This window comes from Planctomycetaceae bacterium (assembly GCA_039680605.1).
Taxonomy (GTDB): domain Bacteria; phylum Planctomycetota; class Phycisphaerae; order SM23-33; family SM23-33; genus JAJFUU01.
In genome coordinates, this window is the sequence record JBDKTA010000012.1 from 1 (window position 1) to 40,634 (window position 40,634).

The 40,634-nt window shown below is 65.2% G+C and carries 31 protein-coding genes; 10 read left to right on the forward strand and 21 right to left on the reverse strand.

Going from position 1 to position 40,634, the window contains the following annotated elements:
- Positions 1–201: 201 nt before the first annotated feature.
- Together ABFD92_03990 and ABFD92_03995 are read right to left on the reverse strand one after the other, a co-directional pair.
- Positions 202–1,218, reverse strand: coding sequence for an FAD-dependent oxidoreductase (locus tag ABFD92_03990; GenBank protein ID MEN6503677.1), 1,017 nt, complete (start codon positions 1,216–1,218; stop codon positions 202–204).
- 39 nt (positions 1,219–1,257) lie between these two features.
- The gene (locus tag ABFD92_03995; GenBank protein MEN6503678.1) at positions 1,258–2,649 is read right to left on the reverse strand and encodes a hypothetical protein; all 1,392 of its coding nucleotides are present in this window, start codon (positions 2,647–2,649) and stop codon (positions 1,258–1,260) included.
- Positions 2,650–3,015: 366 nt separating this feature from the next.
- Between ABFD92_03995 and ABFD92_04000 the strand changes: the two genes are divergently transcribed.
- Entirely contained in the window at positions 3,016–3,786 is a 771-nt protein-coding gene (locus tag ABFD92_04000) for a hypothetical protein (GenBank protein ID MEN6503679.1), read from the forward strand.
- Positions 3,787–3,813: 27 nt separating this feature from the next.
- On the forward strand, positions 3,814–4,290 hold the full coding sequence (gene tadA, locus ABFD92_04005) for a tRNA adenosine(34) deaminase TadA (GenBank protein MEN6503680.1): 477 nt from the start codon (positions 3,814–3,816) through the stop codon (positions 4,288–4,290).
- A 310-nt stretch (positions 4,291–4,600) separates the two neighbouring features.
- Here the strand turns inward: tadA and ptsP are convergent, their stop codons facing one another.
- A complete protein-coding gene (ptsP, locus tag ABFD92_04010) occupies positions 4,601–6,892 on the reverse strand; it encodes a phosphoenolpyruvate--protein phosphotransferase (protein MEN6503681.1) in 2,292 nt (763 codons plus the stop codon).
- Positions 6,893–7,227: 335 nt separating this feature from the next.
- On the opposite strand from ptsP, the gene ABFD92_04015 reads away from it, so the two are divergent.
- Both ABFD92_04015 and ABFD92_04020 read left to right on the forward strand, forming a co-directional pair.
- On the forward strand, positions 7,228–7,701 hold the full coding sequence (locus tag ABFD92_04015) for a 3-hydroxyacyl-ACP dehydratase FabZ family protein (protein MEN6503682.1): 474 nt from the start codon (positions 7,228–7,230) through the stop codon (positions 7,699–7,701).
- Between the two features lie 229 nt (positions 7,702–7,930).
- Entirely contained in the window at positions 7,931–11,830 is a 3,900-nt protein-coding gene (locus tag ABFD92_04020; protein MEN6503683.1) for a PQQ-binding-like beta-propeller repeat protein, read from the forward strand.
- A 188-nt stretch (positions 11,831–12,018) separates the two neighbouring features.
- On the opposite strand, the gene ABFD92_04025 is transcribed toward ABFD92_04020, so the two are convergent.
- The 8 genes from ABFD92_04025 to ABFD92_04060 form a co-directional block, all read right to left on the reverse strand.
- The gene (locus ABFD92_04025) at positions 12,019–12,612 is read right to left on the reverse strand and encodes an ATP-binding cassette domain-containing protein (protein ID MEN6503684.1); all 594 of its coding nucleotides are present in this window, start codon (positions 12,610–12,612) and stop codon (positions 12,019–12,021) included.
- A gap of 126 nt (positions 12,613–12,738) precedes the next feature.
- Positions 12,739–13,665, reverse strand: coding sequence for an ABC transporter permease (locus tag ABFD92_04030; protein ID MEN6503685.1), 927 nt, complete (start codon positions 13,663–13,665; stop codon positions 12,739–12,741).
- A 110-nt stretch (positions 13,666–13,775) separates the two neighbouring features.
- Complete coding sequence (gene modA, locus ABFD92_04035; GenBank protein MEN6503686.1) at positions 13,776–15,293, reverse strand: molybdate ABC transporter substrate-binding protein; 1,518 nt, start codon at positions 15,291–15,293, stop codon at positions 13,776–13,778.
- 242 nt (positions 15,294–15,535) lie between these two features.
- Positions 15,536–16,843, reverse strand: coding sequence for a decarboxylase (locus tag ABFD92_04040; protein ID MEN6503687.1), 1,308 nt, complete (start codon positions 16,841–16,843; stop codon positions 15,536–15,538).
- Between the two features lie 95 nt (positions 16,844–16,938).
- Positions 16,939–18,270 (reverse strand): ATP-grasp domain-containing protein, encoded by a 1,332-nt coding sequence (locus tag ABFD92_04045; GenBank protein ID MEN6503688.1) that lies wholly within the window; start codon positions 18,268–18,270, stop codon positions 16,939–16,941.
- A complete protein-coding gene (locus ABFD92_04050; GenBank protein ID MEN6503689.1) occupies positions 18,260–19,222 on the reverse strand; it encodes a GNAT family N-acetyltransferase in 963 nt (320 codons plus the stop codon). Before ABFD92_04050 ends, ABFD92_04045 begins: the two co-directional genes overlap by 11 nt.
- Before the next feature lie 3 nt (positions 19,223–19,225).
- Positions 19,226–19,615, reverse strand: a complete 390-nt coding sequence (locus ABFD92_04055) for an S-adenosylmethionine decarboxylase (protein MEN6503690.1) — start codon at positions 19,613–19,615, stop codon at positions 19,226–19,228.
- A 70-nt stretch (positions 19,616–19,685) separates the two neighbouring features.
- Positions 19,686–20,303: a TetR/AcrR family transcriptional regulator gene (locus ABFD92_04060; protein MEN6503691.1), complete on the reverse strand. Its 618-nt coding sequence runs from the start codon at positions 20,301–20,303 to the stop codon at positions 19,686–19,688.
- 423 nt (positions 20,304–20,726) lie between these two features.
- Here ABFD92_04060 and ABFD92_04065 point away from each other — a divergent pair, with 423 nt between their 5' ends.
- Together ABFD92_04065 and ABFD92_04070 are read left to right on the forward strand one after the other, a co-directional pair.
- The gene (locus tag ABFD92_04065; protein ID MEN6503692.1) at positions 20,727–21,428 is read left to right on the forward strand and encodes a dual specificity protein phosphatase family protein; all 702 of its coding nucleotides are present in this window, start codon (positions 20,727–20,729) and stop codon (positions 21,426–21,428) included.
- A 7-nt stretch (positions 21,429–21,435) separates the two neighbouring features.
- On the forward strand, positions 21,436–21,912 hold the full coding sequence (locus ABFD92_04070) for a hypothetical protein (protein MEN6503693.1): 477 nt from the start codon (positions 21,436–21,438) through the stop codon (positions 21,910–21,912).
- A 31-nt stretch (positions 21,913–21,943) separates the two neighbouring features.
- Here the strand turns inward: ABFD92_04070 and queD are convergent, their stop codons facing one another.
- The 5 genes from queD to fmt form a co-directional block, all read right to left on the reverse strand.
- Complete coding sequence (queD, locus tag ABFD92_04075; GenBank protein MEN6503694.1) at positions 21,944–22,303, reverse strand: 6-carboxytetrahydropterin synthase QueD; 360 nt, start codon at positions 22,301–22,303, stop codon at positions 21,944–21,946.
- Positions 22,304–22,423: 120 nt separating this feature from the next.
- Positions 22,424–23,071 (reverse strand): radical SAM protein, encoded by a 648-nt coding sequence (locus tag ABFD92_04080; protein MEN6503695.1) that lies wholly within the window; start codon positions 23,069–23,071, stop codon positions 22,424–22,426.
- A gap of 16 nt (positions 23,072–23,087) precedes the next feature.
- On the reverse strand, positions 23,088–23,567 hold the full coding sequence (gene smpB / locus ABFD92_04085; GenBank protein ID MEN6503696.1) for an SsrA-binding protein SmpB: 480 nt from the start codon (positions 23,565–23,567) through the stop codon (positions 23,088–23,090).
- 241 nt (positions 23,568–23,808) lie between these two features.
- Positions 23,809–25,191, reverse strand: a complete 1,383-nt coding sequence (locus tag ABFD92_04090) for a transcription antitermination factor NusB (protein ID MEN6503697.1) — start codon at positions 25,189–25,191, stop codon at positions 23,809–23,811.
- A 138-nt stretch (positions 25,192–25,329) separates the two neighbouring features.
- On the reverse strand, positions 25,330–26,343 hold the full coding sequence (gene fmt / locus ABFD92_04095) for a methionyl-tRNA formyltransferase (protein ID MEN6503698.1): 1,014 nt from the start codon (positions 26,341–26,343) through the stop codon (positions 25,330–25,332).
- Between the two features lie 141 nt (positions 26,344–26,484).
- Between fmt and ABFD92_04100 the strand changes: the two genes are divergently transcribed.
- Both ABFD92_04100 and ABFD92_04105 read left to right on the forward strand, forming a co-directional pair.
- Positions 26,485–26,667: a hypothetical protein gene (locus ABFD92_04100; GenBank protein MEN6503699.1), complete on the forward strand. Its 183-nt coding sequence runs from the start codon at positions 26,485–26,487 to the stop codon at positions 26,665–26,667.
- A 223-nt stretch (positions 26,668–26,890) separates the two neighbouring features.
- Positions 26,891–27,997 carry a hypothetical protein gene (locus ABFD92_04105; protein MEN6503700.1) on the forward strand — a complete coding sequence of 369 codons (1,107 nt, stop codon included), beginning with the start codon at positions 26,891–26,893 and terminating at the stop codon, positions 27,995–27,997.
- 305 nt (positions 27,998–28,302) lie between these two features.
- Here ABFD92_04105 and ABFD92_04110 read toward each other — a convergent pair whose 3' ends face one another.
- From ABFD92_04110 to ABFD92_04130, 5 genes are all read right to left on the reverse strand, one after another.
- On the reverse strand, positions 28,303–29,724 hold the full coding sequence (locus tag ABFD92_04110; GenBank protein ID MEN6503701.1) for a hypothetical protein: 1,422 nt from the start codon (positions 29,722–29,724) through the stop codon (positions 28,303–28,305).
- Positions 29,721–30,356, reverse strand: a complete 636-nt coding sequence (locus tag ABFD92_04115) for an SGNH/GDSL hydrolase family protein (GenBank protein ID MEN6503702.1) — start codon at positions 30,354–30,356, stop codon at positions 29,721–29,723. The genes ABFD92_04110 and ABFD92_04115 overlap by 4 nt, the downstream gene beginning before the upstream one ends.
- A gap of 76 nt (positions 30,357–30,432) precedes the next feature.
- Positions 30,433–33,126, reverse strand: a complete 2,694-nt coding sequence (locus ABFD92_04120; protein ID MEN6503703.1) for a hypothetical protein — start codon at positions 33,124–33,126, stop codon at positions 30,433–30,435.
- A 360-nt stretch (positions 33,127–33,486) separates the two neighbouring features.
- Positions 33,487–33,675, reverse strand: coding sequence for a hypothetical protein (locus ABFD92_04125; GenBank protein MEN6503704.1), 189 nt, complete (start codon positions 33,673–33,675; stop codon positions 33,487–33,489).
- 128 nt (positions 33,676–33,803) lie between these two features.
- The gene (locus tag ABFD92_04130) at positions 33,804–36,431 is read right to left on the reverse strand and encodes a glutamine amidotransferase (protein ID MEN6503705.1); all 2,628 of its coding nucleotides are present in this window, start codon (positions 36,429–36,431) and stop codon (positions 33,804–33,806) included.
- 273 nt (positions 36,432–36,704) lie between these two features.
- Here ABFD92_04130 and ABFD92_04135 point away from each other — a divergent pair, with 273 nt between their 5' ends.
- Positions 36,705–39,497 carry a PQQ-binding-like beta-propeller repeat protein gene (locus tag ABFD92_04135; protein MEN6503706.1) on the forward strand — a complete coding sequence of 931 codons (2,793 nt, stop codon included), beginning with the start codon at positions 36,705–36,707 and terminating at the stop codon, positions 39,495–39,497.
- 357 nt (positions 39,498–39,854) lie between these two features.
- On the forward strand, positions 39,855–40,229 hold the full coding sequence (locus tag ABFD92_04140; GenBank protein MEN6503707.1) for a rhodanese-like domain-containing protein: 375 nt from the start codon (positions 39,855–39,857) through the stop codon (positions 40,227–40,229).
- Positions 40,230–40,634 lie beyond the last annotated feature (405 nt).

Genomic DNA, 40,634 nt, shown 5'->3' on the forward strand with positions numbered 1-40,634 from the left:
TTTGTTTTAATCCTCTTAATCCCCTGAATCCGCGTAATCCCGCACTCCCCGTTCCCGTCCCCATCTTTGTTTTAATCCTCTTAATCCCCTGAATCCGCGTAATCCCGCACTCCCCGTTCCCGTCCCCGCCGCGCCGCTGCCGGGAAGTTGTTTTTCAATTGGAAATTGGAAATCGGAAATTGGAAATTGGAAATCCCAAGCTCACCAGCCTTCGACCAGCCCGCTTTCGGGGGCGGCTTTCTGGGCCCAGCCTTCGGGGTTGCGGAAGTAGTCTTTGACCATCATGGCGGCCACCACGCCGTCGCCGCAGGCGGTGGCGAGTTGCATGGCGGCCTGCTGGCGGCAGTCGCCAGCCACGAACACGCCGGGCATGGACGTCTTGAGCGTCGTGCAGTCGCAGACGATATATCCGGCGGCGTTCATGGTGACGGCGCCTTTGAGGAAGTCGGTATTGGGCACCATGCCCACGAAGACGAACACGCCGTCGACCTTGAGATCCTGCGCCTGATCGGTCTGGAGGTTGCGCAGCACGACGTGGTCGATCTGCTCGCCGGCCTCGTCGGGCACGATGGCCTCGAGCACGTACGGCAGGAGCACGTCGATGTTCTTCTTCTTGGCCGTCTCGTAAAGCTCCTCGACGAGCACCTGCTGGGCGCGGAATTCCTTGCGGCGGTGGATCATCGTCGTCTTGCCCGCGAATCGCTGGGCGAGATAGATGGTGTCCTCGACAGCCGTGTTGCCTCCGCCGACGGTCAACACGTGCTTGTCGCGATAGAACGCCCCGTCGCAGGTGGCGCAGTAGCTGACCTTGCCGGCCTGGCGCATCTGCTCTTCGCCGGGTACGCCGAGCTGGCGGTAGTCGCTGCCGGGTGCGAGGATGACAGCCCGGGCGGTATAGACGCTTTCGCCCTTGTTGACCTCGACGGTGAGCTTTCCGTCGTCGCGGCGGGCCAGAGTCGTGACCGATTCGTTGACGGCCACGTGAGCGCCGAAGGCCTCGACCTGGTCGCGCTGGTGCTGGACGAGATCGGGCCCGGAGATCTTCTCGTATCCGGGGTAGTTCTCGATGCGGTCGGTGAGCATGATCTGCCCGCCGGGCAGACCGTTCTTTTCGAGCACCAGCGTGCTGTAGCGGTCGCGGGCGGAGTAGAGGGCCGCGGCCAGACCGGCCGGTCCGCCGCCGACGATGATCACGTCATAGTCCTGCTGCTTGGGCATGATAACACGAGCTCCCGTTTTACATAGACAGCGGCGGCATCATCGCACCGGCGCCAATCGCACCGGTGGGGCGACCGGTACGGCCTGGCCCGCCAGCGTCTGGGCTGAGGGAAAATGCCGCAGCACCGCCTGGGCGCTGGACAGTTCCATCACCAGATCGTTGCCGCTGTTCATTCGAAGAATATTACCCGCCGCGTCGACCCAGAGAGTGGCGGGTTCGGCATCGGCGGCCGCCTGGTCGCTGACGCGGACGGCCTGAACCTGCTTGCCGTCGATCATGCACGCCTCGGGTCCGACGACGGTCAGGGTCCGCATGTCGAAGTTGTTCTCGGCGCTGGCGTAGCAGGCCAGGGAGTAGGCGGCGGGCTTGGTCAGGTCCGCCAGGCGGAAGAACATCCACGCCAGGGGCTTGGTGAGGTAGATGTTGTCGGGGACCTGTTGCTTTTCGGTCTTGCTCCGCCCGCCCAGGCTCCTCTGGCAGACGATCACGTCGGCTTTCCTGAGCCCGGTCTCATAGAGGTGGCTGGCCTGGGCGCCGTCGCCGGTAGTTTCGGCCTGCGTCCATCGTTCGCTGTCGCCGGCGGCGGTGGAGAATTCCAGCCGCTGGCTGAGGCGTCGCCGGTCGCCGGGGATCTCCATCAGCAGGCAGGTCTTGACCTGCACGCCGTCGAGGCGGTCCTGGACGGCCCACTCCTCGCTGACATTCATGAAGCCGACGACTTTGCCTTTGTAGCTCCACAGATACCAGCGTGGTTCTTTCGACAGCAGCTCGCCGACCTTCTTGCCGGCCAGGGCGGCCATCAACTCCGCGCCGCGGGCGAGGTTGGCCTTCATGGCCTTGCGCGCTTCGGTGGGGTCGGTGAACTGCAGCGTCTCCAGCACCCGTGTGCAGGTGGCGTCGAGGGCGTCTTTCATCGAGGTCGGCCCGGCCATCAGGAAGACCAGGAACCGCTCCGGGTCGGCCAGCACCCAGACCTGTCGTTTCCAGAGAGTGATGGGGCCTTGCGTGACGCCGCGGATGTCGATGGCGCCTTTTCCGCCCAGGGGGATGACTTTCGCCGAATCGATTTTGTACTGCCCCGACTGCTGCAACTGCGCCTCGAGCATCTGGCGGTACGTGTCCAGCGAAGGCTTCCCGGCGCCGCTGTCGGGCTTCTTGGGCAGCACCTGCAGCACCGAGAACGTCCAGGCGATGACGTTGCTCTTGTCGTCGCGCATGGACCACGAGACCAGCCGCGCCGTCGAGAACCCCCTCTGGCGCACGGTGCCCAGCGGGGCCTTGAGCGAGAAGCCGTGCGCCGCGTCGATGTACCGCGGGCCCAGTTCCACCGCCGGCGCCGGCGCCGGTTCCGCAACGACGTCCTGGGCGTCCGCCCGCGCAATGAGAACCACCAGCGCCGCAGCCAGGATCAACCCGTATATGTGCTTCATGGAGCGCTCCATCATGGGCGACATTATAAAAGCCTCCCGCGCACTTGATAAGTCTTAACCCGGATATTTCACCGCGGAGATCGCAGAGGCCGCAGAGGTTTTTGAGCGAAGAAACTTACAGAAACCTACGGAAGCGGGCCGCATGGCAGTCTGTTTTCCGGATTAACGCCGACGGCGACATTAGATGGTTTTGTTTTAAGCCATTTGCTTCTCTGCGTACTCTGCGATCTCTGCGGTTCATGCAGTTTTCGGGTTAATTGCCCCGCCCGCAACGCAAAACATTCCATCACGCCGCAGTCAGGGTATAATCCTGATGTGGCCCGGCGGCACGGGGAGGCAAACCTTGGGCACGAAAAGGATGCTCCGATGAAACGCGTAATGGCAATCGCCCTGGCGGCTACGGTTTTGATTGTGATCCAGACGGCGTGGACGCAGCAGAAGGCTGAAGAGCGGCTCGCCGCCGCGCGCGAGCGCCTGCAGGTGCGCTCGCTCCGCAGCGCCGTCCAGAGCTTCTATCGCTCGCTGGACAACGATGACACCGAGGCCGCCACCGGGCAGGTCGCCAAGGTCAAGAAGCTCTGGGACGCCCTCGACGCGGACCTGCAGGGCAAGATCGATAAATCGCGCCCCGGCACCGGCCAGCGCGTGGCGGATTTGGAATCGGAGTGTTCGATGACAGCCGCCCCCGCGACCAGTCAACCCGCCAGCGAGCCCGCGCCGGCGGCCGCGAGCGCCGACGTGAAGACGCTGCCGACCAGCCGCCCGGCGCCCAAGGGCGACGACAACGTTGCCCCGCCGTCGACGGAGCTGGTGCGGATGGGCGAGACCGCCCCGGTGGGCAAACTCGCCGCGCGGAGCCCCGTCGTCAAGGAAGTCGCCGCCGCTGAGCCTCACCCCGGCGGACCGTGGCGACCCAAGTATGCCAACGACTACGACATCTTCGGCGACCATCCCAAGGGTCGCTGCGAGCAATATAAAGGCGGCGCCCAAGAGTCCGCCGCGCCTCTGCCGGTAGCGGCCCCCGCGCCGGCAGGGACGCCCCGGCCCAAGACCGCCCAGCCCGGCAAGGAAGGCGGGTCGATCGACCAGATCATCAAGACCGCGCCTGTCCAGAAGACGCCCAGGAAGAAGAAGTAGAACGACAGGGCGGGCGAATCGCTCCCTATGCCAGCCGACCTTTCACAGTACGACGCCTTCATGCAGTTGGCGATCGAACAGGCCCGCCTGTCTGCCGCTGCCGGCGACGTGCCCGTCGGGGCGGTGATCGTCCGCGACGGGGCGGCCATCGCGGCCGCGCACAACCGCCGCGCCCTCGACGGCGACCCGACCGCCCACGCCGAGATGCTGGCGATCCGCCAGGCGGCCGCCCTCACCGGCGACTGGCGCCTGACCGGATGCACCATGGTCGTCACGCTCGAACCGTGCTGCATGTGCGCCGGGGCGATGGTGCTGGCCCGCATGGACCGCCTGGTGTACGGGGCGACCGACCCCAAGACCGGGGCCGTCGCCACGCTCTACCAACTCTGCAGCGACCCCCGCCTCAACCACCAGCTCGAGATTCTCCCCGGCCTGCGCAGCGCCGAATGCGGCGCCATCCTCACCCAATTCTTCGCCGCCCAACGAGCGCTGGGAAAGAAATGACAGCCGCCGCCGCAAGGCGACCCTGGACTGCGGCGGCAGCGACGCACCCAAACTTTAGACCGGAAACTGTATGAACCGAAGAGCACCTGGCGCGGCCTCGCTTCGCTCGGCCGCAACCAAAGGCGTTCCAGCACAGCAGCGTGGTGGGGGCTCCGCCCCCACGCCCCCGGAGTTTGTCGCTTTGTGGCTTCCGGCAGAAGTGGGCCTTTGCAGCCTCTGCCGGAAGCCCAATGCGATAACCTCCGGGGTCTGGGGCAGAGCCCCAAAATGCCGGCTGAAGAAAATCTTCGCGGTAACATCGCGGCTGGCATCAGTCTGAGTGTTGCTGGTCCAGGTCGGGCAGGCGGGCGATGACGGCGTCGATGGTGTCCTGGGCTAGCAGGTCCTGGGCCACGTGGCGGGCCTGGGCGAGGGTCATCTGCGTGATCTGCTGCTGGACGGGCGGGAGGAACTGGGGGTCCAGGCTCAGGGCGCGCACGCCGATGCCGATCAGGAACGGCAGGTACGCCCCCACGTGGGCCATCTCGCCGCAGATGGAGACTTCGCACCCGGCCGCGGCGCCCGCCTGGGCGACGCGCTGGAGCGAGCGCAGGACGGCGGGGTGGTGCGGCATGAAGTACGACGCGACCTTTTCGTTGCTGCGGTCGACGGCAAGGAGGAACTGGATCAGGTCGTTGGAGCCGATGCACAGGAAGTCCGCCCGGCGGGCGATGGTGTCGATCATCTCGACGGCCGAGGGCACCTCGACCATCACGCCGACGGCGGGCGAGGCGTTATGCGCGAGCTTCTGCTGGGCCAGTTCCTGCATGCACGAGTCGAGGGTGGTCTTGGCCCGCACGAAATCGTCCACCGACGAGATCATCGGGAACATGATGCGAATGGGCGAACCGGCGCCGGCCCGCAGGATCGCCCGGAGCTGCTGGCGGAAGATGTCGTCGTGGCGGAACGAGAAGCGGATGGACCGCAGCCCCATGGCCGGGTTGAGCTCGGCGGTCTCGTCGAAGTACAGCAGCAGCTTGTCGGCCCCGATGTCCAGCGTGCGGAAGGTGACCTCGCGTCCCTCGAAGCCCTCGATGAGGCGGCGGTAGATGGAGACCTGCTCCTCTTCCGAGGGCGGGGTGTTTCGCACCAGGAAAGGAAACTCACTGCGGTAGAGTCCGACGCCCTCGGCCCCGACGAACCGCGCCAGATCGATATCGGTCAGCAGATTGATGTTGGCCAGCAGGCGGATGCGCGTGCCGTCGGCGGTGGCGGTGGTTTCGGGCAGGGCTTGCGGCGGGGCCTGGGTGGCGACCTGGCGGCGGGCGTCCTGGCGCTGCGAGAACCGCTCGACGATATCGGGCGTGGGGTTGATATAGATGTTGCCGATGTCGGCGTCGAGCACGACGGGCGTGCCCTCGGGCAGATCCAGCAGCGTCGGGTCGTCCGCGATCACCATCGGCACGTGCAGGCTGCGGGCCAGTATCGACACGTGCGAGGTGACGCCCCCGCTGGTCTGCACGATCCCGCCGACCTCGGCGGTCGCGAGCTTGACGATGTCCGAGGGGTACATCTCCCGCGCGACGATGACGGCAGAGGCCTCATTGAGGCCGACCTCGACCCGCATGCCCATCAGGTTGGCCAGGATGCGTCGGATGACGTCCTCGACGTCGTGCTCCTTCTCGCGCATGTAGGCGTGGGGGCTGGCGGCCATCAGGTCGGAATATTTTCGCCCGACGGCCAGAACGGCCTGGGGTGGGTTCTCGCCGTCCTCGATGCGTTTTCGCATCTCGCCGATGAAGGCGGTGTCCTTGAGCATCATCAGGTGCGCTTCGAAGATCAGCGAGGCCATCTCCGGGACGCGCTGCCCGAGGCGTTCCTGCAGCCCCTGGAGCTGTTCTGCCGTGGCGTCGAGGGCGCGCTGGAGGTCGTCCATGCTGTACGGTCGAGCGCCGGGGGCCTCGGTGAACAGGCGGTGGTACGCCCCGTGGTCGTGGATGATCGCCGGTCCGTGGGCAAAGCCCCTGGAGGCGGTCTGCCCCTTGACCATCCGCGTCGCGGCAGGGGGGCGCTGCCCGGTTGCGGCGCTTTCCTGGGCCTTGGGCACGCCCATGAGGATGCGGGCGTTTTCGATCGCCCCGGCCAGTTGCGACGTGGTGGCCTTGACGGCCAGCACGTCCTCGTCGTCGAAGGGTCTCTCGCGGCTACGCTGCACGACGAGCACGCCGATCTTCTCGATGCCGCGCTGGATCGGTACGGCCAGGAAGGCGTCGAAAGGTTCTTCGTTGATGCCCTGGAAGGGCTTGAAGTTGGGGTTGTCGCTGGCGACCTGCTCGCGAACGGGTCGCAGCTCGCGCAGGGCCATTCCCGTCAGCCCCTCGGAGATCTTCATGCGGACGTTGCCCACTGATTGCGGGGCCAGCCCGGACGTGGCCTGGAGGACCAGCTCCTGCGTTTTGTCGTCGTAGAGGTAGATCGAGCAGACGTCGCAGTGGAGGTGGTCAGCCACCAGGCCGACGATCTGCGAGAGATAGGCGTGGATGTCGGCGCTGCCGGCCAGTCGGGCGGCGAACTCGCTGACGTCGCACAGCAGGCTCAGATGTTCTTTGTCAGAGGCGGCCACCGAAGCATCCTCCAGGGCCGTGTGGCATGGGCGTCTCGCCCATGCGTCGGGTCCTGTGGCATGGGCGTCTCGCCCATGCGCACACGCCCCAGGCCAAGAGCACGGGCGAGACGCCCGTGCCGCGCATGGCCGAGACGGCCATGCCACACAACGGGACTATACGCCATGACCGCCGGCAAGTCCAGCAGCGCGCTTCCGCGGCGGTAGCTCCTTAACATCCTACCCCTCGGTTTGCGCTGACAAGGGCCTCTGCGCTTCTGTGCGGCAATTTCGGCCCAAGGCCGCATTGACTCCGACGCGGCAGGGGGATATCCTTTGCCCGAAAGCGAGACCTCATGCCACCCAAAGAACTATTCGATATCTCGGGAATCGATACCAGCAAGATCATCATCGACCGCGACGAGATCGCCAAGGTCAACCCGCACCGCTTCGAGTTCCGCCAGCTTGACGGCGTCTGCTACATGAACGAGGACCACACGCAGATCGTGGGCATCCGCCAGCCGGCGGCCGACGAGTTCTGGGTTCGCGGGCATATTCCCGGCAGGCCGATCTTTCCCGGCGTGCTGATGATCGAGACGGCGGCGCAGCTTGTCAGCTACTGCATGGCCAGCGAGAAGAAGGAAGAAGGCTTCCTGGGCTTCGGCGGCGTGACGGATGTGAAATTCCGCGGTTCGGTGGCCCCCGGCGACCGGATCGTGGTGCTGGGGCTGATGATCGACAAGCGCCCGCGCCGCTGCGTCGGCGCCACGCAGGGATACGTCGACGGCCGCATGGTCTTCGAAGCCACCATCACGGGGATGTGGTTCTGAGGATTGCGGATTTTCGATTTCGGATTTCGGATCAAACATCGGGGTTCCGGTCTCATTAGCGGTCGAGCCCGCCACGGCGGATCTTCGACTTGCTCGACGCGGTTTCCTCCATGAACCTTAAGAACCGCGCGGGGCAAGCCGCGCCGCTAACCCATGCGCGTGTTCGGTTGCATATTGCCGACGGTTGGGGCATACTTGTACGCGACATTCACGGCCAGGAATTTCCCGCATGAAATACGTTTACGCCGCGCTGCTGGGGGTCGTTTGCTTTGTTGGCAGTCCGGTCCGGGCCGATGCTCCGGCCGGTCCGCCCGAGGCGTACATTCCGGCAGAGTGGCTCAAGGCCAACGTCGACTGGAAGCCCACCTGGGATGAGACGCTCAAGGCCAACACGCTCCAGAAATTCCAGGCCGACCTGGCCAAGGACAACGCCCTGAAAGGCCTGGCCGACCGGATCGCGCCGCTGCATCGCGTCGAGATGATCAAGGCCGCCATGCTGCGCTGGCCCGACCGCGCCAACCGCATCGCCGGATACGCCGAGATCGCCCACGCCTTTCAACAGGCCGGCAGCAATTATTGGCGAAGCTACTGGGGCTGGAAGATGGTGCAGGATTTTCCCGATGACGCCGCGGCCGTCACGCAGGGTTACCAACACATGCTCGGCTGGAGCTTCGGGCAATACACACACTGGGGATGGTACGGCTATTTCGTTGCCCCCGAGTGCCGGGACTTCGAGTTTGCCATCAGCGAGATCATCGCCCGCCACAAGGCCGGAAAGCTGGGCGAAGGCTCTCCAGCCGTCTCGATGGCCTACAGCTACCGGGCCTGGGAAGCGTTCGACTTCTGGAACTACGGCGCCTACTACGCGCTGCTGGGGCGTGAGGATAAGACGCGATCGGTCATCGCCGACGAGAGCCTGATCAGCTACCTGGGCCTTTCGCAGATACCCGGCGGCGACGGCGACGTCATGTTCGACCTTAACGACCGCGGGCAGAGCCAGCTCGACGCCGAACTCCGCACGCGATGGGAAGCCGCCCAGCACAGCGAGATGTTCGGCTCCGACGCCTCGTCGCTGCGCCCGGACGAAGTGCAGGTGCTGCTGGACCTGGCGGCCGCCTCGGGGGCGCACGTGCGTCAGGGCGGCAACTACGTGCCGTTCTGGGTGGTGATTGACCAGCACCTGCTGGGCCTGGGCCACGCTCGCCTGGCGCCGCTGGCGGCGGCGCACGAATTGGCGGCGCGTTCTCGCGCTTCGGCGGCGGCCGTCAGCGGCGACGTCAACGACCTGATCGCGGCCTTTCGCCGCTATCCTTTCGCGCCGTCGCTTCACCGGCTGATGGTGGAGCTGGCCGAGCGGGACGTCTGCGCGGGCAACTGGGTGCGCGCCGTCTCGCTGGTGCGAGACGTGATCAAGCACTCGGCCGACGCGGCGCTGACAAGGCAGGCCCACGCCGTGCTGTGGTTGGCGCTGGCCCAGCAGAGCGGCAATCGTGGCGAGCTCACGACGGCCATGAGCCAACTGCCCGACGACGCGACCATTCCCTGGCGCGGCGCCGATGCCGCGGCGGCGAAGGTCAAGGCCGCTTTGCTCTCGCAGATGGCCGTGCTGGAGACGCAGCGCGCCGTTCGCCTGGCGGGGCTGAGCGTGCGGCGGGTGCAGTTGCCGGCCGACTGGCCCGCTCGCCAGTGGAACCTCGACGGACCCATCGCCGATCGCGGCAGCCACGCCCCGTGGCCGGTGGCCCAGGTGGACGTCGCCGGCGAGAGCCTCTTCGTCAGCCATCCCGGCGCCATCGCGCGATTCGACGCCAACTCGCCCAAGGCCGCCTGGACGCAGATCCTGCCGCCCCAGCCCCTGCAGACGCCCTGGTGGGACGAAGCCACCTCGCGATACATGGCCACGGGGATGTGGATGCAGGCCATCATGATCCGCCGCCCGGTGCGGACGTCGGCGGGCAAAGAACTCCAGCCTCGCGCGGCGCTGTACTACCTGATGACGCCGTCGATCCCCGCGTACATCCAGGCCGTCGACGCCGCCAAGGGCGCCCAGCTCTGGACCACGCGCGGACGCGAGACCTGGGAAGACCTCACGCCCATGAGCCGCCCGACCTTCGCCGGCGGGCGCCTGTACGTGCTGGCCGGCCCGTCAAAGATGGACCGCCTCTTCGCCGTGCGCGAGAGCCCCAACACCCCGCTGCCGACGAGCCTGGTCTGCCTCGACGCCCAGGACGGCCGCGTGCTCTGGCGACGCTCCACCGGATGGATCGAGAACACGCACCTCGACCTGGCGCGTGGGTCGGCCGCGGTGCTCGTCCACCAGGGGCGGGTCTACTGCTGCAACAACATGGGCATCATGTCCTGCTTCGACGCCTACGACGGCCTGACCGTCTGGGTGCGCCCGTACCCGCCGGCCGTCCAGCGAATGGGCGGGTACGAGTCGCTCAACCTCGTCCGCGAAGGCACCTGCCCGATCATCACGCCCATGCCCGCAGCCCTGGGCGCGGGAGACATGTTGCTGGCGGCCCCGCGCGACCACACCGGCGTCGTGACGTTCGACAGCCGCAGCGGCAAGCTGCTCTGGCAGACGCCGCTGGTGCCCTCGGACCGCCTCGTCGGCGTCAGTGGCAGCGTGATAGTCGCCATCAGTCAGTACTGGCTGACGGCCTTGGACATCACCGGCGGGCGGCAGCTCTACTGCCGCGAGTTTCCCGCCGGCACGGGCGGCCAGGCGGCGCTGCTCGGCGGCGACGTCGTGCTGGCCTCGGGCGGCAAGCTCTACCGCATCCAGGCCTCCACCGGCAACACGCTCGAAGAGACCGGCCTGGAGGCCGGCGCCAATGAAGAGCCCGTGATCTGCCCCGACGGCACGATCGTGCTGGTGGGAGCTCCGCCGATGACGGCCGCCAAGGCCCCGCCCACCGCCGGGCGCGACATCAAGCTGCCGCTCAAGCAGGTCTGGTCGCTGGCGTGCGAGTCGCCGGCGGTGCTCTTTGGCGACGCGATCGGCGCATCCGAAGACTCGTTCGGTTTCGTCAGCGGGCGGCGGATCGGGATGATCCGCTCCAAACCGAATTGGGAACTGGCCTGGGACAAGCTGCTGCCTCTGCCGCCGCAGGGCGTCGCCAAGGCCGGCGGGCGGCTGCTGGCGTCGATGATGTGGACGCTTGACGCCCACGACGGCGCCGACGGCAAGACGCTGTGGTCGACGAAGCTGGGGCTGCTGCCCTTCGTCATCGGCGGCGACGACAAGACAGTCTACGCCGGCGGCCGCGGGTGGGGCGGCTACTTCGCCACCCTCGATGGGGCCACGGGCAAGGTGATCTGGTCGGGCAATCCCGGGTGGGACCAGCGGGTTGGCATCGACCAGTTCCAGCGGAGCCGCCTGCAGCGCGAGGGCGACGGTTCGGCCACGCTGCGGTGCCTGGGCAACGTCTCTGACGCCGCCGGAAGCGGCGCCGGCGAGATCGTGCTCAATGCGGCCACCGGGCGGGCCAAGAGTCTGCGTCCGCTGCTGGCGCCGGGGACGGGCAGTTGGAGCCCGCCGAACTGGGACACCAGCGGCCTGGCGTACATCGTCTCGAAGTGGCCCAAGGGCAAGGTGGCCGCGTTTGGCCACGACGGCGCGACGGACGTTGCGGCCAAGTGGCAGCGCGAGCTGAACCTCGAAGACCATCGCTGGCACTACAGGCTCTTCGGCGCGCACTACCGCGACGGCAAGATCTACGTGCGCCTGGCCGGGCAGATGTTGGTGTGGGACCCGGCCACGGGCAAGGAGCTTGCGCTGGACATGACGCGAGGCGGCGGCGTGATCGAGCCGTTCATCTTCGCCTTCAAGCAGATCGGCAACCGCATCATCGTCGTCAACGGCTTCACCAACCAGCGACCCGCCGCACCGGGCAAGCACTCGCCCGAGCCGACCAAGCCCGACCAGTGGAAGATGTTCGTCGACATCTTCGACGCGACGACTGGTCAACCGCAAGGCCGCCAGGAACTGCCCGGCGTGCTGTGCTGCATCTCGCTGATCGCCTACCAGGAGATCGCCGGCTACGACACCCAGGTCCAGATCCTCGACGGTTCCATCGTCGTCACCGACATCAACGGCATCCACGTCTTCGCCGGCGAACCGTAAGTCTGCGTCTACTGCAACGGCATGGAATTGCCTACGAGGAACGATATCTCTGGGTGTGACGGCCGGAGTCCCGCCCCTGGCGGGGCGAAGAAACACCGGCATCGCAAATTGGAAATTGGAGATTGGAGATAGGAAAGGGAAATTGAAAATTGCAGACGGGAGATGGGAAATTGGCAGTTGGCAACGGGTCACGCGGTCACGACGGCGCCGTCTTGAATGTCGAAGATGACGTCGGCCAGCGCCTGCGCCTCGGCGAGATTGTGGGTGACGTGCAGGACGGTGGCGCCGGCGACGCGCTGGACCTGCTTGAGCAGGTCGATCATGCCGCCGCGCGTATCGTCGTCGAGGGCGCTGAGCGGTTCGTCCAGAAGCAGCGTTCGCGGGCCGAACGACAGCGCCCTTCCGAGGGCGACGCGCTGGCGCTCGCCGCCGCTGAGCCCGCGCGGCGTGCGATCCAGCAGGTGAGAGATCCCCAGCAGTTCGGCCAGTTCGCTCGTGCGATCCGCGATGCTCCTGGCGTTGGCTTTGCGGATCTCCAAAGCGAACGCCAGGTGCTGCCGCACCGTCATCGTCGAGAACAGTGCGCCGTCCTGGGGGACGTAACCGATGCCTCGCCCCGCCGGCGGCGAGTGCGTCACGTCGCGGCTGTCCAGACGGATGATCCCCGACTCGATCTCGCGCAGGCCGATGATGCTCTCCAGCAGCGTCGTCTTGCCGCTGCCGGTCTTGCCCATCAGGGCGGCGTAGGCGCCGGTGGGCACGTCCAGGCAGACGCCCTTCATGGCGAAGACTCCGGCTCGGATTGTTATGTTCTCAAGGGAAATCATTATTCGTTTGGTTAACGGCGGAGCTTGCTCCGCGGGGTCTCGCATCCGAAAAACGCGTCGAGCAAGCTCGACCGCTAATGTTTACAGCGACAGTCTCCTCGCCCCCCACAACCGGGTGACCATCAGCACCGCCACCGCGGCGACGAGCATGATGATCGATACGGCCACGGCCGCCTCGATGTTGCCGATGCTCATCTCGAGGAAGACGCTGGTCGAGAGCACTTCGGTTTTGTTCCGCGTGGCGCCGGCGAAGATCAGCAGCGGGCCGAACTCGCCCAGGGCGCGGGCCCAGGCCAGCGTCAGGGCTGTCAGGATGCCGCTGCGTGCTTCGGGCAGCACCACGCGCATGAACGCCTGCATGCGCGTGCAGCCCAGCGCCAAGGCCACCTGCTCGCAGCGCGGGTCGATCTGGTCGAAGGTGGCCTTCATCGTTCGCACGGCGAACGCCGCGGCCACCGCCACCTGGGCGAGAATCACCGCCGGAATCTGGTAGACGACGAGGCTGTTGATCGATCGCCCGTCGACGCTTGCGGTGAAGGGCCAGAACTGGAAGAGGATCAGCAGGCTCAGACCCACCACCAGCGGCGGCAGGACGATGGGGATGTCGAGGATGGCATCGACGAGGCCTCGCCCGCGGAACTTCACGCGCGACAGCAGATAGCCCATCGGCACGCCCACCCAGACCGACACGATGGCCGAAAGCGAACAGGCCAGCAGGCTCAGCATCACCGCGTAGCGGATTTCGCTCTTGCCCAGCGCCTGGACGATGGGGTTTTCCGCCAGCAGCGCCATCCACGGCTGGGGTGAAACCCAGGCCTTCTCGACGGTTTCCTTGAGCATATAGATCACGTCGCCCAGCAGCATCAGGACGATCAGCAGCACGTACGAGCCGCCAAGGATCCCCATCCCGGCCAGGAACCCGCGATCGCGCAGGCGGATCGCCTCGTCGCGCCGTGCCGCGGCGAGATGCGTGGGTTCGAGTTGTGCGGTGGCGATCTCTTGAGTCATGTCGTGATCACAATCCTGACAACCTTGCCACAAAGATCACAAAGGGCACGAAGAGAATCTTCATTTCCCATTCTTCTTCGTGTTCTTTGTGATCTTTGTGGCAAAGCTTCTTATTCCTTCGGGGCGGTTGCCGCTTGCGGCTTGGCGTCTTTTTCTTTGTACCGGAAGTTAAAGCCCGCCGCTTCGAAGTTCTCGCGCGCTGCGGTGATGGCGTTAAAAAACCGCCGCGCCAGGTGCTTGTTCGCGCTGCTGCGCGAGATGCTCAAGGGCTGCACCGCCTTGGCGTGCGGCGAGTCGATCCTGACCAGATCGATCCGCCCGCCCTCGGCGATCGTGTCGGTGCGATAGGCGATGGCCGCATCGACCGACTTGGTCGTCACGGCCGGCACGAGCATGGCCGACGAGGGCGCCTGCACCACGACGTTTTTCATTACCGCCTCTTCCATGCCTTCCTTCTGCAGCAGGGTCCGCGTCAAAGCGCCGATGGTGCACTGTTCGGGCTGGCCCACGGCCAGGCGCACGCCGGGGCGGGCCAGGTCGGCCAGCGACTTGATGGACGTATTGCCCTTGGGGACGGCGATGACGATGTCGGCGTCGGAGATGTCCACGTCTTCCTGGAACCAGTCGCGCACATTGTCGAGGTAGTACCGGTCGCAGGCCATGTACACGTCGGGGAAGTTTGCGCTGGCCGGACCCATTGTCTGCATCGTGCCGGTGAGCATTCCGCAGCCGTTGTAGAGCGTTTCGATCTTTACGCCCTCGCGGGTCTCGAAGGCCTTAACGACGCTGTCCACGGCGCGGAGGTTCACCGCGCCGCAGAAGAACTTGAGCACCGGCCGAACCGCCCAGGCGTCGCCGTCGACGGGGGAGAAGCCGGCGGCTTTGAAGTGTTTCAGGCCACGGTCGCGGGCGCCGAGATATCGCATGAACGTCAGGGCGGCGGTGGGCTGGCGGGAGCTCTTGAGCACGGCGATGGACATTTCCTGAACGGCCGCTTCAAGAATGGGCACGTGAACGGCCTTGAGCTGTTCGTACTGTCCGACCGTCGAGTCCCAGACGATCCCGGCGTCGATGGCCCCGATGGCGACGTCGTTGGCGATATCCGAGACAGTGGGTTTGAACACGCCGTGGTCCTGCACGTGGCGTCGCAGGGGCTCCCACTGGCCGCTGGGCTCCAGGGCCTGCCGCACGGTGCGCCCGATGGAGGCGGCCTCGGGGTTGCCCATCGCCACGCGCAGGCCGGGCTTGAGCAGGTCTTCGAGGGTGGCGATGGATGTGTTGTCGCGCCGCACGACGATGACCGGCATCATTCGCGCCAGTGGCAGCACCTCGGCCAGTAGGCCCTGCGACTGGGCGAGCTGAATGTAAGTCTGGTCGGCCCCCAGGTACAGGTCGCCGGCCCCCGAGGCCTTGAGGCTGCTCAAAAGCGTGCCCGACCCGCCGTACTGCACCTCGACCGCCACGCCGTATTCCTGGCGGTATTGCTTGATCGCCGGCTCGACGGCCTTTTGCGAACCGGCCGCACAATACAGCATCAGCGACCGCTCGCTCGATATCGACGTGTGTCCGGATAGCCATGCCAGCCCGCCGACCAGAGCGGCCGCAGCCACCAGGCTGCCCAAGAGCATTTTCCATTCAGTTGGCATAGTCGTTCACAAATAGCATGCACAACAGGGTGGCATGGCGACGCAGGTTTCTGTTTCTCCTGGGTCGCCATGATTCGCCGCGCGCCCATGGCGACCCGCTTCGCGTGTCGCCATGCCACCCGACGAAGAACACGCGGAGCAAGCTCCGCCGCTAACGTTCGACGAAAGGACACCGTTTCGTTCTTCGTCCTCGTCCTCGTCCTCGTCGTCGGTTTTATCCCTCTTCACTCGTCCAGACACGCCACCTCCGGCAGGGGCTTGATGAATTCCTGCCGGAGACTATACGTATACGCTCCCTGAGTGGGGACCAGAAGTATGTCCCCTTCGCGGATATCTTCGCCGAAGTACCCGTAGCCCCACAAGTCGTGTGGTGTGCACAGCGACCCCATCACCATGCACGCCCGCTCCGTCAGGGCCGGACGCGTCAGGTTGATCAGCGGAAAGTAGTCCGTCTCGAACCGCTCCCACCCGACGGCGTTGGCGCCGGCGTCGGTAATCACCAGGTCGTCGGCCTTGCGGTCGATCACAGTCACCAGCAGGTGCATGGCGTTGTGGCACAGCCACCGTCCCGGCTCGGCGCAGAGGCGGGCATCGACGTGCGGGGCCAGGTGCTTCTGCTGCGCCGCGGCGATGGCGGCTGCGAAAACCTCCAGCGGCTGGGCCGCCAGGCGGTAGTGCGTCAGCGACGCCTGCCATCCTGCCGTGGTGGCCGCGCGGAGCATGCCCGCCGGCGTGCCGGCCTCCTGAAGCCACTCGCCCACGCCCGGCCAGAAGCCCCCGCCCATGTCGATGAACTCGATCGCCTCGCGCTGGGCCGGCGACAGTGTCGCCAGCGTTTCGCCCAGCAGCGCAATGAACTGCACCTGACGCTGCGGGTTGAGGTTCCAGCTTGTGTGGAACTGCAGCCCGCAGAGCCGCACGCGGTCGCACCCTTCAGCCGCGCTCATGAACTCGCCCAGGCGCGAGAGATTAATCCCGAACTTGCGCCACAGGCCGTGCTCGAGCGTCGTCAGGCGCACGCCTGCGCGGATGGTGACTGCCGCCGCGGCGGCCATCGCCTGCAGGCGGGCTAACTCGCCGAAGCTGTCGATGAGCACCACGACGCGGGCGGCGTTGTCCAGGGCGAGCTGCATCTCGGCGGGGGTCTTTCCGGGTCCGCTGAAGACGATGTCCTCGCTGCCTGCCGCCAGGGCCATCTGCAACTCGATGCCGCTCGAGACGTCCAGGCCGATCCCCTGGGCGACCAGCGTCTGGGCGATCAGCGGGCAGTTGTTGCTCTTGACGGCGTAGTAGGGCCGGAACTGCGGCACGTGCTTGCGGAAGGTGGCGACAAACTCGCGTGCCGCCGCCCGCAGCGCCGCCTTATCGACCGCGTACAGCGGGCTGCCATGCCGCGCCGCCATGTCGAGGAACTGCCCGCGCCAGTTGACGAACCCCTCGACAAACGCCCGCAACTCGCCGGCGTCCAGTTGCGGCGTCGGTTGAGCGAGCAGCTCGGCGGCGGATTTCAAGATGGCGTCTACGTCATGCATTTATAAGTCGTCCCGTTTCGTTAGCGGTCGAGCTTGCTCGACGCGGTTGTTTCCCCGACTGAACAACCGCGCGGGGCAAGCCCCGCCGCTAACGTTTAGTCTTCCTCATATTCAACGACAAATCGCCCGGCCAGTTCGGTGCATTGTTGCTCGATATTTACGGGGAGCATGGGCGAGACGCCCATGCTACTCACGGGCGAGACGCCCGTGCTACTGGGCTTAAAGATCGCGTGGCCCAGGAGGCGCGAGTCGTAGTCGGCGGGGGGGAGGCGCACCTCGTGGCCGGGGGCTCGCTTGAGATACACCTCGCGCACGCGCGGGTCGGCACTGACGGCCGAGGCGTCCAGGCGTAGGATCACGCCGCTGCGCTTTGCGAACAGTCGCAGGCCCACCATCTGCTTCCACGCCGCCGGCGGAGGCACGCGGACCGGCTCGCCGGCGGCGAAGTTTACCGCGGCCGCGAGCATGTCCATGCCGCAGCAGGCCCGCAGCAGCGGGGGCAGGCAGTCGCCGCCGGGGCGCGGGGCGATCTCGATCATCACCGCCTGGCCGTCGCGCATGATGAAGTCGAGCATGCAGATCGACCGCTCGATGCCGACGGCGCGGCACGCGGCTGCGAGCTGCGCGGTGAACGCGTCCGGCGGCAACTCCGGCGGCGGGTCCGGCACGATGTACGCCGTACACGTGCCGAGGGTCTGTGAGTGGTCCATGATCTTGCGGGCGACGCGGATGATCCGCGCGCGGCCGCCTTCGATCACGAAGTCGCAGCTATACTCGGGGCCTTGGACGAACTCCTCGATGACGGCCACGCTGCGCGAGTCGATCATGGCGCCGTTGGCCGCCCCGGCGCTGTACATGCGGGCGTCGTGATGCTCGGCCAGGCGGGCGGTGATGGTCGCCAGGGCGTCGGCGGCCTCGACGGCGGTGCGGCAGAAGAAGATCAATTCGCTGCCGCTGCCGGTGAGGGGTTTGAGCACGGCCGGACCTGCGATCGAGGCCATGAAATCGGCGGCGTCGGCGGACGTTCGCACGAGGCGTGCCTTGGCGGTGGGCAATCCTGCGGCCGTCCAGGCCTGTTTGCACGCCAGCTTGCTCCGACACGCCGCCACGGCGGCGGCGGAGGGGTAGGGCAGGTGCATCGCCGCGGCCAGCGATGAGGCCAGGGCCATCGATTCGTCGTCGAAACATGCCACGCCGACGATGTTGTGGCCGAACCGCACGGCGTGCGCCTGCACCCGCGCCAGGAGTTGGTCGTGGGGTTCGGACAGATCGGCCAGCAGTTCCTGCTCGGGCGGCGGGGGCGGTTCGGCGGCGTCGTGGCGGTGGGCGCGGGAGGTCAGGAAGATCGCTCGATCCCCCAACTGCTGACGAATGAGATCGACGTAGTCCGCCGTGGTGCCGGCCACCAGGACGCAGTCATTTAGCACACGCTGCACTCCTGGACTCTTCATGGCATGCGTGCTCGGTGTGGTGGGGGATGTTGCTCAGCAGGTACAGCGGTCGCGGGGTCAGGTGGAAGAGCGTCTTCCACGAGAAGTCGCCGCAGAGGAAGTCGAGCTGGTCGAACCGCTCGCGGCACCCGCGGCGCATGTGGTACACGTTGATCAGCTTGGCCGCCCCCTGCACCGACCGGTCGGCCCCGCCGGCGACCAGCGTGTAGTGGTTGTTGTAGACGATGCCCATGTCGACGGCCGCCGCCTCGCCGTCGACCAGCAGCGCCGTCATGCGCAGCCACCCGTTCTCGCGAGCCAGCTCCATAAGGCTGCGGAAGCCTTCGCGGAACCGTTCGTCGTAGAAATACGACCGCTCGCCGAAGGCGGCCATGTTCAACTCGACCATCCGGTCGAAGTCGGATGCATCGTCCAGCCGCCACGTGACGCGCTGCTCGAAGGCGTCGAGTTCGCGGCGGATGCGCTTGGCCGACTTGTGCGAGAACTCGCCCCAGTAGTTCTCCATGTCGTACCCGTATCGCGGCGGCTCGAAGAGATACCCGATCTCGTCGATCTCGCAGCGGTCGGTCGCGCCGTCGGCTGCCGGCAGCAGGTACCGCAGGTGGCGCGGCCCGGGGCACAGGGCCAGCAGGCCCTCGAGCATCGCCTCATCACCGGCCAGCAGGCGGTTCTGCTCGAGCCAGGTCTTTCCGACCCAGGTCTCGCCGGGGAAGTATCCGTAGCAGCCTTGCTCGGCGATCCAGCTCAGCGGCAGCAGTCCGCGCACGAGGGGACCTTCCTCGGCCGCGATGAACAGGGGCGGTCGCTGGAAATGCCGCTGAAAGCACATCCGCACGTCCCAGCGGTCGGTGAACGATTCCTGCGCGACGGCGCGCTGCCAGAGGTCCCGGCACGCGTCCAGGTCCGTGATGACACGGTATCGATACACGCTCTAGAGCCTCTTGTTGCTGTGCGTGATGCAGTGCGAACCGGCGAAAAACCTCTGGGCGAACTCGGCGACGACTTCCGGGTCGTACCCCTTGCAACTGAACACGTCGAGGTAAACCGTGTTGGTCAGATTGGCAAAGTGGGCCGAGATCAGCGACGTCTCGATGAGTTGCACCATCGAGTATCCGGCTACGCGCTCGTCCTCACCGAAGTGGACGACCAGCGTCTCGCCGAAGCGCTTCATCTCGATCAGCTCGCAAAGCTCGACCACGAACTGCTTGATCCGCTCGGCGTCGCGAATGGCCGCCGGGTCGCAGTTGTAGATGTCGATGCTCGTGGCCAAGCCCCATGCCGATAGCTTGACCTCAGGTTCCACCGCCTCTTGGGTTTTCATTGTCTCTCCTCTGGGCCCAGCCGCCGCCGGCACAATGCCCGCGGCGCCCGTGCCAAATATTGTTTTGGGACTATCCTTTTGCCGCCTCGGGGGGCTGCTGATGTCCGGCTTCCTGGATAAACCGCGCCAGGCTCGATGCCATCGCCCCACGCAGCGACACGAACGTTTCGTCAATGTTCTCGTCCTGCGACGAGATCGCCGCGAACGAGTAGTATCCCGACACAAAGCCCGCCACCGCGCAGGCGATCCGACGCAGCACCGGCTGGGGCGGGCGGTACTTCAGCACCGACGCCAGCAAGCCCTCCACGCATTCGAGGTACTTGATGAACGGCGTCTCGAGGCCCTGGTAACCCTCTTGCAGCGTCAAGTCGCTGCGGCCCTGGAAGTACAGCACGAAGTCTTCCCACCGGTTGGCGAAGAACTCGATGTGCGCCGCGATCAACTTGTCCAGCACGCCGATGACGTCGGTGGCGCCCTCGCAGCGCGACCTGATGGCCGCGATCAACCCGTCGAGCATTTCCTTGATCAGCTCGCGCACAAGTTGCGGTTTGCCGCTGAAGTGGTAGTAGAACGTTCCTTTGCCCACGTCAGCGCGATCGGAGATTTCGTCGATCCGAGCAAGGTCGATGCCCCGCGTGGCGAAGACCATGCGGGCCGCATCAAGCAGCTTGCGGCGCGTAACCTTCAAGCGCCGTTGCTGGCGCGAAGGGCTTCGCTTCGGTTTGGCATCTTCAACTATCATCATACTCAAGACCGACTAACCTCCCGATTTCGACTTTTTAGTCAACAACGACCATAAGGTCAACAACAATTTAGAAAAAACTTCAAGTTTTTCATCTCATCGCACAAGCTATTGGGGGCGATGATCCATCTTAACCACGCTATTGCTACCAAAGCTCCCCCGAGGCCTTGCCCATTCTGGTGCCGGACTATATACGATCACCCAATAGGTGGTGTTTGAACAATGTCCATAATGTTTGGGGGGCGATGACTGTTGACTCGTTACCTTGGTTGACTGGTCAGTTGGTGATCGCGTCAGAGGCGGGACCTCCCCGCCTTCTTACGCGCAAACGCACGGGCAAAACCGTCCCATTGGCGATAGAATCAAATCATGTACGTGTCGATCTTCGCAGCACTGGCCGCGGCTTGCCTTATCTGGGCCTGGCACAATCATCCGATCGCGCCGGTTCTTGCCGACGTCGCCGGCGGCTTTGCGATGGTGGCCGTGCTCTACCTCTTCAATCGCCAAGGATGGTTCTTCAAGAACAGCCGCGGCGTCGTTCACCCCGCCGCCTGGCTGCTGTACTGGCCGTACTTCATCACTAACGCGATGATGTTCTATCTCCAGCGGCTATTCTGGCCGGAACCGCCTGCGCACGAGATCGTCGCCGGTCTGTTCCTGGGGCAGAAGCTGACCGCCTTTGAAGCTGCGCACTTCACCCCCACGCCCGCCGGCGTCGTCGACCTCACTGCCGAGTTCAGCGAGAACCGGATCTTCCGCGCCAACGACGGCTACCTCCTGCTGCCCACGCTGGATGGCACGGCCCCGACAGCCGCACAGCTCGACCGAGGCGTCAAGCACATCCGCCGCTGCCTGGCCGCCGGAGCGGTCTACGTTCACTGCGCCTTAGGCCACGGCCGAGGGGCGACCATTGTCGCCGCCTACCTTCTGGCCGAAGGCAAAGCCGCCACCATACACGAGGCGCTGGACATCATCCGCCACCATCGCAAGACCATCCGTCTGCGGACGAACCAGATCCGAGCCCTGGATGCATATGCCGAAACCTTGCGTCGAACTGCGGCAGGGCGATAATACCGTCATGGGTAAAGCAATCGTTCTGGTCGTGGCGGCGGTGCCCCTGTTCATCTGCATCCGCATCGAAGTCTACAATCATCGAGCGGGAGGATATCTGCCGCGACAGGACGATGAGGGGAAATGGCGCGTCACGTCCCCCGTGATATATCGAAAAAGTTTGGAAGACAGGTTTCGCTACGAGGGCAGGCAGGCAGGCAAACCGGCGGAACTGACAGAACAGCAGAAGGCCCAGATCGATCGGCTGATGGCCGAGGCAGAGCCTCGCATCCATGAGAACGCCAGTTTTCGCGGTTTTGTCGAGACCTGGGGATTGGCCCAATACGCTATCGGGCCCTTGGCGCTGTGCCTGCTGATGATCCCGCTGCTTGGCAGGAAGTCCAGCGCGCGGCTCAGGATCATATCGGCTGCCCTGGTTGTATCTGTCGCTGCGTGCGTCGCGATGATGTTTTATCGCGGATACTACTCTTCCCTGGGGTGGTGAAGCGTCGTCGTTTGTTTCTTTGCCCCCGCGCTCACCCGCGATAGATGCAGCGGGAGGTGTCGCTTTCCCAGACCTCGATTGCCGACAGCAGGGGCAGGGCGGGCTTGATGCGGTCCCAGAGATATTTGCAGAGCACTTCGCTGGTGGAGTTCTCCAGGCCGGCGATCTCGTTGAGGCAGCGATGGTCCAGCGCCCCCAGCACGCCCTCGACGGCCTGCTTGATCTGTCCGAAGTCAATCACCCAACCCGTGCGCGGGTCCGGCTCGCCGCTGACGTGAACGTCGACGCGGTAGCCGTGCCCGTGCATGCGGCTGCACTTGTGCCCTGCCGGCACGTTGGGCAAAGAATGGGCGGCTTCGAAGCGGAATGTTTTTACCAGTTCGTAATCCATTGTCTGCTCCACTGAGGAAGACGAACAACCGACGACGAGGACGAGGACGACGACGAGAACGAAACAACTCACAAGTCCGTCATCCAATCATCCAACCGTCCGATTATCCGTCCATCCGCACTACACCCCGCGCTTGGCGGCGGGCCACAGGATCTTATGCAGTTGCAGGCCCAGCCGCACGTCGAGCTTGTCTTGCAGAATCCACTCCGCCAGATCGGCGCCGCTCAGGCAGCCGCTGACGGGACTGAAGATTACTTCGCACCGCCGAGGCAGGTCGTGCTCGGCGGCGGCTCCGCGGGCCATTTCGTAGTCGGCCCGGTCGGCGATGACGAACTTTACTTCATCGCCGCGGCGCAGGCACTTGACGTTGTCCCAGCGATTGGCGGCGCTTTGGCCGCTGGAGGGGCACTTGAAGTCGACGATCCGCACTACGCGCTCATCGAGGCCGGCGATGTCAAGCGAGCCGTTGGTCTCCAGCAGCGTCTCGTACCCGGCATCGCAGAGCGCCGTGAGCAGGTTGGGCGTGGCCGGCTGCAGCAGCGGTTCGCCGCCGGTGACTTCCACCAGCGGTCCGCCCAGTGCGGCTACCGCCTCGAGGATAGCATCGACGCTCATCGGCGTGCCTTCGTTGCGGGCGTAGGCGGTGTCGCACCAGTCGCAGGCGAGATTGCATCCGCTCAGGCGCACCAGCACGCACGGCCGCCCGGCCCGCGTGCCCTCGCCCTGGATGCTGCGGAAGATCTCGTTGACGATGAGCGTGTAATCCATTGCCGGACATCCATCGCTAGCGATGCCGCATCGCCCGCTGCATTTCGCGGTTCTGCTCGCGCTTGCGGATGCTCTCGCGCTTGTCGAACTGGCGCTTGCCCTCGGCGACGCCCAGTTCGACCTTGGCCCAGCCGCGGGCAAAGTAGATCGCCAGCGGCACGAGCGTCTTGCCCTTCTGTCGCACGTGCGATTCGAGCTGCTCGATCTGGCGGCGGTGCAGCAGCAGCCGCCTCTCGCGGTCGACCTCGTGCTGCAGCGTGCCGGCCGCATGGGCGTAGTGGGCGAAGCTCGACCCGATCAGGAATACCTGCCCGCCCTGGATGCGGGCATAGGCCTCGTCGATCTTGGCCTGCCCCGCGCGGAGGCTCTTGATCTCGGTGCCGGTCAATTCGATGCCGCACTCGACGCTTTCGATAATGAAAAAGTCGTGCCGGGCCTTTCGGTTGGCGATGCGCACTTCGCGCGGCTTCTGGTCTTGTTGTTTCTTTTTCGCCATCGGGAAACAACTTTACCACAGAGAACACAGAGGGCACGGAGAGAAAAACAAAACTCGATATCTTCGCGGCGGAGCGTGCTCCGCGTAATTATTCGGTCCGGCAAGAACGCGCGGGCCAAGCCCCGCCGCTAACGTGCTGGTCTTACCATCAGGCCCTATCTTCCTGATCCAATTCTAATCTGCCAATCCCGCTTGCCGGTCTCCGTCTCTCTGAGCCCTCTGTGCCTCTGTGGTAAGTTGTTCAGGTTGCTTGAAGGATAGCAACAAACCCGCCGTCGTGCCACTGGGCGGGGTTTTCGGCCCCGCCGGGACGGGTCACCTTCTGCGAGATCACCCGCATGCGGGGGTATCGCTTGACGAACCGCTGTACCAGCGCTTCGCACTCCTCGGTCTCCATGCTGCACGTGCTGTACGCCAGCCGCCCGCCCGCGCGAACGAACGCCTGCGCCGCGGCGATCAGGAACTGCTGGTCGCGCACCACGTCGGAGAGAAACTCCTGCGTGAAGTGCCATTTGGCCTCGGGACGCCGCGCCAGCACGCCGGTGTTGGTGCAGGGCACGTCGGCCAGCACCAGGTCGAATGTCTCAGCCGGCAGCTCGCCCAGGCGGTCGGTCGGCCACGCCGTGACGATGTCCACGCCGAGGCGCTGGCAGCCCTGCTCGATCAGGGGCAGCTTCTCGGTCACGTCGACAGCGGTGATGCGCCCGCGGTTGCCCATCAGTTCGGCCAGGTGGCCGGTCTTGGTGCCCGGTGCGGCGCAGAGGTCCAGCACGTTCATGCCGCCCTGCGGCGCCGCGGCGAGCGAGACGGCTGTGGCGGTGGCGTCCTGCGGCTGAATCCAGCCCTCCTTGAACGCCGTCAGGTTGGTCAGCCCGCCGCCGATGAGGACGATGCTGTGTCCGTTGTCGTGGGGCAAAGCCTCGCCGCCCTCGGCCTTGATCGAATCGAGCGTCCGCCTGACTGAGCTCTTGAGCGTGTTGACGCGGGCGACCAGCGGCGGGCTCGAGCAGGCGTGCATCGCCGCCTGCAGCGCCGCTCGCAGCGTGTTGAGCCGCTTGAGCCATCGCTGGGCGAGCAACTCGGGCATGCTCCCTGCCGCGGCGAGGTAGCCCACCTCGTCACGCTCGGGATTGGGGAAGATCGCCTTGCTGCAGCGGCGCATGGCGCTGGGGCCGACGGGGATGACGTCCGCGGCCTGCACCACCTCGCCCCGCTCCAGCGGCGACAGGCTGCGGAGAACCGACCGCAGCACGCCGTTGACCAGCCCGCGCTGACGCGGGTAGCCCATGCGCGAGGTCTGCTCGACCGCTTCGTTGACGGCCGCAAAGTCCGGCACGCGGTCCAGGAACAGCACCTGGTACATCGCCACGGACATGATCTTCCAGATCGTCTCGGGTAGTCGCTGATCGGGCTTTTGCAGAAACGCCCGCAGGACGGCCGTCAGCGTGGCCTTGCGGCGGATGCATCCCAGCGTGATCTCGCGCGCCAGCGCCGCGTCGGCGGATGATATTTCCGCCGCGGCGGCAATTGCCATATCCAGTGCCGACGCCGCCCGGGCCGGGCCTTCCAGCAGCGCCCGGACAGCGATGTCACGAGCCGAATGTTGTATGTTTTTCTTGTCCATTGTCAGGGAAACAACTTTACCACAGAGCACACAGAGAACACTGAGGGAAAAGAATAACCTCACCTCTCCACTTTAGCGGCGGGGCTTGCCCCGCGCGGTTGTTTCCCCAACGCCGCAAGAGAAGCACCGCTAAGTTGTTCAGACCATCCGCTCGCCAGGCTTGGGGTGAGCGCCGTTGACGAACGATTGCCAGTCCATCAGGCGCTTGCCGGCGGGTTTAAGCTCAATAATGCGCACTCGCCCGCTTCCAGCGGCGACGGTCAGGTCATCCAGCAGCACGCCGCACTGGCCGGGTGCCATGGCGGCCGTTTCCGCGCCGCCATGTCCCTGATCGTTCTGCGCGAGCATGGCGGCTGAGGAACGGCCGCCATGGCACCCGGGGTCTTCGATGGCCTCGGCGCGGGCGATGATGACGGGTTGCTCTCGCCCGTCAGCTCGGCGCAGCGTGGTCTGGGCTCCGGGCCAGGGCCAGGTGCCGTGGATGCGGTTGCGGATGGTGACGGCGTCGGCGGACCAGTCGATCACGCCGTCGGCCTTGGTCAGCGGGGGGGCCAAGGTGGCCTTGGCTTCATCCTGCGGCGTGCGCGTCGCGTTGCCGGCCGCCAGCAGGTCCAGCGTCCGCACCGCCAGGTTTGCCCCCATCGTCGCCAGGCGCGCGGCGAGGTCCTCGGCCGTTTCGCCCGGGTCGATGTCGGTGGCCTCCTGCAGGTAGATGTCGCCGGCGTCCATCCTGGGCACCAGCGAGAACGTCGTCACGCCCGTGCGGGCAAAGCCGCGGATGATCGCCCAGTTGATCGGCGCCGCCCCGCGCAGCTCTGGCAACAGCGAGGCATGCACGTTGAAGGCCCCGTGCCTGGCCGTGGCGCAGGTCGGGTCCTTGATGAACTGCCCGTAGTCGGCCACCACGATCACGTCGGGCGCCAAAGCCTTCAGGTGTTCGCAGGCTTGCGAGGCGTTGATGGCGCTGCATTCCTGCACAGGCAGGTTCAGGTCTGCGGCAGCGCGGGCCACGGGCGTGGGCTGCAGATGTCGCCCGCGTCCGCTCTGTCGCGGCGGTTGCGTAAAGACTTCGAGGACCTGGTGTCCGGCGCCGGCCACAGCGGCCAGGATCGGAACGGCCAGCGATCCGCTGCCGCAGAAGACGATTCGCATAGAATCCCTTTGCATAGAATAAACGCGGGCAAAGTTGCCGCCGTAATTCTACCGATATAGGGACTGCTAATCACGAACGGACGCCTCAATTATCGAAAGGGTGCCGCCATGATCCAGCGCAGCGTACGAAGGGAATCGACCATGGACCTCTGGAACGATGATGACATCAAGGACGACGAGATCGAAGAACTCGATGACGATGACGACGACGATGAGGATGAAGACGATGAGATCGACGACGAAGACCTCGACGAAGAACTCGACGAGGAAGAGGACGACGAAGACGACGACGAAGAAGAAGACCTCGACGACGCCGAAGAATAACCCCCGCGCGGCCCAGAATGCCGGCACCATGATCAGACGCCAGCCATCGTCCGTTTAGCGAGGACCTGTACTATATCTTTCTTACGCCGAATGGGGTTTCCGGCCCAGACACGATCCTTTGTGTCGATGGACTGTTCTTTGGGCACGACCTCAACGAGGCCTTCGAGTGCCTTCTGCTTGCCGAACGCTTGCCCCTCATGTACGACGATCCTGGGTTTTCCGGATGAAGCATGGGAGAAGATACCTGGATTTCGACGAAAGAACTGATGATAACAGTAAATGCACGATATCTTGTATTAAGATAATGTGCATAGTTAAGGATACTGTGCTGATGCAGCCCGAACTTCGACAGCTTGCCGCGTACCTTGACGAGACGCTTGGAGCGACGTTGGTGGCTAAGCCGTGGGACGGCCGCAGGCGCTTGGTGGCGTTTCTGCGGGAGCAATACGGCTACTGGGACGCTCGCCTTTTGAACAAGCCCTGCCTGCTGATGCTTGATAAGGCCGATCAAGAGCGGGCGGCAGGGGTGGTTTGCAAGCACGTGGCCCAGGTGCAAGAGAAATGGCCGGAAGACGTCGTTTACGTCCGCGGGCGGCTGACGCCCTACAACCGCAAACGCTTGCTCGAACACAAAGTGCCGTTTATCGTCCCGGCCAGCCAGATGTACCTGCCGATGCTGGGCATGGACTTCCGAGAACGGTCCCGCCGAGCGGGGCGAAGCGAAAAACTGCCTCTGGCGTTCAGGCCCGCAACGCAGGCAGTGGTTCTCTATTGGCTTCTCAATCCAACCGGGGAATATCTGACCCCGCGCGAGATGGGCCGCAGACTGGGCTATTCTCCCATGACGATGACGCGGGCGTTTGACCAACTCAAGAACGCCCAGCTCGGCGAGATCACGCGGCATGGCAAAGAGCGCCGCCTTCGTTTTGTTGAACCCAAGTGCACCGTATGGGCCAAGGCCCAGCCGCTGCTGCAAAGCCCCGTAACGAAACGAGTGCTTGTGCCGCAACCCGCCCGGGCCTGCCAAGCCCCCCGATCCGGATTGGCGGCACTTGCGCACTACTCCATGTTGGCGCCGCCTGCGCAGCCGGTGGTAGCCGTGTATGGACAGGATTGGAAGAGCCTGCCTCTGTGGCACAACAAGATACCGCTTCCCAGGCAGGACCCTGATGCCCTGGAGGTTGAGGTGTGGAACTATCGACCCGACATGCTTCTCGACAAGGGAGTAGATGTCGTGGACCCGCTGTCGCTATACCTGTCGCTCAGAGACGACCAAGACGAACGCGTTCAAGCGGCCCTGGAAAAGATGATAGCGGAGTTGAAATGGTAAAGGGCCTGCACATTTTTCGTGACAAATTCCGAAAGTATGCCGATCAGTACGCGCTCATTGGCGGCACGGCGTGTGATCTGGCCATGACGGCTGCCGGCCTTGAGTTCCGGGCTACGAAAGACCTGGACATCGTCCTGTGCATCGAGGCGGTCGACGCGGCCTTCGTGGATGCCTTCTGGGCGTGCTCGCCTGTGGCAAACTTGCGATCAGATTGCTCCCGCGGCGCGGATGGTGAAGCCCGGGCGCTGGATGGCCTGGGTAAGCGGGTGTTGATTGGGTGCCACGAGGCTTGTTGCTCTTGTCGGTCAGGGCTTCTTAACTTCTTTCGGTGCGGGGGCGGGGGTGCTGAGGACGATCCGGGTAAACGATAGCGGCGGCAGGGGGATCTTCAGGGCGGCTGGCGATTCAACATCTTTGGGCGGGGCTTTGACGATCTTTCCCGGCTCGACGAACGATTCGGTCTCGACGTGCAGGCCGCGCGCGGGGGCGCCTGACAGGTCGATCCGCGCATCGACGGCCTCGGATCGTTTGTTCAGCAGATAGATCTGCACGTCCTGTTCGCCGCAGCGTGCGGCGAATCCATAAACGTTCTGGGCGCTGCTGGTCATCGGCAGATGGCGCCCCCCCATGGCCTGGGCGAACATGGGGTACATTGCCGCCGCCGGACCAAAGCCCTTGAGCGTGCTGGTCTGGAAGTTGAAGAGGATCGGCGCGCCAACGTGGCGGCTGGTCGTCCAGTCGCAGGCCGAGAAGACCGGATGCTTGAACATGGAGATGAGGTAGTCGGCCTTGGTCAGGGCGGTGAGGTACGGCGTCTCGTTCGTGGCCGCCCACTCGTTGAATGCGAGCTTGACGGACCGACGGTGTTTTTCCATCTCGGCGTAGAACTTCTCGATATAGAAGTCCAGCCGCCCGTGATAGAGCCCGCCTTCGCTCTGCCAGCCTTTGACGGACGTGGAGTTATACCCGTCCTTGGTCAGGCCAAATCGCTTCTCGAGGACGTACTTCTCGTGGATCTCCAGCACGTCAAGCTGCTTGGACCGCAGGGCGATCTGGATAGCCTGGTCGAACCGGTGCGCCGACTCGGGCCCGAACTTCCAGTCGCCGATGATCGTGATATTCGGGTCGACGCGCTTGAGCACGGCGGCGTACTCGTCGATGGCTTTGGCGTAGGATTCGGCGCTCCATCCTTTGTAACACTCGTTGCCGATGTACCACAGCTTGACGCCGTAGCCCTTGGCGACGCAGTGCTGGATGAGACGCCGGGCCGATTGCAGCGAATCGCGCTCGCGCTTGAACTTCTGACCCGACCGGATGTTGATGCCGACCATCGGCTCGGCGCCGATCTTCCTGCATAGCGCGATGTACTCGCCAAGGTCCATCCACAACTCAGGATCGCGCGGCGTGTCCTTGTAGTGCGGGTCCCAACTGTCGGACTGGAAACTGATCCCGTTGGGGTTGTCCCAGTGCCAGGTCTGCACGGCCGTCCCGCCGGGATAGCGGATCGTCCCGACCTTGGCCTGCTTGAGCCACTGGATGACTTGGGGATTCTCCCATAGCGCGTCGGGCTCATGGCCGTACACCGTGTGCATGCCCGTCAGGAGTTTGGAGATGGTCCAGGCGGGCTTGTCGGCGGCCACAGTGATTCGCACCTCGGCGTCCTTGGCCGCTACCGCCGGCGCCATCATCAGGGCACACGATATCAGCACCGCACGCATCGCAGTCACCAACCCAGGGCCTTGAGGACTCCGTGGGCGATGACCAGGTGGCCCGATGCCGTCGGGTGAACCGGCTCGGGGCAGAAGGCATCAGCGGGGCGGTGGCGGAGTTGCTGCTGGAACAGGTCGTGCGTTCGGACGGAGGCGGCCTTGAACTCGCGGGCCATCTTATGCACGACGGCGATGTACTTGGGCAGGGCCTTGAGCACCGAGGTGCGGAAGCTCGCCGGCCAGCGGTCGGCGCTGATGTAGAACGGGTCGATCAGGACGATCCTGGGGTTGCAGTGCTTGCGGGCCTGGGTGAGGATGTCGCGGTAGGTCGTCTCAAAGACGGCCGGCGTGATCGGCCCGCCGCCGAGGTTCTGGTGCAGGTCGTTGATGCCGATCTTGACGCTCAGCCAGTGCGGCCGGTGGCGCAGCACGTCGTCGCTCCAGCGGTTGCGCAGGTCGATGACGGTGTTGCCGCTGATGCCCTCGTTGATGAAGTCGATCTTCCGCTCGGGATACCGCGCGGTCGCCATGTCGACCACCTGCCGCACGTACCCGTCGCCCAGCGGCCGCGCATGCGCCCGCCGCCCGCAGTCGGTGATGCTATCGCCGATGAACACAAACGTCTGGCCGCCGTTGACCTTGAATGCCATGAGGTTGCTCCTGAAATCAGTCGGATGTCTGATGAAGCGGGATTGTACCGCAGACGCGGTTATGCACAACGCACAACTACTTCGGTTCCGTCCAGAGGTCCTTCCAGAGACTGCGCAGGGCATCGGCGCCGTCGGCGACGCGGATCAGTTTCGAGACCGTGGCAACGGCAGGGCCGGCGGCACTGCGGTGCAGCAGCATCTCGATTTCGACGACCTGCGAGGGATCGCCCGAGGCAGGAGGCTTGAGCCGCAGTTCCACCACGGCCTGTGCATGCGGCAAAAACCGCTCCTGCGTGTCCATGCACATGCCCATCCTCAGAAACAGGGCCTTCTCGTGCCGCGACTTCGCGACAATCGGCAGGGTCATCGCCACATCGGGCGCCGCAACGGTCTTTCGCAGATCGTGCGCCCATTCTTCGCCCTTGCGGGCCAGTCCCGCCGGCAGGAGCGGCGAGACCACCGGCACAATTCGCACGGTCGTGCCGTTTTTCGCGGCCGCCCGCGAGAACTTCTGGCTGGCCTGCAGGCAGTGCTGCACCAGCGGCCTGACCGCCTCGTTCATGGGGGCTTTCAGCGAAACCTCCGGCACCGGCTCCACGCGTCCACTGGCCAGATCCAGAAGCTCTACCTGCAGCACCGGACCGGCATCGGCGTTGGCCACCTGCATTCGGATCGCCGCATCGTAGTGGATCGGTCGTGGATTGCGTCTGGCGCCGGTGGTCCTGGAGACGGGGGCGGCCGAGCTGAATCTCACGATGGAGACCTCGCCGCTGCTGCTCAGTTCGCCCGTCAGGAGAGTGCAGAATCGATCCACTTCGGCAGCGTCGGTCTGATCGCTCTTGCCTTCAGGCGGAACCAGAACGAACGTGAACTTGTTGTTCGCTGGCGCAGGGACTTCAGAGGGTCGCAGCGACGGTTCCACGGCAAGCCGACCGGACGGTTCAGGGACTGGCCGAGGCAGGGCCGCTTTCGGAGGCGTCCGGGCCGCGGGAGGCGTCTTGGGCACGATGCCCTGGATGTCGGGCGGGCGCGTCTTGACGGCCTGGATCGTCTCGGCGATCCGGGTTTGTTCGTCCGCATCGGCGGTGGAGCGTTTTAGCGCCTCCAACTGCGGCAGCGCCGAGCGAGCGGACTTGCCCAGGTATGTCAGGATCGTCAGGGCGGCCGCACGCACTTCCGGATCGTCATCTTTCAACGCGGCGGCGGCCCCGCCGACGGAGGAGCGGCCCATGAAGAGGGTCAACTGGTTGTGCAGCAGCGCGGCCGTCATGGGGCAACCCGACTGGGCCGGGATCAGGCGGACCATCCTTTCCGCGGTAGCGGCGTTGAGCTGGCCGCTTCTTTCCAGCCGGATGACGCTGTCAAATCGAGCGGTGTCTTCCTTCTTGCTATAGGGCACCTTCGTCTCGAGCCGCTTCCAGGCTTGATCGATAAGCCCAGGATCGGTGGTGGCGCGGTGTGCCTCAACCATCGCGATCAGGTCGGTTCCGTCGGCTGCGCGGCGTTTCACCGGCCTGTCCCGCAGGCGATTGAAATCATCGCGTTTTTCCGCCCACATGGCCTGCAGGGTGTCTTCGACGCGGTCGATGCTTCCGCTTCGCCGGATGGTGATGGCGTCGGGTCGCTTGTAGCGGCGCAGCGTCAGGTTGAGGGTCACCTCGCCGGGCCCGGCGGGCGAAGCTTGAATCTCTGACGAGACCTGCGCCACCGGATGGAACCTGCTGGTGCCGCTCGTGCGCGGCATGCGCATCGCCGTGAAGATCATGTCCTCCAGCCCCGAGCGACTTTCCATCTCAGTGGTCAGATTCAGACGATCAGACAGTTCCGCCAGAGTGAGCATGCGGCGATGCAACTTGTCTTCGATGCCGGCCGGCAGCGACGGGTTGCGAGGGTGTAGGATCCGGATTTCCTCGGTTCCCGGTTCAGTATATCCGAGTTGTTTTTCCTTGGCCCTCTTGAAGTCAGCCACAAACGACTCTATCGCGGCGGAGTCGGCGGGCTGCGACGTCAGCTGCCGGCGGCAGAGGATTTGCCCCGTCCACAGGTTCAGCGCTTCCAGCATCCACTGGCGGCCTGAGGCGGCCTGGCGCACCGTCACGCGAACGAGGGCGTCATATTCAGCGGGGCAGTCTTCGGGCGGGCCGACGAATCGCCGCTCGTGGAAGACCAGGCCGACCTGATCGGGGTTGTGCAGACGCACGGAATCAACTTTTGAAAGCGGCCCCTCCAAAGCCCGCCAGATCTCCTCGGCCGCGACTTGAGCCTCCCCGCTTGCGGCGGGCTCGACGTCGGGAACAATCGCCACAAACACGCCGGCATAATGTTGGGGCCTCTTGTCCAGCGACGACGGATCCTCGATTGGAACGGCCAGGAACTTTTCCCGACCGGGACTCTTGGGCGCCAGGAAGCCCCGCACGTGCGGCTGTATCTTGAGCGACACGATTGCTTTCTTGATCCGTGCCAGTTCCTCTGGGGAACCGGTCAGTGCCGCCATCTTCTCCACGTCCGCCAGAGCCGGGCTGAGCCCTTTTCCCGCGTCAATCAACACGTCCAATGCAGCGGCTCGCAGGTCTGGGTCCTTGTCGGCAAGTGCCCGTTGTAATGCCGGCAGCATCGCCGGGCGCGGCGTATAAAGCAGCTTGTTATGCATGAAAGCCGCGGTATGGGGGCAGCCCTGCTGGGCGGGGATCAGGCGGATCAGATGCCAGGCGTTCGTCTCCTCAAACGGACCGGAAGCTGCCATCTTCTTGAGGACGCTCAGCCGCTTCATGTCCATTTCCGGCCCGCCGGCCGCTCTGTCTTCCAGAATGCTCCAGATCGGGTCGCAAGGTTCCTCAGCAGGGACAACGGGCGCGGAAGGTTGCTGGACGGGCGCCGGCGCGGGAGAGGGGGAGCGACCTCCCGACCTCAGCAGCGTGTACAGCCCGATAACCAACCCAGCCGCGGCCGCGGCGCTGATCAGCCATCTGACGGTGCTTCCGGTTGACAGTCGCTTGGCTGCATGAGGGGCGGTCGCATCTGCGGGAATCGGCGGTGGACCATGCCCGGGGCGAAATTGCGGCGGCACCGGAGGCGGCGATGGCGAATCTTCAAAAGAATTGGGCCGGCGTGCTGTCATACCATCCTTATCTTAGTTGCGCTGCTTCTCTTTCTTCTTGGTCCGGAGTTCGTAGCTTGCAGCCGGACGCGCGTCTTTGTATTGATCCAGGGCCCCCTGGAGCATGGTGCGAACCCGTTGGGCTTCGGGCGACAGGGCCTTGAGAGGTTTCTTCTCCAGAACATCGTTGCTGAGGTCGTAGAACGTTCCATTGCGATACAACTTGTAGCGTTGGTTCCGGGCCCACTCCTGGCCGGCCGGGCCGCCGTTCCGCGAGAACCAACAATAGATCCATTGTCTTGGAGTCGCCGGTCAATTGTTCTCATGAGCTCTCCTGGCTTACAGATGCCTCACACCAGCCCTTTGTGTTTTCGCAGCACCCATTCGATGCATTGCAGCGACAGCAGCATCAGCAGCAGGACGACCAGCGGCCAGTCGAGGGGCTTGGGTTTGCCCAGGGATTTGTGGACGACGACTTCCTGGGGTTTGGGGCGGGTCTGGAGTTTGAGGCTTTCCAGCAGCGGGCCGACCTCGCGCAGGGGGGCGTATTGCCCGCCGCTGGAGCGGGACATCTCGCTCAGCAGGTCCAGGTCCGGCGTGACGGTCTCAGACTCCAGGTCGCGCGAGACGACCTCGAACTTGTGCTCGGCGGCGAGCTTCTTGCCCGCCACCGTCGCCTCGATGTTCAGGCTGTAAACGCCCGGCGTCATCAGCCGGCGCAGCACGCCGGTGCGCATGACCGGCCCCTCGGCCGTGGTAATGAGCTGGCGGGAATTGTCCGGTCCCGTCAGGACAACCGTCGCCGGGGCCTTGGGCATGGGCAGCCCGCGCGGGTCTTCGACGCCGGCGGTGATGTTGATGATCTCGGCGCCGGACGTCAGCGCCTGCAGGTTGTAGCTGCCGCGATCGGTCGCCACCCACACGTTGCCCTTAGGCGCCGACAGGAACAGCCCCACCTGCCGCCAGAACCGCCGCTGCAGCGCCGCGGTGTCTTTGGGATTGAGCACCCAGCGCCACGTGGTGTCGAAAGCCACCGCCAACGACCGCCCCTTGCCGTACTGCTGGGCCACGATCAGTGGATGGTTCTCGCTGCTGCGCGCCAGCACCACCGCGGCGGGCTTTAAGCCGCCCAGCTTGTTGGCGCCCGACAGCGGCGCCAGCGACGCCCAGGCGGCCGCCGCGTCGCCGGCGTCGATCTGCATCATCTCGTCGCGCAGCCCCTCTTCGGTGGGCACGACGCGCACCTCTTTGTCGATCTGACCGTCCGAGGCGGCCATCTCCACCGGCAGGGCCTGCGCGACGGCGGTGGCGTCCCACTTGCCGTTGGCGAAGCTGTCGGTCCCGCCGATCATGCACAGGCCCTTGCCGTATTTCTCGACCAGCTCGCGGATGATCTCGCACTGCTGGGGCGTAAAGCACGAGGCGGGCACGTCGCCGAGGATGATGGCGTGGTACCGCAGCCATTCCTTAATGTCGACCGGAAGGGTGTTGGGCGTGCCGGCGCCGGCGGGCGCCAGCAGCACGCGCCGGTCGACGCCGAACCGCTGCCCCGTCGACAGCGCCTGCGTGATGTACTTCGACTCGTACCGGAACCGCCCCTCGACGTACAGGATGCGGATCTCGCGGTCCACCACGTGAACCAGCGCCGCGGCGCTGGGGCGGCCCAGAAGGCCTTCGATCTTCTCCCCCGAAGCCTCGGCCGTCACCGTCAGGCGCTGGTAGCCGCTCTGCGTGGGCACGTGGACGAACTGCACGTTTTCCGACAGCACGTCGGAGGCCACGGGCAGGTCCTTCTTGCCCACCACCGTCTCGCCGAAGCGGCAGACGACGCTGACCGATCGCCCCTTCAGACCGGTGGCCTTGACCTGGGCGTTGATGGGCAGGGAGTTGAAGGCCTCGACTTCCTTCTGCATGTCCTGCGGCAGCGTGACGCTCAGGATGCGCATGAACTTTTCGGGCGAGGGCGAGCCCACGCCGACGGTGTAGATCGGCAGCGTGCTGGCGCGGGCGAAGGTCTGCGGGCGCGTCGCGTCGGTGGCGGCGGTGTTGTTGCATCCGTCGCTGACGAGCACGATGGCCGTCACTGCCCGCGAGGTGGCCTGGTGGGGCTCGACAGCGGCGGCGAGCGAGTCGCCCAGGGCGGTAGAGGCGCCGGTGGCATCGGTCGGCAGCGGCATGGGGCCTGGGGCGTCGGGGGGCATCGGCACGGCGGGGCGGGCCTTGCTGTCGAAGGGGACCAGCTCGATGTCGCTGTGCTTGAAGATTTCGCCCAGGGCGCGGCGCTGGTCGTTCAGGGCCAAGTACACCGAGGTGATGCGGCTGACGGGGCTCTGCCCTTCGGGCAGGCTGGTGAGTTTGTAATCGGGGGGCATGTCGCGGCGCTGCATGGAACTGGAGACGTCGACGGCCAGCAGCACCAGCCCCCGCACATCGGTGGTGGTGCGGTATTCCAGCGCCGGACCCAGCGCCCACAGCGCCAGCAGCAGCACCGCCAGCAGCCTCAGCCCCAGCAGCAGGGCCTTGGCCTTGGGTTTGAGCGGCGTGGTTGTGCTGGCGTATGCCCGGACGGACCAGGCCAGCGCCGCCGCGGCCAGGGTGACGACTTGTCCGGCCGGGGTCCAGAACAGGCACAGCAGCATCAGAGCCATCAGAGCGCTGGAGACGGCGCCGGCCAGGGCGAAGGCCCGTGCGCGTCCGTCGCGGCCTCGAATGGCGGCGCCGATGGCGGCGATGATCGCCGGTGCCGCCAGGGCGGGCAGGGCCAGGGCGGGGAAACCCCACCACGCTCCGACGCCGGCCAGCGCCGCGCCGCCGGCCAGTGCAGCGGCCATCGTTGCCGCCGCGCCGCGTCCGCCGCGCCGCGCCAGGCGCAGCGTCATAAAGATCGCCTCGCCCACCAGCGCCGCCGCGGCGACGACCGACAGCAGCACCGGCCAATTCGGAGGCTCCAGCACCAGACTGACGCCCAAGAGGCTCATGTCTGCAGAGTAACCGCCGCCGCGGCAAGAATAAAGGCGTTACTCGCAGCGCGGGCGGCGCCGGCAAATCCATAACGGATGCGGATTCCGGAATGCGGATCAGCGGCTTGATCAATCGACGATGGGGCGGGAACGATTTTGCATTCCTCACGCTCAACGTGAGGGTTTATCATGAGGCCGGGCGGCATGGCGACACGTGCCGTTCAGTGGGCCTCCATGAACGTGCCTGGCGGGAATCTCCGCCCCAGGCGGGGCAGTGACAAGGACACCGACGTGCGTAGTATCTCCATGAGCCTGGAAGGTTGCAGTCCGCCGCGCGGGGGACGCATGCCCGCATCGGCCGTTCTGCTGACGGTTTTGCTCTGCGGCCCGCTGCAGGCGGGGGTGGTCGAATACACCGATCGGACGGAGTGGGAAAGGGCCGTCAAGCACTTCACGCCCGTTCGCTTCGCCAACGAAAAGCTGGAGAAGAATGTTCCGCTCAACGCCGGGCTGATCACGATTGTGGCTACCGGAACCGGTTCTGTGGGGATCGGAGCGGCCAAGGACGGCACGCTCTCTCTGAGCGGAAGCGGCACGACGGCGCCGTGGTTTCGCCATACGATCACGATCAACGGCGGCAAGGTCTGCGCCGTCGGCTGGGACTTCTCGCATCCCGGTTACAAGGGGATGTACAAGTCCGTGCTCACGCATGACGGCGGCACGATCGAGAAGATCTGGCCGGAGAACAAGGGCAAGGGGTTTCTGGGGTACATCGACACCAAGGGCAAGACCATCAGCGGGTTCTGGTTCGGCTCGACCGGACGATGCAACTTCACCGGCGCCGGCGTCGAGAACATCTGCCTGAGCAATCTTCAGCCGCCGCCGGGTCTGGACTCGGTGCCGCCGGAATGGGCGGCGTTCGACATCCAGTACAAGGCGACCTGGGACCAGACGCTGGCGGCCAACACCGAGCAGCAGTGGCAGAAGGAGTTTGCCACCGGGACGCCGGCGCTCAAGAGCTATCTGGCCAAGGGTGAGGACGCCGTGCGGTTCGTCATCGCCCTGCGAAAGATCCGATTGCTCAAGGCCATGATCGAGCGGTTCCCCGACGAAAAGGCCAAACACGCCCAGGCCCACAAGACCATCGCCCAGACCAGCCGCGAAATGATCCTGCCGTGGTGGCCCGACCCCGAGAGCAGCCCGCTGGGCGCGCTGGACCCGCCGGAGATCGACCGTGAAATCACCACGCGATGGGAGGCCCTGGCCGGGGCGGCCAAGTCGCTCCAGGCGTCCGAATCGCTTCATCCCGACGACGTGCAGGGGCTGCTGAATCTGCTCGCCCAGCGCGACGCGCGTCTGCAGATCAGCCCTTGGCACTTCGTCTCGTACCGCCTGGCGATGGAAGACCTGTTGGAGCACCTGTCCGCCTCGCAGCTCGCGCGGGTCCGCGCAGCCCAGGAAGAATACGCCGTCCGCTTCGCCGGCGAACTGGCTCGCACGGGAGACTTCGACGAAGCCGCCAGGCTCTCCCGACGTGCCCCCTGGGCCCGAAGCGTTCATGAACTCCTGCTCGATCTGAGCGAGCGGGCCCTGCAGCAAGGGCGCTGCCAATGGGCGATGGCGTCGCTGAACGATCTGCTCGATCATGCCGACGATCCGGAAATCCGCCACGCGGCCCAGGCCGCCAGGTGGGTTGCGATGGCGCGGCAAGGCACCGCCCCAGCCCTGCACGCTGCCGCCATGGCGGAGGTTCCCGATGAAACGCCCATGCCCTGGCGGGGCGGGACCCTTACCGCCTCGGCGATCAAGAAAGCACTGCTGGGCCCCAGCCGCGGCGGCGAGGTGGCGCTCGCCGATCTGGCCCGCAAGAGCGTCCAGTTGCCCGCGGGCTGGCCCGGCGACCAGCGATGCACCGACGGTCCGCAACTGGACTTCGGTCTGCATACGCCCTGGCCGATCAGCCAGGTCCAGGCCACCGACCGGGCGATCTACGTGATGGGCGCCGCGCGCGTCGCTCGCTTCAATGCCGACGGCAGCGGACCGCTCTGGACCGGCTCGCTGCTTGAACCCGCCGCCGCGGCGCCGTGGGACCCCGCCGCACTGGATCGCTACATCAAGAGCGTCAAGCCGGATACCCGATTCGAGCGGCGGGGGGTCTGTGTGCGCGGCGAAACGTCCTCGGCCTTATCCGATGACGGCCGGTTCATCTACCGCCTCGTGGCCGCGGCCAAACAGAGCGTGGTCGCGCTGAGTGCTGCCGATGGCCAGGCTCTCTGGTCTACCGCCGCTCGCGACGACTGGCGAAGCTTCATGCCGATGAGCCGTCCGGCCGCTGCCGACGGGCGCGTGTATGTGCTGGCCGTTCCTGCCGCCCTGGGCGCCGACGCCGGTCTGGGCGGGGGCAAAGACGCCGGACCGGCGGTTCTGTGGCGGCTGGTCTGCGCGGACGGTCGCGACGGCCGCGTGCTGTGGACCCAGCCGCTAAGCTGGCAGCCGTTCACGCTGCTGGACAGCGCCCGCGGGGCCGGCGGAGTGGCAATTTACGACGGCTGGGTCTACTGCTCGACGAGCATGGGAATCGTGGCGCGCTGCGATGTTCGCGACGGCGCCCTCGACTGGGTTCGCGGCTACGCCAGCACCGCCGACGTCGACCCGCAGGCAGAGAACTTCAGTCGCGAGGGCTCCGCGCCGCTGCTGTCCGGCCAGACGCTCCTGCTGGCCCCGCGCGACCATACCGGCGTGATGGCCATGCGATGCGACAGCGGACAGTTCCTCTGGGAAACCATGGCCGTTCCGTCCGACAGGCTCATCGCCGTCAGCGGCAATGTAGTGCTAGCCGTCGGTCCGCGAAGGCTCTGCGCGCTGGACCTGGCCGGCGGGCGTGTGCTCTGGTCGCGCGAGTTCCCCCAGGGGACGCTCTCGCAAGGCGCCCTCGCCGGCGGCTGTGCGATCGTGACGTCGGCGGGCAAGTTGCACCGCATCGCCATTTCAACGGGGCAGGATGTCGAGAGCGTGGATCTTCAACCGCCTCCTGCGCATCCGGTGGTGCTGGAGGGCGCGCTGCTGGATGTGAAGGCCCCTTAGCCCGGAAACACCTTTGCACCGCAGAGATCGCAGAGACCGCAGAGGCATATGTTTTTAGCATGATGCCTCTGCGCCGGGTGGCATGGCGACCCACGAGAAACTCAAAGTGTGTCGCCATGCCACCCCGCGCCTGACCTGTGGACGCTGAGGATGTCAGAAATAAACAACCTCCTTCCTCTGCGACCTCTGCGACCTCTGCGGCTTGTTCCATCCCTGTAGGTCAAAGGCGGATACTCTTTTCAGGCAGATCTCGCGGAAGTTATGGAGTGGACTTGCGCAGCGGGGCATAGAATTTGAGTGCTGTGACGGAACGGATGATCGGGACGGATCCCGTTGACAAATGAATAGAGGTGTTTCATGCGTACTATCTCACGCCAAGAATTAGTGGACTGGCTGGATAGTGACGAATGGGACGGCGTCCTGATCGACGTGCTTCCGGAAGAATCGTTCCGTGATGTGCATGCCGCCGGGGCCATCAACGTGCCGCTGGGCGACGAATTTGAACGTCGCGTGCGGCAGGCGGCTCCGGACAAGGTCAGAAACGTTGTCCTTTATTGTGGAAGCAGTCAGTGCCCGGCCTCGCAGGAGGCGGCGCTGAAGATGGAGGAGATGGGATACTCCAGAGTATTTGTGTTCAAGGGTGGTCTGGATGAATGGCAGCGGGCAGGACTGCCTCTTGAGGGGGAAAAGGTGGAGGCGCCTGCTTTCTCGCCGCCTGGATTCGATATCTGACGAGGGCTGTGCGCGCCGGATTTCTGACCGGCGAACTCGAAGGCCGAGCGTCGGCCTGAAGGATACCTATACGGGGCCGGATTCAGACGGCGCGCACCGCCTCGTCAGTGAACTTGACAGCAGACCACGGAGGGAGACCTGGAAATGCGGCACGGTTGGAGCGCTGTCAGACCCGCCATCCGGCAAGCGGGCCTGATAAGTGCTACTGACCGTGCCGTTTTTTTTATGCGCTTGTCCGCTCAGTTACCGGAGAAAAGTCGCGGCGGAGGAACTAACCCGAAAACTGCATGAACCGCAGAGATCGCAGAGTACGCAGAGAAGCAAATGGCTCAAAACAAGACCATCTAACGTCGCCGTCGGCGTTAATCTGAAAAACAGACTGTCCATGCGCCCCGCTTCGCTAGT

Excerpts from the sequence above, each read along its gene's own strand:
- ABFD92_03990 (MEN6503677.1), bottom strand. The coding sequence starts at position 1,218 with ATGCCCAAGCAGCAGGACTATGACGTGATCATCGTCGGCGGCGGACCG.
- ABFD92_03995 (MEN6503678.1), bottom strand. The coding sequence starts at position 2,649 with ATGAAGCACATATACGGGTTGATCCTGGCTGCGGCGCTGGTGGTTCTC.
- ABFD92_04000 (MEN6503679.1), top strand. The coding sequence starts at position 3,016 with ATGAAACGCGTAATGGCAATCGCCCTGGCGGCTACGGTTTTGATTGTG.
- tadA (MEN6503680.1), top strand. The coding sequence starts at position 3,814 with ATGCCAGCCGACCTTTCACAGTACGACGCCTTCATGCAGTTGGCGATC.
- ABFD92_04015 (MEN6503682.1), top strand. The coding sequence starts at position 7,228 with ATGCCACCCAAAGAACTATTCGATATCTCGGGAATCGATACCAGCAAG.
- ABFD92_04020 (MEN6503683.1), top strand. The coding sequence starts at position 7,931 with ATGAAATACGTTTACGCCGCGCTGCTGGGGGTCGTTTGCTTTGTTGGC.
- ABFD92_04025 (MEN6503684.1), bottom strand. The coding sequence starts at position 12,612 with ATGAAGGGCGTCTGCCTGGACGTGCCCACCGGCGCCTACGCCGCCCTG.
- ABFD92_04030 (MEN6503685.1), bottom strand. The coding sequence starts at position 13,665 with ATGACTCAAGAGATCGCCACCGCACAACTCGAACCCACGCATCTCGCC.
- modA (MEN6503686.1), bottom strand. The coding sequence starts at position 15,293 with ATGCTCTTGGGCAGCCTGGTGGCTGCGGCCGCTCTGGTCGGCGGGCTG.
- ABFD92_04040 (MEN6503687.1), bottom strand. The coding sequence starts at position 16,843 with ATGCATGACGTAGACGCCATCTTGAAATCCGCCGCCGAGCTGCTCGCT.
- ABFD92_04055 (MEN6503690.1), bottom strand. The coding sequence starts at position 19,615 with ATGAAAACCCAAGAGGCGGTGGAACCTGAGGTCAAGCTATCGGCATGG.
- ABFD92_04065 (MEN6503692.1), top strand. The coding sequence starts at position 20,727 with ATGTACGTGTCGATCTTCGCAGCACTGGCCGCGGCTTGCCTTATCTGG.
- ABFD92_04070 (MEN6503693.1), top strand. The coding sequence starts at position 21,436 with ATGGGTAAAGCAATCGTTCTGGTCGTGGCGGCGGTGCCCCTGTTCATC.
- queD (MEN6503694.1), bottom strand. The coding sequence starts at position 22,303 with ATGGATTACGAACTGGTAAAAACATTCCGCTTCGAAGCCGCCCATTCT.
- ABFD92_04080 (MEN6503695.1), bottom strand. The coding sequence starts at position 23,071 with ATGGATTACACGCTCATCGTCAACGAGATCTTCCGCAGCATCCAGGGC.
- smpB (MEN6503696.1), bottom strand. The coding sequence starts at position 23,567 with ATGGCGAAAAAGAAACAACAAGACCAGAAGCCGCGCGAAGTGCGCATC.
- ABFD92_04090 (MEN6503697.1), bottom strand. The coding sequence starts at position 25,191 with ATGGACAAGAAAAACATACAACATTCGGCTCGTGACATCGCTGTCCGG.
- fmt (MEN6503698.1), bottom strand. The coding sequence starts at position 26,343 with ATGCGAATCGTCTTCTGCGGCAGCGGATCGCTGGCCGTTCCGATCCTG.
- ABFD92_04100 (MEN6503699.1), top strand. The coding sequence starts at position 26,485 with ATGGACCTCTGGAACGATGATGACATCAAGGACGACGAGATCGAAGAA.
- ABFD92_04105 (MEN6503700.1), top strand. The coding sequence starts at position 26,891 with ATGAAGCATGGGAGAAGATACCTGGATTTCGACGAAAGAACTGATGAT.
- ABFD92_04115 (MEN6503702.1), bottom strand. The coding sequence starts at position 30,356 with ATGGCATTCAAGGTCAACGGCGGCCAGACGTTTGTGTTCATCGGCGAT.
- ABFD92_04120 (MEN6503703.1), bottom strand. The coding sequence starts at position 33,126 with ATGAAGCGGCTGAGCGTCCTCAAGAAGATGGCAGCTTCCGGTCCGTTT.
- ABFD92_04130 (MEN6503705.1), bottom strand. The coding sequence starts at position 36,431 with ATGAGCCTCTTGGGCGTCAGTCTGGTGCTGGAGCCTCCGAATTGGCCG.
- ABFD92_04140 (MEN6503707.1), top strand. The coding sequence starts at position 39,855 with ATGCGTACTATCTCACGCCAAGAATTAGTGGACTGGCTGGATAGTGAC.